This window comes from Acinetobacter sp. FDAARGOS_494, from assembly GCF_003812225.1.
In the GTDB taxonomy this organism is placed as follows: Bacteria; Pseudomonadota; Gammaproteobacteria; order Pseudomonadales; family Moraxellaceae; genus Acinetobacter; species Acinetobacter baumannii.
This window is the reverse complement of record NZ_CP033866.1, coordinates 346029-403699: the sequence shown is the minus strand read 5'-3', so window position 1 is coordinate 403699 and position 57671 is coordinate 346029. Positions and strand designations below refer to the sequence as shown.

Sequence of the window (57671 nt, the reverse complement as noted above, 5' to 3'; positions counted from 1 at the left end):
TTTATATCAGTGCAACAATTTTGCACTAAATTAGGGCAATAATGAGCTATTTAAATATGCCATAATTTGAAAATGTGTGAATATGGTGCATTTACACAAGCAAACAGTATAATGGGTTCAAGACAAGGGGCCTAAAGCATGAATACTTATAAGCAATTCAATGTTTTAGGTAAGTCTTATAAAGTTGGTATGAGAATTGCTTAATAAATACCAGCAACTAACACGCACTCAACAAGTGCAACAAAATTTCATTGGAGCAAAATGAGCATGGCGAACAAGGTCCTTCAACTCATACAAGAAAGTGGCGCAAAATGGGTCGATTTTCGCTTTACTGATACTAAGGGTAAAGAACAGCACGTAACTTACCCAGCTGATTCTATTGATGAAGATACTTTTGAAGACGGTAAAATGTTCGATGGTTCTTCAATCGCTGGTTGGAAAGGTATTGAAGCATCTGACATGATTTTACGTCCGGATGCAGAAACTGGTTTCATCGACCCGTTCTTTGCTGAGCCAACAGTAGTTGTGACTTGTGACGTTATTGAACCTTCAACTGGTCAAGGTTATGAACGTGACCCACGTTCGATTGCTCGCCGTGCAGAAGAATACTTAAAATCTACAGGTATCGGTGATACTGCATTCTTTGGTCCAGAGCCAGAATTCTTTGTATTTGACGAAGTGAAATGGGACATCGATATGTCTGGCGCTCGTCATACATTAATCGCTGAAGAAGCTGCTTGGTCTACTGGTAAAGATTACGAGTCTGGTAACTCAGGTCACCGTCCACGTGTTAAAGGTGGTTACTTCCCAGTTCCTCCAGTTGACTCTGCACAAGACATGCGTGCAGAAATGTGTGCAAAAATTGAAGACATCATGGGCCCAGGTCGTGTAGAAGTACACCACCACGAAGTTGCTTCTTGCCAATTAGAAATTGGTGTGAGCTTCAATACCCTTGTTCGTAAAGCTGACGAAGTTCAACAGTTCAAATATGCTGTTTGGAACGTTGCACATCAATATGCAAAAACAGCTACGTTTATGCCTAAACCAATGGTAGGTGATAACGGTTCTGGTATGCACGTTCACATGTCTATCTCTAAAGATGGTAAGAACTTGTTTGCTGGTGATGAATATGCAGGCCTTTCAGAAATGGCGTTGTACTTCATCGGTGGTATCATCAAGCACGCTCGTGCATTGAATGCAATCACAAACCCATCTACAAACTCATACAAGCGTTTGGTTCCTCACTTCGAAGCACCAATTATGCTTGCTTACTCAGCGCGTAACCGTTCTGCATCTATCCGTATTCCTTACGTTTCTAACCCTAAAGGTAAACGTATCGAAGCTCGTTTCCCAGACCCAATGATGAACCCGTACTTAGGTTTCGCTGCGTTGTTAATGGCTGGTATCGACGGTATCCAAAACAAGATCCATCCGGGCGAAGCTGCTGATAAGAACTTGTATGATCTTCCTCCAGAAGAAGAAGCAAAAATCCCAACAGTTGCTCATAGCCTAGATATGGCTCTTGAAGCACTTCAAGCAGATCACGAATTCTTGTTAAAAGGCGGCGTGTTCACTAAAGAAATGCTTGATGCATACATCGAACTTAAAACTGAAGATGTACGTCGTCTTAACACGACTACTCACCCAGTTGAATTCGATATGTACTACAGCCTGTAATACATACTTCATAAAAAAGCCTGCTTATGCAGGCTTTTTTATTGCTTGGAATGTTGATTGAATTCTCTACGTTTTTTATCAAAAAATTGGGGTAAACTAGGTGCGAGTTTTCATGTGAGCAGATTATGCGTAAACGACAACCAGTACTTAAGCAGGAAAAGACTTTAAATCCTGAATTGAAAACATGGTTGTATGCGTCTGGTTCTCTGACACAACAACTCACTGAGCTGGGTGGTGGGAAGTTCAGCGTAAAGCCTTTCAAAGAACATTTCCAGCGTTTAACTTTTGCCGACAGTCAATGGATGAACATGCCCCATACTCACACTTCTTGGGTAAGGGAAACCTATTTATATGGCAGTGATGTAGAGCCTTGGGTGAAAGCAAAAAGTATTTTTCCAATTCAAAGTTTACAAAAAAAAGCCCGTATATTTCAGCATATTGGTTCTAAGCCGATAGGTCTTTTTTTATTTCAAAGAACAACACCACTTTGTGATCGCCGGGTTATTCGTTTACCTGAAGGCTGGACGCGACAAAGTTGCTATACTTGGCATGGATGTAAATTTATTGTTCAAGAAACATTCTTACCGGCTTTTGAAGCTTTTTTATATCAGCAGCACGACAAGGAATTACTATGACGACTGCAACAGGTACAACATGGCGTCAGCGTTTAGAAGCTTATTATTATCTATGCCGATTTGATAAGCCAATTGGTACTGAACTGGTGTTTTGGCCAACCATGTGGGCACTTTGGGTTGCATCAAAAGGAATACCGAATTTAGGTATTTTATTCGTCATGATTTTAGGCGTCATTTTTATGCGCGCTGCTGGATGTGCCATTAATGACTTTGCTGATCGTAAAGTAGATGGTCATGTAGAGCGTACAAAAACACGTCCGTTAGCAACAGGGGTTATTCGAGCCAGAGAAGCAGTATATGTATTCTTGGGTCTTGTTTTAGCAAGTGCATGTTTGTTGTTCTTTTTACCCATAGAAACTTTCTACTGGTCATTTGGAGCATTATTTTTAGCTTTCATTTATCCATTTATGAAACGCTATACCAACTTACCGCAAGTTTTTTTAGGAGCAGCATTTTCATGGTCAATTCCAATGGCCTTTACTGCGGTAGGTAAAACTCCGGATCTGACTTGCTGGTTGCTCTATTTTGGTAATTTGGCTTGGACAGTGGCTTATGACACTCAATATGCAATTACAGACCGTGAATATGATTTAAAGATTGGTGTGAAATCTACAGCTATTCTTTTTGGTCGATATGACATCCAGATTATTGCGCTTTTACAAGCAATAAGTCTTGTTTTGATTGGTACAGCGCTATATTTAGAAAATATCTTATTTCCTTGGGCCATTATTGCTTTAGTTGTAGTGGCATTTGATTTTATATATCAAACAATTAAAACCAAAGACCGCAACCCTCAGGTATGTTTTTGGGCATTCCGTCACAATCGTTGGGTTGGATTAATCATTTTTCTAGGAATATTTTTAAATTTCATATAGTAAAAATGACCGTGAGGTTGAAAAGTGTTCTATGCAGAGCACTTTTTTTATGTCTTAATATTTGTGCATGAAAAATATGCGGAATAAATAACACATAAAAAGGATATTCTATGAAACGGTCAAAAATTGCTTTAGCTATAACATTATCAATTTCAGCATTATTTCTTACAGCATGTAATGACGATGATGATGACTACACAGGGATAGACACAAATAAAGCTTATGTCTCAGAAAGTAATTACGCAATTGATAAAGTTGATAATGCTTCATCAATTAAAGTAATGACTTATAACATGGCAAATGTTCAAGGAAAAACAGCAACTGCTACAGCAATGGTATTGTTTCCAAAAGCAACACAACCGAAAGATGGTTATCGTGTAGTAGTATGGGAACACGGAACTGTTGGGGTGGGTGATGGTTGTGCTCCAAGCAAAAATGCTATTAATCCGCGGTTTAAAATCCTTGCTGAGTCTTTATTAGCAGCAGGTTATGTGATTGTGGCACCAGATTATGAGGGTTTAGGCACCCCAGGGGTACATCCGTACTTAAACTTATCTAGCGAAGCAAAATCAGCATTAGCTGCAGTTAAAGCAGTAAAAGAGCATTATGGTGCTCAGTTAAAAGGTGATTGGATGTCGATTGGTCAGTCTCAAGGTGGCCATGCATCATTGGGGACTGCTGAATTTGCCAATACGGATGCGAGTTATAAAGGTGCGGTAGCCGGAGCACCTGCTTCAAGTTTGGGAACAATCATTCAAATTTATATTGATCCGCAATTTAATCTTGATTCAAACGGAAAACCTAAAGAAGTAAATAAATTGGATGAAAACTTGCTGCAAGTTCGTTATGCAGTGGCTAATAAATTGATTACAGAAGCTGAAGGTCAGGCGATGATTGACCAAATTGCTGATGGTTATGCTGAATTATTAGCATATGCAGCCTTGGCAAGTGCGGGTATTAAAGCACAGCAACCAGACTATGATTTGAAGGCAATTTTTACGTCAGGAGCGGGTGATATTGCAGAATTGGCTTATGGTCGTACAGGGGATGATGATGCTTGTTTAAGTTACCCTACACCTGATAATGCAAATGGTTTACAAGCGAAGTTTAAGGCGGGTATTTTAGCTTACTTGGCAGATCCTACCCACCAAATTGCACAGTATGGTATTGATCTAAGTAAATTTAAAGCGGATCAAGTCGTTCAAAACTTTTTGACAGCAACTCAACCTGCAACAAATGCTACAGCCGAGAAAGTTATTAAAACACCAGTATTTATTATTCAGGGCGAAAAAGATCAAGCAGTATTACCAGTAGTAACACAAGGCTTATTTGCCAATATGAAAGCGAATGCTTTGAAGTTTTTCCCTCAAGCAGGCTACGATAAAGGCTATCAATTAACAATTGTACCAAATGCAACTCATACTCAAGCAATCGTATGTCAAAATGCCAATGCTGTAGATTTTATTCAAGCTAAAATGTCAGCGGGTACAGGTATTGTGTTAACTGATGCGCAGAAAGATGCCAGCCAAAGCCCTCACTGTACAGGTAAATTTTAAGACCTATTTACTTGATTAAAATTAGTTTTAAAAAAGAGTCTCTTTATAGAGGCTCTTTTTGTTATATTGTTACGCATTCTGAAATCGATATTATTTGAGTTTGAAGGACTTATGAGCCAGCAATCTGTTGAAAAAAAATCTGTTCCTTGGTTATTAATGGGATTAGGTTTACTTATTCCTTTTCTGATTATTGGAATACTTTTTTTGGCTGCAAAAAGTGATGCTCAGAATAAGAAACAATATGAACAGCAGCGTTTAGAAATGGAAAAAAGAATAGCTGAGAAAGAAACTGCCAATTCTGACAAGAAATAACAGTAGTTTTTAATAAATATCTTTTTGTAGCTGGCGTACACTCGGGATGTTTGTATAGCGTCTTACGATATAACCTGCCTCTATGAGCATTTGATCACGAAGACGATCTTCTTCGACTTTCTCAAGGTGAGTAGGGTCATCTAGCTCAATAATGGCTATTACTTCCATGTTTTCATCAAGCAAAACAAAATCAGTGACTTTACGGTTGAACTGACTACGGACCTTATAATCATTACTGGTTATTAATGCGCTAAAAGCCACTTGTGCTAAAACATGATAACTTGGGAAACTTTGTTTTAAGCGTATAAACATTTGAGTTTCAAAATTAGTAATAACAGGACGGGCAAAAAATTTTTGTTTTGGAAATAAATAAGGACGTAAACAAACAAGAAGAAAAATACAGGTGCTTAAGCAACCTAAAATAATAAAAAATAAGTGACTCGATTCGAACATGTGAAGACATCATACAAATAAAAACCCACTCATAAGGAGTGGGTTTTTAAGAATCTTGGCTCTCCCACCTGGGCTCGAACCAGGGACCTGCGGATTAACAGTCCGTCGCTCTACCGACTGAGCTATGGGAGAATCTGGAAAGGGATTTTAGGCAGGAAAGGGGGCGAGGTCAAGGGTTAATAATGGAATTAGTGAGAATATCTAACTGATTGGTTTAAAAATATTCGAAACATTGATTTTATTCAAAATAATAGAAAAATATTAAATGATTAGAAAAGAAAAAGCCCACAATGAATGTGGGCTTTTAGAATCTTGGCTCTCCCACCTGGGCTCGAACCAGGGACCTGCGGATTAACAGTCCGTCGCTCTACCGACTGAGCTATGGGAGATTAGTAGATGGCTCTCCAACCTGGGCTCGAACCAGGGACCTGCGGATTAACAGTCCGTCGCTCTACCGACTGAGCTATTGGAGAATCTGATGCGCATTTTATGGATGAAATCTAAAAGCGTCAATAAGAATATTAAAGAAAATGAATCGTTTGCTTGATTAATATGCTTTTGTTGTACTAAAAATAAAAAAACCACCCAAAACAGGGTGGTTTTTTATAAAGAAATAAAATTATTTCTCTACACCAGCTGGTTGGCCTGCAAGTTTTGCATTTGCATAGTCCCAGTTCACAAGGTTTTCTAAGAAAGTTGCGATGTATTTAGGACGTAAGTTACGGAAATCGATGTAGTAAGCGTGTTCCCATACGTCAATTGTTAATACAGCAATTTGACCATGTGCAAGTGGAGTGTCTGCATTAGAAGTTTTAGTAATAGAAAGTTTACCGTTTACTTCATCAGCAACTAACCAAGCCCAACCTGAACCGAATTGAGTTGTTGCAGCAGCAGTAAATTCTTCTGCAAATTTTTCGTAGCTACCAAAAGCTTCGTCAATTTTAGCAGCGATTGCGCCAGTAGGCTTACCACCACCGTTTGGCTTCATGCTGTTCCAGTAGAAAGTGTGGTTCCAAACTTGAGCAGCATTGTTGAAAATACCAGCTTTAGATGCATCACCAGCAGTTGCCTTAATGATTTCTTCTAAAGTTTTACCTTCAAGGTCAGTACCTTTGATTAAGTTGTTTAAGTTAACAACATAGGTATTGTGGTGTTTGTCGTGATGGTATTCTAAAGTTTCTTTACTGATATGTGGCGCTAAATCATCATAGCCATATGGAAGTGCAGGTAAAGTAATGGTTGTCATGTTCCTATTCCTTGCATTTGCTGGGTTATACAATTAAGTGGCTCTATTGTAAATGATTCTGGATGCAATAGGGCAGCCTTTTAAAGAACTATACACAATAAAGATCTAATTAATACGCATAACACAGATTGAAAAAAAGACTTAATTAAATCGGATTATTCAATTCAAAATATTCACTTTCAATAGCAAACTGTTTTGAAATTGCTTGTGCTAAACGTTGAACCCCATAACGTTCGGTTGCATGGTGACCACAGGCAAAATAATGAACGCCTAATTCTTTTGCTTCATAAAAAGTTCGTTCACTGACTTCGCCTGAAATATAAGCATCGCAATTTTGTAAAGCAGCTTTAGCAATAAAATCTTGAGCACCGCCTGTACAGAAGCCCACTTTTTGAATACTTTGTTTTTCAGCCGGTAAATGGATCACTTTAAAATCAAAACTGTTTTGTAGTTTTGCTTTAAATTCCTCTACAGGAAGCGCTTGCTCTAAATAACCAATATTACCAATTGGATGTTTCTCGGTTAGATCAAGTGGTTCTAAATTTTGTAAGTTTAGTTTTTCTGCAATAGCGATATTATTGCCTAAACTTGGATGTGCATCTAAAGGCAGATGGTAAGCGACTAATGAGATATTATTTTGAATAAGTTTTTTTATACGGTTACCTCGCATACCAGTAATTGGATATGGTTCGCCTTTCCAAAAATAACCGTGGTGTACGAGTAAGAGATCGGCATTCTGAGCAATGGCTGCATCAATTGCATCTTCAGAAGCAGTTACTGCACAAAGAATACGTTTTACTTCAGTTGAACCTTCAATTTGCAGGCCATTTGGTGCGTAATCTTTAAATTCTGCTGCTTTTAAGGTTTGGTCGCACCACTGAATAATTTCATGCAAATTTGCCATGATATTTCCTGAATTGAGTAGTAAAAGTTGCTAAAGCTATAGAAACATATTTTGTTGTGTAACTAAAGCTAGACAAATCTTTTTTGACTTTTTTATGTATATCGACATATTTAATTTAAAATGCTTAACTGAAAACTCTTTTTGTTCAATATATTAATTTAATTAAAAACTTCTTTGCGTAGAGGATATGAACGTGCGCCGCACCTTTACATGGTTACCTTGGGTGTTACTTATTATTGTAATTGCCAGTTTTATTGCATGGCAAAAATACCATCAGCCGAAACCAACTGTTGCAGTTGATGGGGTGCAAATGCCAGCTGAGAAAGTTGAGCCACTGGTTGATACTTCTCGAACGGGCGGGGTGGTGTCTTATAGTGCTGCGGTAAAAGTTGCAGCACCAGCAGTAGTTAATATTTTTACGACCCAGAAAGTTAAACAAAATCATCCTTTATTAAGTGATCCGGTATTCCGTGAATTTTTTGGAAATCAGGTTCCTGAGCAACAACAGCAAAATGAAAATAGTTTAGGTTCAGGGGTTATTGTTCGCGCCGATGGTTACATTCTCACCAATAATCATGTGATTGCTCAAGCTGACCAGATTGTGGTGGCATTACATGATGGACGCCGAGCAGAAGCTACAATTGTTGGCACCGACCCTGATACAGATTTGGCGGTTATTAAAATCGATTTAGATAAATTGCCAGTATTGCCTTTTAAGCTCAGTGGTAATGAAGTTGGTGATGTTGTTTTAGCAATTGGTAACCCATTTGGCGTAGGGCAAACTGTAACTCAAGGGATTATTTCAGCAACCGGTCGTTCTGATTTAGGTATTAATACCTATGAAGACTTTATCCAAACTGATGCTGCAATTAACCCAGGTAACTCAGGTGGCGCATTAATCGATGTGGCTGGTAACTTGATTGGTGTAAATACGGCGATTTTCTCACAATCGGGTGGCTCTTTAGGTATTGGCTTCGCGATTCCGGCAAAGGTTTGTCAGCAAGTATTAAACTCGATTTTAAAAGATGGTCGTGTTGTTCGTGGTTGGTTGGGTATTAGTTTACTTCCACCTACACAAGACGATGTATTGGCACCTAAGCAGCAAGTAGGTGTAGTGGTTGCTGATGTCTTAAAAAATGGTCCAGCAGATGCTGCAGGAATTAAAGTTGGCGATAAAATTGTTCAGGTGAATAATGAGCCGATCACTTCAGCTTCTCATTTAATTAATTATGTCGCTTTGCAAGCACCAAATAGCGAAATTAATGTTCTGGTTGAAAGAGAAGGTAAACAACAAAACTATGTTGTAACGGTAGGTGAGCGAAAAGCACAGAATACACAATCTCAGTATATTCCGCTTCCAAGACGTTAAAACCTAAATAAAAAAAGCCTCATTTTGAGGCTTTTTTTATTGTTGTTCATTAGGAGTGACTAAGACTTTGATGCTGATTTTTAAATTCAGCTAAAGCTTCAATTCGATATTGAATAAGCATTTCACCAATTTCAGCACCCTTAATGTTCTCTGGTAAATCTTGAACTTTAATGGAGCGAACAATTTGCATTGCTTCACGCATGTATTGAGCTTGAGGATATGGACGATCTTCTAGTCCTAATCTGCCTTTTGCATCACACTCGCAGGCTTGTACAAAAGCTTCCACTCTTTCTGGGCGACGTAAAACATCTAAGCGTTGCAATAGACGCCATAAAGTACCAGGTTTCAAGGACATAATCTGATGACATTTTAAATGTTCTTTACAAACAGATAATGCCAATTGTTTGGTCTGTGTCGGAACTCTTAAACGTTCACATAATTGGGTAACTGGCTTAATTCCACGTTCTTCATGCATGATATGACGAGGAAGTTCTTCAGCTGGAGTGAGGGCCTTACCAAGATCATGCACTAAAACAGCGAAACGTACATCAAGCGAGTAGTTCGACTTACAAGCTTGCTGTAATGACATTAAGGTATGAATGCCACAATCCACTTCAGGATGATATTCGGGGCGTTGAGGCACACCGAATAAAGCATCAATCTCAGGGAAAAGATGTTTTAAAGCCCCACAATCACGCAAAGTTTGGAAATAAATATCGGCATGATTTTCCATTAAAGCGCGTGAAGTTTCTTTCCAGACGCGCTCTGGTGTTAGTGCATCAAGTTCACCTGAATCTGCCATGGTTTGCATAAGTTGCAATGTCTCTGGCGCAATTTGAAAACCATATGGGAAATATCGGGCGGCAAAACGCGCGACTCGCAATACCCGTAAAGGGTCTTCAGCAAAAGCTTCTGAAACGTGGCGCAGAATTTTATTTTCTAAGTCGTTTTGACCACCATATGGATCATATATTTTACCATCTTGATCCATTGCAATCGCATTAATGGTTAAGTCTCGACGAATTAAGTCATCTTCTAAACTAACGGTTGTATCAGTAAAGAATTGAAACCCGTGATATCCCTGTCCAGACTTTCGTTCGGTTCGTGCAAGTGCGTATTCTTCTTTGGTTTCGGGATGAAGAAACACAGGGAAATCTTTGCCTACAGGTTGAAAACCTTGGGCGAGCATGTGTTCCGGTGTTGCACCGACCACAACATAGTCTTTTTCTTGATAGGGATGCCCAAGTAAATAATCTCGAACAGCACCGCCTACTAAATACACTTGCATGAAAAAACCTCTATTCTTCAAGCAATCATGCTACAGAATAGAGGTTTTCTCAAGTCATTAGAAAGGCTTTTCGTAAAAAGCGGTTTCTAAATTACTTTTCTTGCTGTTGAATTTCAGCAACTGTTAAAGCAGTCATATTGATAAGACGGCGAGTCGTCGCTGTCGGAGTCAAAATATGAACTGGTTTAGCAGCACCTAGCAAAATTGGACCAATTGTTACGTTGTTACCAGAAGTTGCTTTTAACAAGTTGAACGAAATATTTGCTGCATCTAGGTTCGGCATAATCAACAAGTTCGCTGAACCTTTGAAACGAGAACCAGGGAATGCAAAATGACGAATATTTTCGTCTAATGCTGCATCACCATGCATTTCACCTTCAACTTCAAGCTCTGGAGCTTGCTCAGATAAAATACGATAAACTTCACGCATTTTTTGAGCGCTTGAATCTGTCTGGTCACTACCAAAGCTTGAATGAGAAAGTAGCGCTACACGTGGTGTAATACCAAAGCGACGTACTTCTTCAGCCGCTAAAATAGTCATTTCAGCAAGTTGTTCAGCAGTAGGATTAGTGTTTACATAAGTATCAGCAATAAACAAGTTGCGATCTTCAAGCATTAATGCATTAAGCGTGAAGAAGTTGTTCATGCCTTCTTTAAGACCAATTACATTGCGTACGAAGTCAAGGTGAATGTTATAGCTACTGTAAGTACCACATAACATACCATCTGCTTTGCCAAACTTAACTAGAAGTGCAGCAATGAGTGTTGAACGACGGCGAGCTTCACGTTGAGCATATTCAACAGTGATGCCTTTGCGTTGCATGGTTTGATAGTAGTCTTTCCAGAACTCTTCGTATAACGGATTTTGTTCTTGATCTACAATCTCGATATTTACGCCGTGTTGTAAACGTAAGCCTAATTTTTTGATGTTTGCTTCAATGACTGCTGTACGACCAACTAAGATTGGTTTAGCTAAATCTTCATCAACTGCAATTTGAACAGCACGTAATACGCGCTCATCTTCACCTTCAGCGTATGCAATACGTTTAGGATCTGTTTTTGCTTGAGCAAAGATTGGTTTCATCAAGAATGCTGAGTTATAAACAAACTCAGAAAGTTTTTGACGATATGCAGAGAAATCTTCGATAGGACGAGTTGCAACACCTGAGTCCATTGCAGCTTTAGCAACAGCAGGCGCGATTTCTAAAATCAAACGTTGATCAAGTGGGCGTGGAATTAAGTAGTCACGACCAAATGAAGCAGATTTTTCACCATAAGTCGCTGCGTCAGCTTCTACGTGAGCCATACGTGCAATTGCATGTACACATGCAATTTTCATATCTTCGTTAATTGTTGTAGCACCTACGTCAAGTGCACCACGGAAGATATAAGGGAAACATAAAGCATTGTTTACTTGGTTCGGGTAGTCCGAACGACCAGTTGCCATGATTACATCTGGACGTACTTCATGTGCATGTTCAGGCAGAATTTCTGGATCCGGGTTTGCTAATGCAAAGATAATCGGATTTTCAGCCATTTGTTTCACCATATCTTTGGTGAGAATACCAGCAGCTGAAAGACCTAAGAACATATCCGCGCCAGCCATTACTTCATGTAATTGAGTCGCTTTAATGTCTTGTACATAACGTTTTTTCGATTCATCCAAGCCTTCACGTGAAGTTGTAAGAAGACCACGAGAATCGGCAACAATGATATTTTCTTTATTTACGCCTAAAGCACAAAGTAAATCTAAACAAGAAAGGGCAGCAGCACCTGCACCTGAAGCAACGATTTTGATTTCTTCAATTTTCTTATTAACGATTTGTAGAGCATTTAATAATGCTGAACCTACAATAATACTTGTTCCGTGTTGGTCATCATGGAACACAGGAATTTTCATGCGTTCACGAAGTTTCTTCTCGATATAGAAACATTCAGGTGCTTTGATATCTTCAAGGTTAATACCGCCGAAAGTTGGTTCTAATGAAGCAACAATATCAACGATTTTATCTGGATCGTTTTCAGCAATTTCAATATCAAATACATCGACACCAGCGAACTTTTTGAACAGAACGCCTTTACCTTCCATTACCGGTTTAGAAGCTAATGGACCAATATTACCTAAACCAAGAACCGCAGTACCGTTACTGACAACAGCAACCAAGTTACCACGCGCTGTATATTTTGCAGCAGCTGAAGGATCACGTTCAATCTCTAAACATGGAGCAGCAACCCCTGGTGAATAAGCTAGAGCCAAATCTCGTTGGTTGACAAGTTGCTTACTTGGCGTGACGCTGATTTTCCCTGGATTTGGATATTCGTGGTAATTTAAAGCGGCCTGTTTTAAAGATTGATCGTCCATCTGAGTCTCTATTGATACAAAAAAGCAAACTAGTCAAGTTGCTCACAAAGGTTGGTTATTTATCTGCTTACTATGTACAAAATTATATCAAGTAACATAATAGGTAGACGAATGGCCAATAGCCTCATGGTGAGCTAAATGCTAAAGAATATAACACTACTTCTCTATTTCTCACAGTCAAAAACGCTCATTTTTGGAAAAACCAGCGCATGTAAAATAGACTGTTAAAACAATTATCAAATATGCGTATTTGTTTGTAGATATTGAAGAATCTGATTTGGATGAAGTGGACGGCTAAAGAAAAAGCCTTGTAAAAAATCACATTGCTGCTTTTGTAGATAAATAACTTGTTCTTCGGTTTCCACACCTTCAGCAACTAGTTTTAATCCCATGCTTTTACCCATCGCAATCATCGCATTCACAATTGCTTCTTGTTTTTGATCACCGATTTTCGAAACAAAGGCCCGGTCAATTTTTAAAACATCGATTGGGTATTCTGTTAAATAAGCTAGCGATGAATATCCAGTGCCAAAATCATCTAGTGCAATTGAAATATTACGTTCTTTAATGGAGTGCAATAATTTTTTTACATTGTCAGTATTATCTAATAAAGCAGATTCCGTGATTTCTAGTTCTAAATTTGAACCATCAAGATGATATGTGTCTAAAACTTCGTCTAAATCACTGAGTAAAAGACCTCGATGAATTTGTTGAGCAACAATATTTACAGAAACTCGGACATCGGCGTAGCCTGCTTTTTTCCATTCTTGTAGCTGTTTGCCAACTTTATCTAAAACGACTTTACCAATATCGGAAATAAGGCTACTACGTTCAGCAAAAGGAATGAACATATTCGGCATAACTAACCCTTTTTCAGGATGCTGCCAGCGAATGAGTGCTTCAAAACCTTTAATCGATTTGTCATTTAAATTAATTTTTGGTTGGTAATACACCACAAATTCATCATTTTGAATGGCTTTACGCAACTCTTGTTCTAAGTCTGCTGTTTTATATGGGTTTGTAGTTTTATTACAGTAATAGCTGATAGTATTGCCACCTAAACGTTTTGCTTCCGACAACGCTTGTTCGGCATGATTGTTGAGGTGATCAATTTGCCGGCCATGCTCAGGGAAACAAGCAACCCCAATAGAAGCTGTAATGAAATATTCTTGTTCATCAATATAAAAAGGCGCATTTAAAGCTTGTAATATATTTTGGCAATATTGCTCAATGTTGGGATGAATAGGTGATATTTCATAAATAATTGCAAAATCATCGCCGTTTAAGTAAGCCACTAAAATTGCATTGATATTGGTCAGTCGTAGTCGCTGTGCAAATTGTTTAAGTAACTCATCCCCACTATCATTATTTAGAAACTCATTAAATGCTCTAAATCTATCGATATTAATACGTATTAAAGCCAGATTTTTAAAACTATAAGATGGATTAACAAGATATTGATGTAATTGATTATAATAGTAAAAGCGGTTAGGGAGGTGAGTCAAACTATCATAGTTTTTTAAATAAGATAAATGCTGCTCTTGTCGCTTTTGGTCGGTTAAATCACGTGCAAAACCAATATAATTAATAATCTGGTTGTACTCATCTTTAACTGCATTAATATGAAGCCATAAATAGACACTTTTACCCGATGTAAACTTTTCATCAAATTGGCCCATATATTCGCCAGTTTTTAGAAGTTGTTGAGTAATGGAGTCGTGAAATTGTTGTTGCTGTAGCTTCTGATTTATTGTGATATTAAATAGCTGCTGACTTAATAATTCAGATTTTGAAAAGCCAGTTAATTTCTCATAATAGGGGTTAACTTCAATATAGTTGAGTTTTTCATCTAGAATAAAAATTCCTTCAGCTGCCTGCTCAAGCACAATCGCAGAAAGTCTCAAATGTTCTTGATCTTTTTTTTCCTGATGAATATCTCTGGTCATTCCGACCATACGTAAAGCTTTATTGGTTTTAGGATCACGGCTAATGACACGTCCTACGTCATGAATCCAACGCCAAGAACCATTACGACGTAAAATGCGGAAGGTAATATTGAAGTGATCAGATTTTCCTTCCAAGTGTTCTTTTAAACGTTCATCAAATAACTTTCGGTCATTGGGATGAATGCGCTCTAAAATTGACTTGAGGTGTAAAGGAGTATTTTGAGTTTGTTTTTGTTGATCAAAAAACGTTATTTCTAATTTTTGTTTCTCAATATCCCAATCCCACGGTCGGATACCTGCTGTTTCATGTGCAAATGCTAAATTATGATGATGGCTTTCAAGCCTCTCATTCATTTTAGTGAGGTCATATGTCCTTTCCCGAACCTTTTGTTCGAGCAAATGATTATTAAATTGAAGCTGTGCTTCAATATCTTTAGATTTATTTACTTCTTGTTGGAGCTGTACACATAACTCTTCAGCCCATTGAGTATGCTGTTCTGCTACTTGAACAAGTTGTTTATTTTTAAATAATAGTTGAGAAATTTTTTGATAGTTACGCTGAGTTGCATAAGCACAAAGCAAAGTTGCGACGAAAGCTAAATTATAAGCAAAGTAAAAGGGGAGTTGGGTGATTTGAGAATGAGTAAACTGTCCAATAATGAGTGGGACTGTACTTGGAATAAAGAGTAAATAAAAATATCGAGGTTGTTGAGTTAAAAATGTAAGACCAATAATGTGGGCTGAGGTAATAAATAATGCTATGAGGATATGAACATCAGAAACAGATATTAAAGTGTCAGGAAGGGAAAAATGCAGAACAATGATATTAATTCCCATTAAAATTCCAGACGTCAAACAAATGCCTTGTAGCATTAAATCGGTTTTCTTAATGAAATGAATATCACGATAATGTGTTAATAGCTTTGGGACAAATAATAGACAGGTAAGCGTTAAAATAGTAAAGCCAATTGACCAAATAAAGTTTGTAATGTAAGAAGTAAAGTAACAAAAGAAAATAATAGCTGAAATTAGGCACAGTAAAATTAGGCTAACAAGATACCAGCGGATATATTGAATTGAGAGGCGAAGCTGCTCAATTTTTGTTTGATGCTGTAAATATTCTTCCTGAAGGCCAGACATAAGATTTTTCTATCCTATTTTTTTACATTTATACAGAAAGAATCTGATTTATCAGTGGAAAAAAATTTAAATTAATATTCATATCGTAAAAGTAAGTTAACTTTAATTGTTGATTTAATCAATGTTCAATAAGTTTATATGGATAAAAACCGATAATTTAAAATAGATAATGCTACAACAGGTGCAGTTTCAGTACGTAATACACGGTCCCCAATACACCAGTTCATAAATCCAGCTTGATTGGCTTGCGTAATTTCATTTTCACTTAAACCACCCTCGGGACCAATTAAGAGGGCTAGTTCAGGTTGTATCCCTGCCAATACATCTTTTTGTTCTTTTTCAGGAGCCAAAACAAATTTAGATGTAGGAAGGTCGGATGAGTTTAACCATTCATGAAGAGAAATAGGTGCTAAAACTTCTGGAACTAAATTGAGTCCACATTGCTCACATGCTGCAATTGCAACAGCTTGCCAATGATCTAACTTTTTTTGATCGCGGTCGTATTTCAAACGCATTTCGCAACGTTCACTGGTCAAGAGCTGAATCTTACTGACACCAAGTTCAGTTGCTTTCTGAATGGCATAATCCATTCGGTCACCTTTACTCATGACCTGACCAAGAATGGCTTTAAATGGAGCATTACGGTTTACAGGATTAAAATTCTCAATAGTGACAAACGCATTTTTTTTATTAATTTCGGTCAATGTCACGAGATACTCACCACCTTGCCCATTAAATAGTGTAGCTTGTTCTTGTAATTGTGCGCGTAAAACACGTACCCAATGATGGAAGACTGATTCAGTTAGTTGAATTGTTGAGCCAACTGTAAGTTCAGTTTCGATAAAAAAACGATTCATTGGGTACGCCTTACAAAATTAATTTAAACCAAGGTCAACAACAAGCTGACGAGTTGGTTCGACTTGGTTCATTGAGTAAAAGTGTAAGCTTGGTGCACCACCTGCAATGAGGCGTTCGCATAGCTTAACAACAACTTCATGACCAAAAGCTTTAATACTTTCACTGTCATCGCCATAGGCTTGTAATTGCTTACGAATCCAGCGAGGAATTTCAGCACCAGTACCATCTGCAAAGCGAATTAAATTACTTGCATTGGTAATAGGCATGATACCAGGAGCGACTGGAATGTTAATTCCAGCTTTTTCCAAACGCTCTATAAAATAAAAGTATGAGTCTGGATTAAAGAAGAATTGAGTAATTCCCGCATTGGCACCAGCTTGTACTTTTTCAATAAAACGTTGGATATCTGAGTCAAGGCTTTCGGCTTGAGGATGCATTTCTGGATAAGCCGCAACTTCAATATGAAAATGATCACCTGAGTGCTCACGAATAAAACGTACTAAATCTTGAGCATAAGGAAGTTCGCCAAGACCAACCTGTCCAGATGGTAAATCACCACGTAAAGCGACAATACGGTCAATGCCTTGAGCTTTGTATAAATCGAGTAGTTCAGCAATACGCGTCTTATCATCACCAATACAAGAAAGGTGAGGGGCAACAGGAGTGCCTTTACCATTGAAATCTTCAATAGCAGCAAGTGTGCGTTCACGAGTAGAACCACCAGCACCATAAGTAATTGAGAAAAACTCTGGATTTAATTGCTGTAATTCTTGGTGAACAATACGAAGTTTTTCAGCACCGGCATCAGTTTTTGGCGGAAAAAACTCAAAAGAAATAGGTGTACGTTTAGTCATGTCAAATCCTTGTAAACAGCGAAACATTTTTAGAAAAAAGGGCAGTCGGTTCACCGTCTGCCCTTAAGTTCTTAGTATTTGTAAGCGTCAGATTTGAATGGCCCCTCAACAGCAACGCCTAAATAATCAGCTTGCTCTTGAGTTAACTGAGTAAGTACACCACCGAAACCTGCAACCATTGCAGCAGCAACCTCTTCGTCAAGTTTCTTAGGAAGAACTTCTACGCGAATTTTTGCAGCTTTTTCACTTGCAGGTAGGTCGGCAAATTTCTCTTGGAATAAGTGAATTTGACCTAAAACTTGGTTAGCAAAAGAACCGTCCATTACACGTGATGGGTGACCAGTTGCATTACCTAAGTTTACAAGGCGGCCTTCAGAAAGAAGGATAAGATAGTTGTTTTCGTCTTCTGAACGATAAACTTGGTGAACTTGTGGCTTAACTTCAACCCACTTGTAACCACGTAAATAAGCCGTGTCGATTTCTGTATCGAAGTGACCGATGTTACATACAACTGCACCAGCTTTTAAGCTGTCTAACATCGCTGCATCACACACATGGTAGTTACCAGTTGTTGTTACAATAAGGTCAGTGTTGCCAAGAAGATCGTGGTTAATATCTTCTTTTTTACCTGTTTGTACGCCGTTTTTGTATGGAGATACAACTTCATAACCATCCATACATGCTTGCATTGCACAAATTGGGTCAACTTCAGTTACACGAACGATCATGCCTTCTTGACGTAAAGATTGAGCAGAACCTTTACCTACATCACCGTAACCGATCACAAGCGCACGACGGCCAGATAAAAGCATATCTGTTGCACGTTTGATTGCGTCATTTAATGAGTGACGGCAACCATATTTGTTGTCGTTTTTAGACTTAGTAACAGAGTCATTTACGTTGATTGCCGGTACTTTTAAAGTGCCGTCTTTCCACATTTCGATAAGACGTTGAACACCTGTTGTGGTTTCTTCGGTAATACCGTGAATGCGCTCTAAAAGTGCAGGATATTTTTCATGAACAAGAGCAGTTAAGTCACCGCCATCATCCAAGATCATGTTGGCATCCCAAGGTTGGCCATTTACATTAATTTGTTGTTCAAGGCACCATACGTATTCTTCTTCAGTTTCACCTTTCCAAGCAAAAACTGGAATACCGCGAGCAGCAATTGCAGCAGCAGCGTGGTCTTGAGTCGAGAAGATATTACAAGATGTCCAGCGAACTTCAGCACCTAATTCAACAAGCGTTTCAATAAGAACCGCTGTTTGAATGGTCATGTGGATACAACCAAGAATTTTTGCACCAGCAAGTGGTTTAGACGCTGCATAACGTTTACGTAAGCCGATCAAAGCTGGCATTTCTGCTTCAGCAAGTTTGATTTCTTTACGACCGTAGTCAGCAAGTGAGATGTCAGCAACTTTGTAATCTGTAAATGAAGCATTAACCGCGTTCATCAGGATCTCCTAGGAAAAAATAGTATTGATCATTCTGTTCGCGGATGCCGTTGTTGGTTAAAACGACTGTTTAACCGATCGTCGAGCCTGGCAAAATGATCTTTAGTGCCGATCATTTGTCGCAGCATCCCTCGACTAGCGAAACATTGTACTTGGAAAAGCTTTTAGTGCCAATCCAGTTTTGTTTATTATCTGCGTAATTACGACTTTAGATTTAAATTATGGCCTTAAATATTCCCGAATCTTTGGCAAACCTCGAAGCGAACTGTGGCCTTTTTGCAGTTTGGATGGTACTTCAACATCATGGAGTACAAATTGATGTTGCTGAGCTGATTAAAGTTTGCCGCTATGACGATGAAGGAACTTATACGATTGCTTTAGCCGTTGCTTTAAAAAAGTTGGGCTTTGAGGTGTCATTTCACTCAGATCATGATCCTAACATTAGCCCAAGCGAACGCATGAGCTATAAAGAAGCAAAGATATTAAAAATACCAACTGGGCCAGCGCTGAGCTATCAAGATATTCAAACAGAGACTCAAAATGGAAAAATGGTGATTGTGTACTACGACACTTTAGAAGGGGTAGGGAATCAGTCGCTCATTTATTCTATAGATCAAAATGAAATCTGCTTTTTTGATAGTTTTGAGCCGATGTCGGCAGCAGTTTTTGAGAATCAACGTAAAGCAGAAGGTATTTGCCGTCAGGCTGTCGTAATTGGTGACCGTAATTTAAATATTCATTCGACTAAATTGAATTAAACTTAAATGAGCCAGTAAAGTGCTGGCTCATACTGAAGTTATTGTTGTTGATATTCTTGAATGACTTCTAACGCAGCCCGGAAAGCTTCCTGAGTAGCAGGGGCACCGCAATATGGCAGGCTATGCAATAAAGTTTCCTGAATTTCTTCAACTGTACAACCATTGTTGAGTGCACCACGAACATGACCCTTGAGTTCTGTTGGTGATTTGAGTGCAGTTAACATTGCCAAAGTGATTAATGAGCGATATTTACGTGGCAGCACACCTTCACGTTGCCAAGTTGATCCCCATGCATGTTCATTAATCCAGTCTTGTAAAGGCTGGGTAAAGGGCACGGTATTTTCTTGGGCACGTTTTACAAAAGCTTCTCCCATCACTTCTGTGCGTACTTTTAATCCATTTTCGTAATCTTGCTTAGACATTAATTTCTCCTAAAAATAAAAGCGTCGAGTGACGCTTTTATGGTTATTTATTAATTAATGCGAATCAAAAATGATTGCAATAGTGAATTGGTGGAGGCACCAGTCACACTATTTGATGAGGGTTTGACAAAGGTAGGTCTTTATTTAACTTTTCATCAAAAACATCGGTAAGCATGCTATCGAATCGAATTGCGTTGTACTGCAATAATTGTTGAGCTTCGCTTTCAGAAATAAAGCCTTCTTTTATCGCTTGCGCAATATTCTCTTCAAAAGTAAGACCCGTAAACTTGCCTTTGGATTCAGCTTTCTTAAACTTATCCCAAAGCGGTTCAATGGTTCTTAACATTTGGAACGTGTGCTCTAGACGGCCAGTGACATCATTAGGTTCAGTTGAATAGTACACATGGCGTTTGAGTTGCACTCTAAACGGATGTTCTTCCATCATGAGTTCAGCAACTTGTTGTTTTAACTCATCGTCAGGTTTTGAAATCACACGACCTAACGGGAAGCATATCCATTTGATAAATGCTGCTGGAAGCTTGGCTGGGAAGTTGTCAAATAGTCCCCAAAATGCTTCCTGAATATTCAAGAATGCTTTTTGCAGTGCTAGTTTGGCATGAAGTTGTTCAGCTTCAGTTTTTTGTCCAGCCTCATAATATTTTAAAATTGCAGTGGCAATAAACAAGTGCGCGTGAATATCTGCTAAGCGGCCTGATAGCATTTCTTTACGCTTTAGATCTCCTGCGAGTAATCCTAGTGCCATATCGGAAACAAGTGAAAAATTGGCGCTAAAACGATTGATGGTTTTATAGTAACTTGCAGTGAATTGATCTGCTGACTGAGGCGCATCACTCGAACCACCTGTCCAACCATAAGCAAATGATCTTGCACCGCGGTTAAAGGTATAGGCTAAATGTTTAAACAACAAATCATCGAATTTTTGTACGGCATTGGCTTTGTCGTCAGACTGAAGTAATTGCAATTCTTCAAAAAGATAAGGGTGACAGCGCATTGAGCCTTGACCAAAAATCATCAATGAGCGGGTTAAAATATTTGCACCTTCTACTGTAATAGCAATTGGAATCGCTTGATAGGTGAGAGCAAGGAAATTGCGTGGCCCAAGTTGAATTGCACGTCCTCCAGCAATATCCATTCCGTGATTAACCACTTTACGCATCGTTTCAGTTGCATAGTATTTTGCCATGGCAGTCATTACAGCAGGGGTTCCACCTTGGTTTAGACCACACGTCACTAAATAACGGAATGCTTCAAGCATATAGGCATCGCTGGCAATTTCACTGCTTGCTTCTTGTACACCTTCAAATTTGCCGACAGAAATATTGAACTGTTGACGAATTCTTGCAAAAGCACCGACAGTGAGATAGCTCATTTCACCTGCGGCCGTGGCTAATGCGGGCAGTGAAATACCTCGGCCAACACCTAAGCATTCCATCAGCATGCGCCAGCCTTTACCAGCATTTTCTTGTCCGCCAATAATCCAGTCAATTGGAATGAAGACATCTTCACCCTCTACTGTCCCATTCATGAATGGAGAGCCCGGATAGTGTCGTGCACCTATTTTTACGCCTGCATGATTGGCTGGAATTAAAGCACAGGTAATCCCGTACTCAGTTTTAGTCTTATCTCCAAGTAAACCTTCGGGGTCATAAAGTTTAAATGCTAGACCGACCACTGTGGCAATTGGAGCGAGCGTAATCCAACGTTTAGAGAAATTCATGCGCAGCCCAAGAACTTGAGCACCTTCATATTCGCCATAGCAGACTACACCCGAATCTGGAATTGCACCTGCATCTGAACCTGCTTCCGGACTGGTTAAACCAAAGCATGGAATTTCTTCACCTTTAGCAAGTCCCGGTAGATATTGCTGCTTTTGCGCATCTGTACCGTAATGCATGAGTAATTCACCGGGTCCTAATGAGTTAGGAACCATACAACTCACCGCAGCAGTTAATGAACGCGAGGCAATTTTGCTCATAATGCGACTTTGAGCAAATGAGCTGAACTCTTTACCACCAAAGGATTTTGGAATAATAAGACCCAAGAAGCCTTTATCTTTAATGAACTGCCAAACTTCAGGAGGAAGGTCTTTTAATTGATGGTGAATTTCCCATTCATCCAGCATGCTACATAGCACTTCAACTTCATTATCGATAAAACTTTGTTCTTCTGGTGAAAGTGTAGGATAGGGATATTTTTCAAATTGCGACCAATCTGGAGCCCCCATAAATAACTCTTTTTCCCACCAGCTTGTTCCTGCTTCTAAGGCTTCTTGTTCAGTGGTACTGATGCTCGGCATTGAGTTGGCCAGAGTTTTATATGCAGGTTGGGTAATTAAGTTAAACCGTAAAGGTTTAAACAAAATAATAATGCTAAGTGCAATAAGGGGAATCCCTAAAAGTAATGCCCACGGCGTTAAAATGAAAGCAGTAAGTATGGCTACAGCAATCGTAATAACACTACCAGTGACTCTATTTAGGTTAAAAAAGAAAATTGCCCATATTGCAACAAGCTGAATGACAATACTTAAAACAAAGAGTAGGAAAATCATACTTGCTCCTTGCTAAATAAGCCCTCAAGTTAGAAATAATAAAAAAGCGAGGAGAGATTTAAGGCTTAACTAGCGAATTTTTTAATGCTGTTTAAATTTGATTTTTTATGTCGCAATTGATGTATATGCTAGAGCAGGGATATATCGTGCTTTTAAGTATAAAATATTTTTGAATGAAAGTGTAATGGCTTGTTTTATCGATTTGTCAAGAAATGTTATTGATTTTCTTGTATAAATAAAAAAGCCCTCATAATCTGAAGGCCTTTTTAATACTTATGAAGTGTTAAGCTTCGATTGCTTGTACCGCAATTTTTTTCGCAGGATCTACCTTGCGACGAACTTCAGGAACAGGTTCACCATAGTATTGGCGATCAGCAAAATAGCTTGAACGAACCATTGGTGCAGACCAAATATTTCTAAAGCCAAGTTTACGGCCATGCTCTGCATAACGTTCAAATTCTTCTGGTGTTACAAAACGGTCAATTGGTGCATGCTGTTTAGAAGGCTGCAAGTATTGACCAATAGTGACATAGTCGACATCGTGAGCACGTAAGTCATCAAGCAATGCAATGACTTCTTCTTCAGTTTCACCAATACCCACCATCAAACCACATTTTGTTGGGATGTCTGGGCAGTATTCTTTAAACATTTTTAATAGGTTTAAAGAGTGCTGATAATCTGAACCTGGACGCATCGCTTTATATAGACGAGGTACAGTCTCAATGTTGTGGTTAAATACGTCTGGTGGACATTCGGTCATAATGCGTAAAGCAATATCCATACGTCCACGGAAGTCTGGTACTAAAATTTCAAGTAATGTATTTGGGCTAAGTGCGCGAGCTTCTTTAATACAGTCCACAAAATGTTGTGCACCGCCGTCAAGCAAGTCATCACGGTCAACTGAAGTGATTACTGCATATTTGAGCTTAAGATTGGCAATTGTCTCTGCCATGTGGCGTGGTTCATCAGGGTCCAATGCATTTGGACGACCATGCGCTACGTCACAGAAAGGGCAACGACGTGTACAAATATCACCCATGATCATGAATGTTGCTGTACCACCGCCAAAGCATTCTGGAAGGTTAGGACAAGCTGCTTCTTCACAAACGGTATGGAGTTTTTGAGCACGTAAAGTTGTTTTAATACGCTGAACTTCTTCTGGTGCCGTCATCTTGACACGAATCCAGTCAGGTTTACGCGGCACTTCAACCGTAGGTACAACTTTTACAGGAATTCTTGCGACTTTTTCTGCGCCACGAAGTTTTACACCCTGTTCAGGTTTACGGTGTTCTGACATATTTAACTTTTCCACTCGTTTATAGAGACATTGACATTGTATTATAGCGGACTTCTACAAGTAATAGCGGAAAATAACTATTCATATAATAAATGTGGCTATTCAGAAATATAGGGTTGAGAAATACATAAATTCACCGCATATTAGCCATAATTTATTATAAAATATGGTCATTCAACAGAGGAAGGAGCTTTCAATGCCACGTAAAAAAGAGGTCGTTAGTGGGAATTTCGTTAAGTACGATGCGGTAGTTCTCGGTTCTGGACCTGCAGGTGAAGGCGCGGCAATGAAGCTTGCAAAAGCTGGTAAGCGTGTTGCAATTGTAGATGTACGTGATCAACTCGGTGGTAACTGTGCACACGTAGGAACCATTCCAAGTAAAGCATTACGTCAAACAGTTTCTAGCATTATTCGCTATCAGCGTGATCCAATGTTTCAAAAAGTAGGTGAATGGAAACAGTTCACTATGAAGCAGGTCTTGCGTAATGCACACAAAGTGATTCAACAACAGGTTGATACTCATACGCGCTTTTATGACCGTAACAAAATTGGTGTCTTCCACGGTCGTGCATATATTCAAGACAAAAATACAGTTTTAGTTTTTAGCCACGAAGGCATTAAAGAAACAATTATCTGTAAGCAAATCGTGATCGCGACAGGTAGTCGTCCTTATCATCCGCAAGGTCTTGATTTTGACCACCCACGCGTATTTGATTCGGACAAAATTCTTGATCTTGATTACTCAATTCAAAAAATCATTATTTACGGCGCAGGTGTTATTGGCTGTGAATATGCCTCAATCTTTATTGGTTTAGACCATAAAGTTGACTTGATCAATACTCAACAAAAACTCTTAAGTTATCTAGATGATGAAATCGCCGATGCTTTGTCTTATCACTTACGTGAACAGGGCGTGTTGATTCGTCACAATGAACAAATGGATCATCTTGAAACATTTGATGACCACGTTGTTCTACATTTACAAAGTGGTAAAAAGATTAAAGCTGATGCGATTCTTTGGTGTAATGGTCGTTCAGGTAACACAGAAGGTTTAGGTCTTGAAAATGTTGGTTTAGTACCAAATAGTCGTGGTCAACTTTCTGTAAATGATCAATATCAAACTGAAGTTGAAAACATCTATGCTGCTGGTGACGTGATTGGTTGGCCTTCACTTGCTTCGGCTGCCTATGACCAAGGGCGCTGTGCTGGTGCAAACATGAGTGGTGAAGATGCTAAGCCAGTACGTGATATCCCTACAGGTATTTATACCATTCCGGAAATCTCATCTATTGGTAAGAATGAACAGGAATTAACGGAAGAGAAAATTCCGTATGAAGTCGGTCAGGCTTCTTTCCGTCATTTAGCTCGTGCACAAATTACCGGTGATACAGTAGGTGAGTTGAAGATTCTTTTCCATCGTGACACTTTGGAAATTTTAGGTATTCACTGTTTTGGTAATAATGCTGCTGAAATTATCCACATTGGACAAGCAGTTATGCACAGCCCAAACAATACTTTGAAATATTTTGTTGAAACGACATTTAACTATCCAACAATGGCTGAAGCATACCGTGTAGCTGCACTTAATGGTATGAATCGTTTATTTTGATTTTAAATAAGTTTTTCATGAAAAAGCCCACAAACTTGCGGGCTTTTTTATTTTTATTAGACCATATGTTTTTTATATTTTTATGACAATGTACAGAGTGATTTCAGCGTCTCATCTCTTTAGTGTGCACAAAATGCTTGATTAAAATATTCAAACAAATCAGGCGTCTGTTTCCATAAAACAATAGAAAAAACCAGAAGAGCTAAGATGAGGAAAGTCATAATTGTTTTCAAAAGTACGGCATTATGCGTCATGAATAACAGCCTCCTCATTTACAAAGAAATGTACGATTACCCCTAATATGCTCAATGCGATAGAACAGAGCCAAATCACATTGTAATTACCTGTTAAATCATGGTTAACACCACCAAGCCAACCACCAAAGAAAGACCCGACTTGATGGGTGAAAAATACAATACCACTTAACATTGAAAGGTATTTAACACCAAACATATTTGCCACGATACCATTGGTGAGAGGAACCGTAGAAAGCCATAGAAGCCCCATGATAATACCGAAAGCATATACTGTATAAGTGCTTAGAGGTAACAATAAGAAAGCAATGATTGCGATGCCGCGGCTACCATAAAGTGCCATTAATAACTTAGGTTTCGAGAAACGATCTCCTAACCAGCCTGCGCCATAAGTCCCTACGATATTAAATAATCCGACTAAAGCAAGAAACACCGTACCTGTAGCGGCATCAAAGCCGTGGTCGATTAAATAACCTGGTAGGTGAACACCCAAAAAGACAACTTGGAAGCCACATACTAAAAAGCCTAAAGCTAACCACCAAAAAGGTTTATGTTTTCTAGCAATATTCAGTACTTGTTTAAAGGTGAGCTGAGGTTGGGCAATTGCTTTTGGGGTTTGGTTGCTTGGCCCTTTTAACATCCATGCTAGAGGAATAATAAGAGCGATTAATAGCGCACTTACCATTAAAGCTGACGACCACCCCACTGTTTTAAGTAAAAGAAGGGTGGAAGGCAGCATAATAAATTGGCCAAAAGAACCGGCTGCACTGGCAATACCCATTGCCATACTTCTTTTTTCTGGTGGAGCAGCTCGGCCTACTGCGCTAAGCAAAACTGTAAATGAGGTTGCTGATAAAGCTAAACCAATAATAAGACCTAAGCTTAAATTCAAAATGAGTACACTTGAGCTAAAAGCCATTAAGAGTAAGCCAAGGGTATAAAGTAATCCGCCGACTGTTACCACAACTTTACTGCCATATTTATCTGCAATTGCCCCAGTAAAAGGCTGAACTGCACCCCAGATTAGATTTTGCATGGCAATTGCGAGACTAAAGACATGCTGTCCCCAACCGAACTCATGACTCATCGGGACTAAATAAAGCCCAAAACCATGTCGTACACCTAGTGACAAAGCCAAAATAATGGCACTTCCAATGAGCATATAAATGAGTGATTGAGAAAACTGATGGCTTGTTTTAGTCATTGTGAGTAGAAAATTATAAGAATGTGATAAATCATTGTAGAAGATATATCGAATAATATCGATATATCTATAAAATTATTTTAAGAAAAGTTAAAAAGTATCTTAGAGATTGTGGACTATTATGAGAGAGGGGAAGAAGCAAAAATCATTTTTGATTTCTGCTTCTTATCAGAATTAGGCTGCGGAATTGCGTTCAAGTAGAGCCTGTTCAAAAAGTACTTTTTCTTTTTCTTTGTGCTCGGTTGTGAAGCGAATCAAAATTACACTACAGCCTGCAACCATAACCAGTCCACCTAAAATAAATAGACAAGTTTGAATATCAAGTACGCCTTTTAGTAAGAAACCAGCTGCTACTGCGCCCACATTTCCACCTGCGCCAATAATACCTGCGACGCCGCCTAATGCATTTCGGTCAATAAAAGGGACTAGTGCATATGTTGCTCCGCAAGCCATATGGGTAAACAATGCAAAAACTGTCATGGAAATAATTGCAAGAGCTACGACGTTCATTTGAGAGAAGAGTATTAAGAATAAACCTTCGCCTAAAATCATCAGTACAAGCACTTTAGTACGTCCGTCTAAACCTTTTTTAAGTGCGACTTTATCGGAAATAATACCACCTAATGCACGTGCAAATAAGGCAAGAAGACCAAATATACCTGCGGTTAACCCTGCTGTTTTTAAATCCATTTTGAATTGGTCAACATAGTACATTGCCGCAACATTATGGATGAAAATTTCAATACCAAAGCAAGCACCATAAGCGAGGAATAAAATCCAGACACGGTAGTTACGAGCCGCTTGCATTAAGATTGCCATGCCACCCTTTTTACCGCTACCCACCTCAATACCTTGTGCACGAACTTCTTTAAAGTTTCCTTGAGGACAATCTTGGGTAAGTTTCCAGTAAAGAACCCCAACAATTACCATCATTACGCCTGGTACGATTAATGCAACGCGCCAACCCATAGTTTGCTCGACACCGAACATTACAATTGCACCGAGTAATAAAGGCATTAGAGCTTGTGTTGCACCACCGCCAGCATTACCCCAACCCGCAGCAGCTGCATTTGCTGTGCCTACGACATTTGGTGCAAACATGATACTGGTATGATATTGCGTAATGACAAAGCTTGCGCCAATTGCACCGATGAGTAAACGGAAGAAAAGAAAAGATTCATAGCTGTTGGCAGCGGCAACACCAAATACAGGAATACTGCCAAGTAAGAGAAGGGTGGTGTAAGTAATACGCGGACCATATTTATCACAAAGTGGTCCGACAGCAAGCCGCACTAAAATTGTAATTGCAACGGCGGCAATATTAATATTGGCAATTTGATCTTTGGTTAAGCCGAACTCACCTTTAATAACGGGCATTAATGGAGCGCAAGCAAACCATGCGAAGAAGCAGACAAAGAACGCGAGCCAAGTCATGTGGAAAGCACGCATAGCTGGGGTTGAAAAACTGAATAATTTAATTTCAGTCGCTTTTTTTGCATCTAAATTAATATTTGAAGACATACGCCGTCCCCCTGAACTGAACGAAATTTTAATTTGCACGACAAAATGAATTGTCTATTTGCATACCGATCAGAGCGGACATCTTTGGCCGTCTTGGTTTATCCATTGAATCGCCATTGATTCATCATGTCATAAATAAAGCAAAGGGCGTGCCAAAAGATAATTTTTACTAAAAGGAAAATCTTAGTTTTTAATTTTATTAGGTTAGTTGTCTAACATAAAAATCATTAGAGAAAAGGAATTAAAAGAAGAGGTGTTAATAAAAAATAAAGAAGGTTGAACTTAGTAAACATGATCCTAAAAAATGCTCATTTTTTTGGCATTTTGGTTTAAAAAGAAGCAATTTTGGCAGGATAAATAAAAAGCTATAAAAGCTTAAGTAAAGCTTTTATAGCTTGTGTGCTTTTGAGATTTAGAATCGGTAACCAATACCGGCATAACCTAATATTGGATTAATTTCGATATCTGCTTTTGCATTAATTAACTCACCGTACTTGGCATCATTGACTGTAATAGTTGTATCCGTTTTTAAGTGAGCATAAGACACAGAGCCAACAGCATACCATTTGTCATTAAAGTCATAGGTGAAACCTAAAGTTGCTACGGGTGCAATTGCGTCGGATGCCTCAAGATCTACTTTAGGATCACCAGAGCTAGTTTTTCTTTCTAAAGCAGCACCCGATTTACCATCTTTAATATTGACAATCATATGCCCAGCATTTACTAAGTCATTTTCAATTTCAGGATTTATTTCTAATTCATTGAAATATGCATACATCACACCTAGTCCAACATAAGGTCTGAATTTATTTACGCCAGTTTTGCCAAAGTGATATTGTAATTCAAATGCTGGTGTCCAAGCTCGAGCTGATGCCGCACTCCCATGTGCTTCAAGATCGGTAATAAAAATATTATTTTCAAGTTCCATAGAACCAAGAATTCCACCAGCAGGTTTTGCAGTAGCGGAAAAAGGTGCATAAATCTTACCTTTACCTTGTAGATCGACTTTAGGCGGAATCCCTGCTTTTACTTCTAATGAAATATTATCTGTAAAAAAGTAATTTGTCATAAGACCGAGAGTAGTTACATCATCTGCTTCTAAGCCCGTATTCTCAGCCTCCCATTGACTCAAACCGCGAATTTCAGCTGTTCCACTTAACCATGCGGGAATAGTATCAGTACCTAAACCAATAACATCAATAAGTTCTTCAAGAACGACATTACTATTACTATCGGAAATATTGTCTTGAATAGTTTTTACTTTAATATCTCCGACCTTAGATTGCTCATTTTCCTTAACAGAAGTGTTAATCCTAAAAGGCTGGGCTTTTCCTGTTGGTTTGACATATAAAGGACCAGCTGAGACTGAAAAACGTTTGAAACCATCACCATCTTTTAAACTAAAATATGGGGAAGCGGCGGAAGTGACTGTTGGCAGAGCAAATAAGGCAGCTGTCATACAAAATAATGACTTTTTCATCATAAAAGGACTCCATGTCCGAGCATTTGTTTACTGATTTTTATTGAGCCCACCATAACGCGTTTTATTGAAATAATTGTGTATTAAAAATTAATAATTGTAATTTTTTTGAAATATTTGTTTATATTTGGAAATATTTATTAATAAAAAGTACAAAATAAAAAAGAAAAGGCTACATAAAGTAGCCTTTTATTAATTTTGATTAAATTATTGATTGAAGCGTGAAAGATCTTCTTCTGGGCGAGCTGTTAATACTTCAATCCCTGTTTTAGTGACTAAAATAGTATGTTCATATTGAGCTGAAAGTTTATGGTCTTTGGTTACAACTGTCCATTTGTCACCAAGCAATTTGGTTTGCCAAACACCGGCATTTACCATAGGTTCAATAGTGAAAGTCATACCAGCTTCTAAACGCATACCCGTACCAGCTTGGCCATAGTGCAACACTTGAGGTTCATCATGGAAAACGGTACCAATGCCATGACCACAATATTCACGTACTACGCTAAAACGTTCTGATTCGACATATTTTTGGATGGCATGTCCAATATCGCCTAAATACGAACCATCTCTAACTGTTGCCATTCCACGATACATCGCTTCTTGAGCTACTTTACATAAACGATTTGCCAGAATAGAAGTTTCACCACCCACGATATACATCATGTTGGTATCGCCATGATAACCATCTTTAATGACGGTCACGTCGATGTTAAGGATATCGCCGTTTTTTAAGATTTTATTTTCAGAAGGAATACCATGACATACAACATGGTTAACCGAAGTACAGATAGAGTGTTGAAAAGCAGGGCGTCCTGGCGCACCACCGTAACCTACACAGGCCGGAATAGCGTGCTGTACATTTTCAATATGATTACGACAAATCGTATCAAGCTCGAGTGTGCTTACACCAGCTTTAATATGCGGCTTGATCATATCTAGAACTTCAGCCGCCAGTCGTCCTGCAATGCGCATTTTTTCAATTTCATCTGGAGTTTTGATTAATCGACGTGGAGCTGTATAAGTACTGTTCATGATCTCTAAAAACTTTTGGTAATTTACAAGCGTCTATGGTATAAATAGCCGCCCATTTTATCAAATGCTTTTCGTGAATATCTTTTACGAAGAATTTTGATAGGTGGAGTAAAAATCCGCACATATATCGTCACATTACTCTGGGTGCCCGTAAAAAGGTGGAGAATGCGGATATATGGAGGCCTAACCCAACTTTTAAGGTAAAGAAAATGGCAGATTACAACGTAAGCATGCGCGACCTTCTTCAAGCAGGTGCGCACTTTGGTCACCAAACTCGTTTCTGGAACCCAAAAATGCGTCAATACATTTTTGGCGCGCGTAACAAAATTCACATCATCAACCTTGAGCACACTGTTCCTGCGTTAAATGATGCTTTGAACTTCGCTAACCAATTAGCAAGCAAAAAGAACAAAGTTTTGTTCGTTGGTACAAAACGTGCTGCTTCTAACATCATCCGTGAACAAGCTCAACGCGCTGGTCAACCATACGTAGATCACCGTTGGTTAGGTGGTATGTTGACGAACTGGAAAACACTTCGCCAATCTATCAACCGTTTAAAAGATCTTCAAACTCAATCTCAAGACGGTACTTTTGCTAAGCTTACTAAACGTGAAGCTTTAGAACGTACTCGTGAGATGGAAAAACTTGAGCGCTCTTTAGGCGGCGTTAAAAACATGGGTGGTTTACCTGACGCATTATTTGTAATCGACGTTGATCACGAAGCGATTGCAATCAAAGAAGCGAAAAACTTAGGTATTCCTGTTATCGGTATCGTTGATACAAACTCTAACCCAGACAACGTAGATTACGTTATTCCTGGTAACGACGATGCGATCCGTGCAGTAACTTTATATGCTTCAGCTATGGCTGATGCAATTCTTGCTGGTAAAGAATACGCTCAATCTCAAGCGAACGCTCAAGCAAAAGGCGATGACGCTGCGAAAGACGCTTCTGAGGCTTAATGCGTTTTGACGCAGGCTTGTCATTTTTGCGACATGTAATGGTGGCAAATTAAGCGTCGAGAGTGCAAACGGCCCAGAGTTTCTTTGGGCCGTTTTTGTTGAACAGATTTATTTTCTACCGATTTTAGGAGATCAACATGACTGCAATTACTGCAAGCATGGTAAAAGAATTACGTGACCGTACTGGTCTTGCAATGATGGAATGCAAAAAAGCATTAACAGAAGCGAACGGTGACATCGAACTTGCTATTGATAACCTTCGTAAATCTGGTCAAGCTAAAGCTGCTAAAAAAGCTGGCAACATTGCTGCTGACGGTGCAATCACTATCGTTCAAGACGGTAATAAAGCGATCTTAGTTGAAGTAAACTGTCAAACTGACTTCGTTGCTAAAGACGAAAACTTCTCTAACTTTGCACACACAGTTGCTGCTGCTGCATTAGCTGCTGGCGAAACTGATGCTGCTAAAATTGCTGAATTAAAATTAGCTGATGGCCAATCAGTTGAAGAAGCTCGTATCGCGCTTGTTCAAAAAATCGGTGAAAACATCCAAGTTCGTCGTGCGAAAATCGTTGAAGGCGAACAATTGGCTATCTATAAACACGGTTTAAAAATCGGTGTTGTAGTTTCTTATACTGGTGATGCTGACACTGGTAAAGGTATTGCAATGCACGTTGCTGCATTCAACCCAGTAGCAGTAAATGCTGAAGCTGTTCCAGCTGACCTTATCGCTAAAGAGAAAGAAATTGCTGAAGCGAAAGCGTTAGAATCTGGTAAACCAGCGAACATCGTTGAGAAAATGGTAACTGGTTCTGTTGAGAAATACTTAAACGAAGTTGCTCTTGACCGTCAAATGTACGTTATCGACAACGAGAAAAAAGTTGCTGACGTATTAAAAGCGACTGGTACAAATGTTGCTAACTTCGTACGTTTCGAAGTTGGTGAAGGTATCGAGAAAAAAGCTGAACTTAGCTTTGCTGAAGAAGTTGCTGCTGCTCAAGCTGCTGCGAAGTAATTCGTATCTTCAAAAAAAGCCCCCTATGGGGCTTTTTTTATCTCTGTTGAAAACGGAATATAAAGATGACAAATAAAAAGAATCTAGGTATTGGCGGCATAATTGTTTTATTGATTGCTGCATATTTGGGTCTGGACTTATCTGGGCATAAAAACAATTCGACACCATCATCAAGCATACCTGCGAATCAGCGTACTGAAACGACGTTTTCAAATGATGGAGTAGATACCATAAAGGCTGCTTATGAACGTAGAGAAAGTAACGTTCAAGTGCAGGGTAGTGGTCGAGTAAAAGCAATCTTAAAAGAAGATAATGATGGGTCGAGACACCAGAAATTTATTCTGATATTAAAAAATGGACTTTCAATTTTAGTAGCACATAATATTGGTTTAGCACCAAAAATTGAAGATTTAAGAAAGGGTGATATTGTCGAATTTAACGGGGAATATGAATATAACGAAAAAGGTGGAGTATTACATTGGACGCATCATGATCCACAGAACCGCCATGAAAATGGTTGGTTGAAACATAATGGTCGTATTTACCAATAGAAAATAGGATATCCATTTCCGCATAACAGCAATTTTGTTCTATGCATCTTTTTAAAACATGCTATGTTTTTTTGTAGATAAATAGATGAGATGTATATATGCACCGGGAACAGGCTGACTACTTGCATTTGCGAGAGTTGGGCGGTTTAGAATTATTAAAAGCTCATTATCACCAAACACAATTTTCAAAGCATACTCATGAAGGATATTGTATTGGTGTCATTGAAGAGGGTGCTCAGTCTTTTTTTAGGACGGGTCAACTACATGTTGCTCCTAAAGGTGACATTATTTTGGTTAATGCAGATGAAATTCACACAGGCTCATCTGCTGTTGAATCGGGCTGGCGTTACCGTGCAATCTATCCTACACCCGAAATGCTTGCTGAAGTAAGCCAAGATTTTTTTGAGCAAGGCCATGGGGCACCTTGGTTTCCGCAAGCTGTAATTCAGGACTTGGGATTATCTCAACAACTCTGTTTATTATTTGATTTATTAGAACAAAAAGACAATTTTTTGCTTAAAGAAACCATGTATTTATCAACATTAGCCTGCTTAATGGTACGTCATGGTAAGTCAAGACACACCTTTTGCGAGTTGCCAGAAGCTTATTCAAAAGTATTAAAAGTTAAAGATTTGTTAGCTGATATGCCTGAAAAGAATTTTTCTTTGCAGGAATTGGCTGATATGGTCGGGTTAAGTGCATGGCATTTTTTAAGACAATTTAAAAAACATGTGGGTTTACCGCCTCATGCATGGTTAGTACAGGCGCGTTTGCAAAAAGCGAGACAATTATTAAAACAAGGCGTTCAAATTGTAATGGTTGCACAGCAATGTGGTTTTTCTGATCAAAGCCATTTTAATCGTCATTTTAAAAAGGCGATGGGTGTTACACCAACCCAATATGTGGCGAGTCTTAATCTTTAAATTTATTTGCAGTGCTAACCGCAATTTTGTTCAAGCGAAGCTGAGCTAAATACCAGAAAATCTATAAATAATAACTGTTATAGATGTCTAGGGATGAATACTCATTTAAATCAATCTATTAGATTTTCTAAAAGCCGACCACCGCATCTTTTTTTACGAGGAGCGATAGATATATTGCCACTATCTATTTCGGTTATACCATGGGCTATTTTAGCTGGATCAATGGCAATTCATGCGGGTTTATCATTTTATAAAGCACTAGCGATGTCAGGAATTGTGTTTGCTGGCGCTGCGCAATTAGTAAGTTTAAGCATGGTGATGGAAGGTGCATCGTTATTAACCATCTATGTCACTATTTTCTTTCTTACTGCTCAACATTTTATTTATGCTTTAACTTTAAGGAATGACGTTTCTATTTTACCTCTCTCAAAAAGACTAACTTTAGGGTTTCTGCTTACCGACGAATTATTTGCAGTAAGTGTTCCTAATGAGAAAAAACATCCTCAATACTTATTCGGAGCAGGTCTTTGCTTTTATTTATTTTGGGTGGTTTTTAGTTTAGTTGGTATTTTATTAGCAACGGCGCTACCTAACTTATTAAATTATCATTTGGATTTTTCCATTATTGCTATTTTTGTTGCCATGATTGTTCCTATGTGTAAGGGGAAGCCTGTAATGGCAGGCATTTTAATGACTTGTGTCAGTGGTTTTGTACTTAAGTATTTTCATATAGAAGGAGCCATTCTAATTTCTGGTTTATTGGGGATGTTTATTGCGGTAATAGTCGAAAATAAAATAGGAGAAAAATAAAATGTCATGGCTCATGATTTTAGGACTGGCAGCTATCGTATTTTTTAATCGTTATTATTTTTTAGAACCAAATGTAAAAGTTAAATTACCAGTACTTATGAATAAAATGTTGAATTATTCAGCTCCTTGTTTATTAAGTGCTATTTGTATTCCAGTAATTTTTTTTGAAAATAATGAATTAAGAGGATTTTTAGATAATCCTTACTTATACGCAACGATATTTTGTACTGTCGTGGCTTTCTATTTTAAAAAAGTGTTACCGAGCGTTCTGCTGAGCCTAGCATTTTTTTATTTTATAAATTTTCTAATAAATCATTAAGTTAAAGCTGAATCTTTTTAGGATTCAGCTTCTTCAAAATTTATTGAGCAATCAGTTTCTTTTGACGGCTTTTCCAATGAGGTAATATCTTTGCAAGATAAGCATCCATACACCAGACCGGACCAATCAAGAGAAATTGCAAATCTTTAAAGAAAGAAGGTTTTTTTCCTTCAACTTTATGTCCATAAAATTGTCCAATCCAGGCAAACACAAAAAGAGCAATATAAAATCCTACACCTACTGGCAGAACATAAATAAGCCATGCCATCACAACAAGTAGAGCAGCCATTGCTACTGCAAGTACAAGATCAAGCCGAGCATAAAAAATGAGGGTCAGTACTACGAGTAAAGCGGTGAGTAAGGCACTAAAGTGAGCAATAATTCCAATAATCGAAAATAAAATAGCTGGAACACATACCCAGTGAATTTTCTTATTTATCGGGTTTTGATGACTTTCACTATATTCATCAAACCATTCACCGATAGATTTCATAGACCTTGTTCTCCTTGTCTAATTTTGAGTCATTCTTTTTCTGTTTATATTTTATCCTCTCGTTATCGGGAGAGACAAGACAAGTTGTATATCGACATGTTTGTTAAATCAAGTAAGCCTAAAATTTAAAGTTTATTCATTTCGGCACAAAAATGAAAAACAGCACTGAAGAAAGGGGAGGATGAGCTCAAAAATTTCAGGTTATTTATTTGTGATTTTGAGAGAGTCGAATCCTCAAAAAAACCTCATTTTCATGAAGAATGGGAAAATAATAGAAAAATACTCAACTCATCTTGTCTTAAAACGCGTTAAACAACTCTTTTTAGACTAAAGTGGTACTAGGGTAGCGGAATTATTTTAAAATGGCTGTAATCGAAAAATATGCGCAAAAATCGATAAAGAATAAATGAGTGTGTTTTTGGGTTAAAAAATAATCATTTTTGTAATGAAAAAACGAATCTAGACACAAAATTTTTATAGGTTTTTTTTGCTCTTTTTATATTAAAAAAGCCACAACTTAACTGGTGGCTTTTTCATGAACTCGAGGAGTAATCGCTTATGAAGTAGGACCGTCTACACGCTCAATACTTACTTTAGCAGTACCAGCATTGGTAATACCAAGGCGTTTAGCTGCACCGTATGATAAATCAAGCACACGATTACCATGGAAAGGACCACGATCGTTTACTTTTACCACTACGCTTTTGCCATTGTCTTTGTTGGTGACACGGATATAACAGTTAAGCGGTAAGCTACGGTGAGCAGCAGTAAGTGCATTCATATCGAATGTTTCACCACTTGCAGTTTTACGGCCATGAAATTGACGACCATACCACGATGCCATGCCAGTTTGGCTAAACTTACGAACAGTATTTGAAGCTACTGTGTTAAGTTTTTCAATCACTGAAGGCTCATCTTCAGGGATTTCAATTTTAGCTGCGATAGCTTGACGACGGATTTGATCGCCAGAACGTTCAGTGATTGAAAGACTGTTAATGTTAGAGAAACGAGAATTAAAGTTTTGAGTATCTTTACTCAACACACGAGCAGCTAAATTTGCATTTGGACCATCTACATCGCTATTTAATGATGATGATTGCATCATTTCAGCGTGCAGTGGGGCCATGCTTAAACTAGCCGTCAGTGCAAGAATGTATTTCAGCGATAACTGCATTTATATAAACTCCTGAGAACATGCACTTTTTCATTTAGCCAAAGAGCTAAAAATTGAAGTGAACATGCCTAATTATTCACTTTTGCAATTGCTTGATTGGGGTGGATAATATTCATCGCTTACGGAGAGTGTCTAGTCTTTAACGAGAAATAGTTACAAAAAGGGCAAAAACTTACAGTTTTAGGTTAAAAAATAACCAAATATGTAACAAGGTATTTAAAATGTTTGTATTGTGATCGATTTAACAAAAATATTTATTGACTTTTACATAAACTCATCAAAAAGCTAGCCTATCGGCTAGCTACTTCTGTACCTAACAACCATACGGCAGTCGCATACATTCGGCTTTTGTTATAAGTCGTAATTACTTGAAAGTTCGGATAGGTTAAATAGTAAATTGGACCGTTATAGTCTTGTAATTGAATAACATTTACCATATCTAAGTCATCAATTTTGACTAACGGATTTAAAGGGGAAATCCCTTGATTTTTTAGTGCACCATACGGAGTGGGCTGGGTCAAATCTTTAGCAATGATACTTTCCGGATTTGAACCTGTGTAACGAGCCATAAAACCAATAGGTTGATCGCGTTGCCAGCCTTGTTTTGCTAAGTAATTTGCGATTGAACCAATCGCATCTTCTGCAGAGTTTCGTAGGTCGATATGACCATTACCATCAAAGTCGACCCCGTACTTACTAATGTTGCTTGGCATAAACTGCGGGAAGCCAATGGCACCAGCATAAGAACCTACAATACTATTGGTTGGATAACCTTCTTTGTAAGTCCATGCAATGAGAGCAGCTAACTCATCGCCAAAATATTCAGCACGGCGTGGGTAGCCAAAAGCTAACGTTGCAAGTGCATCACGAGTAATAAACGAGCCTTTATTGGCTCCATAACCTGTTTCAACACCTAAAATGCCTAGAATAACCGCTTGAGAGACACCAAATTGTTGTTCAGCACGATTGAGAGCATCGGCATATTGGTTTTTAAAGCGGACACCACGTTGAATAGTACCTTCGACTAAAAACATAGAGCGATAGTCGTACCAAGGCTTACTTTCACCAGGGCGAGTCATAATATTTATAATGTTTGGTAAATTTTTTGCACCATTCATAGCGGCGTCAACCTGTTCACCGCTTAAGCCATAAGTGCTCATGGCTTTTTGTTTAAAATTTAAATAGTTAGGATGAGTTACAAAATCATTGGCCTGAGCAAAATGACTTGTGCTAATAAGGCCAGTACACAAGGCAAGCACTTTTAAAGTTTTATTAACAAATTGAGACAACATATCTTTTTTAAATTCCAGATTATCGATGTGTATGAATAGACATGACTAAACCAAAAGTGGCCATTAAAGTAATAATAGCGGTACCGCCATAACTCATAAAAGGTAAGGGAACACCCACTACAGGTAAAATACCACTGACCATTCCTGCGTTTACAAATACATAAACAAAAAAAGACAAACCAAACGCGCCAGCCACTAATCGGCCATAATTATGAAAGCTTTGTAAACCGATTTGAAATGTTCTAAAAATAATGGCCGAATAAAGAATTACTAATATAAGTACACCAATTAAACCGAATTCTTCTGAGTAAGCAGCAATAATAAAGTCAGTATGGCCTTCTGGTAAGAAGTGTAAATGTGATTGAGTACCTTCGAGGAAACCTTTACCTGAGAACCCACCAGAACCGATTGCTGTTTTGGACTGAATAATGTTCCAGCCTGTTCCTAAAGCATCCGCTTCTGGGTCAAGCAACGTTAATACTCGTTGACGTTGATAGTCGTGTAAAAGGAATTCCCATGCAATTGGAATCACAATAGCTGCACAAGCTGCTGCTGCACCGATCATGCGCCAAGATAGCCCACTTAAGAACAGTACAAAAATCCCACTTGCTAATACTAATAGTGATGTTCCTAGGTCAGGCTGTTCTGCAATAAGTAAAAATGGAACACCAATTAACATTAAAGACAAAATAACCTGCGAGAAGCTAGGAGGAAGAGGTTTACGAGCTAAAAACCATGCAACCATCATTGGCATGCCAATTTTCATAAATTCGCTGGGTTGAACACTCCCGAACCCTGGAATATCGATCCAGCGTTGAGCACCCATGCGAACTTCACCAAAAACCATAACGCCAATTAAGGAAAACAGGCCAAATAAATAAAAATAAGGTGAAAAAGCTTGATAAACCTTGGGTGGAATTTGCGCTAGGCTAATCATGACCAGAAAGCCGATACCAAAGCTCATGGCCTGTTTACTGACGAGTCCCACATCTTGTGCAGATGCACTATAAAGTACCGTTAAACCTAACAATGCATTTAGGAATAAAAATAGGCATAACCAAGGGTCAATATGAAGCTGCTGCCAGCGTGAAGGTTGCATGGCAGTACTAAGGCCATCTCGAGGAGCTTGGCGTAAAAATTTATATTGTGGACTAGGAGACATGCGGCTTTAACTAAAGGTCAATCAGTGCTTGGCGCATGCTAACATAAACCTGATTTATGACAATGTATATCAATATTTTGCAATAAAAAAACCTGGCTCTCACCAGGTTTCCGATAGACTATTTTTTATTAGTTAAAGAATAGTCCATCATGATATTCAGCCATCGCTTTTAGTTCAGTGCGATTTAAACTTGGAATGAGTTTGTCGATCGCAATATGAACTGCTTTAGTTACAGCAGCAGCGCCAATATCGGCTGCTTTACGCTTAATCATGCCTAAATCTAATGTTTTATTAAAGTCAGACATAAAATGTCTCACCATAGCATCACCGAACTGTTTATATAGTTCTGCTAAGGCTGCTTTATTAATGTCATTACCCGCTTGAAGCTCGGCAAAATTATGCTTCAAGTTGGTAACTAGGCCAGCATCTAAAGCTACGCCAACTTTATATTGGCCTTGCGGATCTTTAAATAAGCTTTTCTCTGAAAACTCAACTGACTGTTTAACCACATCGTTTGGCGCTTTGCTGAGTAATTGCTTTAAAAGCACGGCAACTGTTGATTTGACATAACCAGCTAGTTTTTCGGCAGTATCTCTTTTTTCACTCGCTGGGAAATGTTGTACTAACTGAGTAAGTACATTTTCAATAATTTCTTCATTGAGTTGTAAAGCGATTTTGTCTCGAAGTGGATATAACGGTTCACTAGAATTTTTATTCGCAATTCCAGTCTGTATATCGTTCAATAAGCCTTCAGAAGGGGTAAAACCAAAAAACGGCATGGTGTATCCTCAAATTATTCGTTTTATTGTCGTGCCAATCGAATCGGTTTTGGCATCCATGTAAGATCCGATACTCGGCAAGGATTGATATCAAGTCCACCGCGGCGAGTATAAGTTGCATAAACCATCAGCTTTTCAGGTTGCAAATTTTGCCAAATATCGGCAAAGATTTGTTCGACACATTGTTCGTGGAAACCGTTATGCTGACGGTACGAAATAATATAGGCTAAAAGACTACGATAACAAGGTTTTTTGCCCTTAAAACGAATAAAAACTGTCCCCCAATCCGGCTGACCCGTGACTGGGCAGTTACTTCTCAAAAGATGAGAATACAGTTCAACTTCGATTTCTTCACCTGACTCATCAAGTTTTAAGAGAGTAGCATCAGGATGTTGTTCTAAACGCTCTGGCATAAGATCATCAATACAGATCCCTTGAGGTTTAGAAATCTCTAAATCATCTACTTGAAATAGGGTTAATTCAACTTTTGCACCTGCCGCAGCAGATAGATCTTTTTCAACTGTTTCAATGAATGACTGTGTAGAGTCAAACTGAGTGAAGTTAAGACTATTGAAATAAAGTTTTAATGACTTTGATTCAATTAAATTCGGTGAAGAAGCTGGCAGTGTAATTCTGCCAATAGCAACCTGTGGAATACCGTGAGCATTCAACCAAGAAATTTCGAAAACGTGCCACCAATCTTTACCTTGGGTTATACCTTCGATATGAGCATATTTTTCACGAGATTGAGCACGTGCAATTGGAAATAACACATCGGGTTGATAGCTAGTTGGATATTGGGTTTCTTTACCCAATAAAGACTGTTCGACACTCATTCACGCATTCCTGAACCACGAGCAAGTAAATAATAAGCAATTCCGTAAAGTACAGCACAGCATAATGTCACGATGATTAAAGAGAACGAAACGTTCACGTCACTATGACCTAAAATGCCGAAACGGAAAGCATTTACCATATAAACAATAGGATTAATTAAAGAAAGTTTTTGCCAAAAAGGACCAAGTGCACTAATGGCATAAAACACACCACCTAAATAGGTAAGTGGAGTAAGTACAAATGTTGGAATAATAGAAATATCATCAAATGATTTTGCGTAGACTGCATTAATAAAACCGCCTAAAGAAAATAAAACGGATGTAATTAATACTGTATATATAGTTACGAACCAGTTATGGATAAAAAGATCAGTAAAAAACATACTCATCGCGGTAACGATTGCACCAACCAAGACACCTCGACAAATACCACCAATAACATAGCCCCACAAAATAATATGCAGAGGCACAGGGCTCATAATCAGCTCTTCAATGCTTTTTTGAAATTTCACACTAAAGAAACTCGATGATACATTGGCATAACTGTTGGTAATGACAGCCATCATGATGAGGCCAGGTACAATAAATTGCATGTAACTTACGCCACCCATTTCACCAATACGTGAGCCAACCAAATTACCGAAAATGACAAAGTATAAACTCATGGTAATTGCAGGTGGTAATAAGGTTTGTGGCCAAATGCGTAGAAATCGGCGTACTTCTTTACGAACTAGAGTCCAGAGGGCAATTTGCAGTTGGTTGAAGTTCATTTTGCCGCTCCTTCAAGATTTTTCTCGACCATTTTGACAAATAGCTCTTCAAGACGATTCGATTTATTTCGCATGCTGCGAACACGAATACCTTGTGACTCTAAAAGTTGGAATAAATCATTTAATGTATGTGCTTTATCCATTGTTACTTCTAAAGTACTACTATCAATTAAATTGAACTTCACACCAATAATATTGAGCTGGAGTGGGGCAATAGGTTCAGCCAAATCAAAAATAAAAGACTCTTCACTCAGCTGGTTTAAGAAACTTTTCATGCTGGTATCTTCTTTAATGACACCACGGTCAATGATGGCAATTTGACGACACAACATTTCTGCTTCTTCGAGATAATGTGTCGTTAAAATAATAGAAGTACCGTTTTCGTTCATTTCAGTCAGAAAATCCCACATAGAACGGCGTAACTCAATATCTACACCTGCAGTAGGCTCATCTAAAATAAGAAGTTTAGGCTCATGCATCATGGCACGGGCAATCATAAGACGGCGTTTCATACCACCCGACAGCATGCGTGCTTGTATATTACGTTTTTCCCATAGGCCCAGTTTTTCTAAATAATGTTCTGCGCGCTTTTCTGCAATCTTTCTATGGATACCGTAATAACCAGCTTGCGTTACTAAAATATCAAATGCTTTTTCAAACTGCCCAAAGTTAAATTCCTGAGGGACAACGCCAAGCTGCTGTTTTGCCAAGGATGGATGAGTGTCGAGATTATGTCCAAAAATCTCAACTGTTCCTGAGGTCTTTTTCGTGAGGGAGCTGATAATACCAATGGTTGTTGATTTGCCGGCGCCATTTGGACCTAACAACGCATAAAATTCACCTTCAGGCACAGTGAGGTTAATACCTTTTAACGCCTGAAAACCATTACGATATGTTTTGGACAAATCTCTTAAAACCAAAGCATCAGTCATGAAATTCTCACATTATGAAAGAGGGGTATATTTTGAGCGATAATGATTAATAAACCAAGTAAAATAGTCGGAATTTTATAAAATTGAGATAAATTTATGAAGTTATTATATATAAAATGGTGCGCTCGGCGGGGATCGAACCCACGACCCCAGGCTTCGGAAACCTGTACTCTATCCAACTGAGCTACGAGCGCATGTGTGGGGCACATCATAGGAAAAAAACACTTGCAGGTAAAGCACGAAATACGTACCAAGTGAATTTAATGCTTAATTAAACAGCAGCTTGTTATGTTTTAGTTCTTTTGCTGAATGAGCTGAATTGAATAATTAATAGAGTGAAGCGTATGCGCCAGCTCATGAGGGGGAATCCTTGACTCTTGCAAACTGGTAATCCATTGCATTTGGCACATTTTTAGTTCTTGAAGATTTTTAATTTGTTCTATTTTTTGAATAAGTGGTTTGGCCATAAGCCCACAGTATTGGCTTAAGCTTTGTTTCATTAATAGTTGTATTTCTTCAAAAGTAAGTTGTTGAACAGGAATTGGTGGCTGAGTATTTTCAATATTTGAAGAATGGCATGATGGTTCTAGAGAAACTTTAATTTCTCCAGTCAAATCGGCACTTTCATTTTCATCTATGGTGCTTTTTTGTTGCGCTTTTACTTCTAAACTCGTGGTAGGTGGTACTGAGAGAGCTATCTGTTCAGTAAATTCTGAATCGTTTTCACTAATAGGGGCAATAAGCTTTAAGTCAATAAGTTGTTGAATGAGTTCTGGTGGAGCAATGCGTTTTTTAAACTCGGTATTGAGACTTTGAAAATCTTCATGATCAATTAATAGAAGTAAACGTCTTTGTTTGGCATTTAAAGCAATATTACGTTGTTGAAGCGCGACTCTTCCCAAATTGGTTCGATAAAAACCAGCCATCATTTTTCCCCAATATAAAAATGAAGCAGCCTGTTTGATTTTTTCTATCAAACAGTACTGTTCTTAATAAAATATAAATGGGGCTAACGATAAAACTCAAAAATGACAATATGATGAAGAATTTATGAATATCATCTATTTAGGCCGTTAAAATGCACTTTCTAATGCTTTACGTAGGTAAACGTCCAGCTCGTCTTGGCGCAATAGCCATTGAATATAGTCTTTAGGGAGTTCAGCAATAGCTGTACCTTTATGCTTGCCAAAGTTAATTGTTGTGGGAATACGTGCTTCTTCAGAAACACGGTACAACTCTTCAATGTCATGAATATTTAAATGATAGACAATATGCATCAAGATATTGGCAGTTAAAATAATATCCGCATCGGCACGGTGCGCGCCTTTGAGTAATTCACGAGCTTTACTGCTGCCTTGAGAAATCATATAGATCAGTGCTGAGATATTATGCGCTTCTGCATCAGGCCAGGTTTTACGTGCTAAAGCTAGCGTACAAATTGGTTTGATATGAGAAACATCTACACCGCAACGCGCAATCGCGGCAATATCATAATCAATATTGTGGCCAATAATATAAGTTGTAGTATCTGGCAATTTAAAAGTTTTATAGTGGGGCTGATTTTCTAAATCTGATTCTAATATATGGTGTACTGCCATAGCTGCGTAAGAGATGGGGGTCCCAACTTGATAAAGTTGATCAAACAATTTGCTTTTATCTAAGGTGAGCTTGCCTGCATTAATTTCAATTGGGGCATATGCAATTTCAATAGGCAAACCATTTAGTGTATGTGTTTCTGTATCTAAAATAATGGCTTGCATATCCGGCCCTTTAAACAATTACGAGTAACCAAGAATGTTAACAGTTGGCCTCGCACTTTAAAACCTGAAGTGAGGCGGAAAGTGGTGAGAACGACAATTTATATTAAAAATAGAATTTTTCAGGGATTGATTTTGTCGAATAGAACTTGCGGAAAATTAAGATTAGGCGTAATTGTTTTTAAGACATTAGCGAATGTTGATTAAAAAACTAAAGCACAACAAAAATGGAATTTAAGGGAAGATATACCAATGAAAATGAAACTATTAATGACGAGCGTTCTTAGTACGAGTTTATTTTTAGTCGCTTGTGGAGGTGGAAGTAGTGATGATGGCCCAGCTACTACTAATCCATCCGGAACTCCAACCAATAATATTCAAAATCCAGTTGTTAAAGTTGAAGCCTATACAAGTACTAACTTAGGATCAGTTGCCGCAGAAAGTAGTATTTTAACTTATAAAATGTTAGGTCAAAGTGGACAAGAAGTGCAGGCAACAAGTCTAGTGTTTACACCAAACACTCAACCACCAGTCGGCGGTTGGCCCATTGTAGTCTGGGCGCATGGCACTACGGGTGTGGCAGATGTATGTGCACCAAGTAAAGCAGCTTTAGCAGACAGTACAAAAGATTTAATTAGTAAATTATTAGCAGCAGGTTATGTTGTTGTGGCACCTGATTATGAAGGTTTGGGTACCCCAGGTATACATCCTTTCTTAAATGTTAAAAGTGAGGCTTTTTCAATTACCGATGCAGTGGTTGCAACACGCAATTATTTATCGCAACGTAATTTATTAACTTCGAAAAAATGGGTCACTGTGGGTCATTCTCAAGGTGGGCATGCTGCATTAGGTGCTGCACAATATGCGAGCCGTGCACAACTAGACTATAAAGGTACAGTAGCGGTAGCACCTGCTTCTAATTTAGGAAGTATTCTTTTAAATGGAGAATTAAAAGCTGCAAGTGCATCAGTATATGAAAAAAAGGCAATCTATGCGCAGCTTGATGCATTTACAGCGCTTGTTGTAGCAGGAATTCGTAATACCCATCCAGACTTTAATTATCTTCAAGTATTTACTGAATCTACTGCAAGGATTGCACAAGGCGCTGAAGGTTTTTGTTATGAACCTTTACTCGGGGATTTTAGCGCTACTATGCAAGTTTATATTGCAACTCATGGGGAAACATTAGATGGTTATACGCGTACACAACCTAATTTTATGGCTGTGCCACTAGTTAAAACATTTTTAGATAAAGATTCGCAGCCGTTACAAGTAAAAGTTACGACACCAATCATTATCTATCAGGGTTTAGCAGATTCGACAGTACCTAAATTGGCAACTGATCTATTGATATCTAATGCCACTACTGTAGGCACTAAAATTAATAGTTATGTGACGGGTAACTGGGATCATGGTACGGCGATGAGTAGTAATGTAGATAATATCGTTGCCGATGTGAAAACTTTAATGCCTCCGCAATAATGAATAAATATAGCGAAGCCCAAGTTTGGCTCCTAAATGAGTAAACTTGGGTTTCTTTGCTAATTTCTAATAACTTGAGTTTCCCAACCATCATATTCTGCATTAACTTGTTGAGCGAATTTCCAAAGTTGTAGCGTGCAAGTATCTATTGCATGGTGGTTTACATGATCAATTCTAGAAATTTGCAATTGATAAGGCGAATCCGTTCTGTCTTTTATTTCATTTTGTTGAACAATTTCAAATCCTAAAGGCTTAATCAATTCGAGGAAGATTGCTTGATCAGATTTATTTTTAAAATAAATCCAATGATCTACAGGACGGGCAATTTCAAGAGAATCTCCATGTTTTTCTAAATTTTCGATAACAGCATTATTTGAAATAATCTGCATGATTTCTGGACTTGGATACATATAATCAAAATAAGTTGACCAATTAGGGTCTGATTTTTGACCGAAACGATAATTATAGTTTGGATAAGATTGCATGACTTGGTGAATGATGTGGTTAACATCTAGTCCATCCTCACAATAAAAGTAAAAATCTCTCAAGTGATTATGTGTTAGACGTCCGGCATAAAGGATAGGATGTGTTGCAAGTGATAGAGTGATTTGATCTTCGATTTCGATGAGTTGATCAAATTCTTCATTAGACGATAACCCATCTTCTCTAGAATGATTCATTTGTATTTCAAGCCAAAGCAAAATCGGTTTAGATGTTAGTGGAGCAATTTGGGTTAAAGCTAGATTTAGAAAGTAACTTGCTGGTTGTTCATCTATTTGACAGATGTATATATTCCAATCTTCGGGAATTTCTAAAGCTTGATCAGTTGCTTGCTGGTCTGTTCTAATATGCTTTTTTTTGAACCAAAATTTATCAAGTAATCCCATATAGATATCCTTTTTATTTGTTTTATAGCATAACTAATAAGCTGAAGAAAATTCATAGATAATTAACTAAATATCAATCTGTGCAAGGACAAACTTCGTGTTACAATACGCACCAATCTTAGCACGGCTTAAAAGCCCTAATTTATAGGACCCCCGCTAATGTTTGCCAATATTTCCATTTCTGAATTTGATCCAGAATTAGCTCAAGCAATTGCTTCTGAAGATGAGCGTCAAGAAGCACATATCGAGTTAATTGCATCTGAAAACTATTGCTCTCCTGCGGTAATGGAAGCGCAAGGATCAAAACTTACGAACAAATACGCAGAAGGTTATCCTGGCAAACGCTATTATGGCGGTTGCGAATTTGTAGATGTTATTGAGCAAATGGCGATTGACCGTGCTAAAGAACTTTTTGGTGCAGATTACGCAAACGTTCAACCACACGCTGGCTCACAAGCTAACTCTGCTGTTTATCTAGCGCTTCTTAACCCGGGCGATACAGTTTTAGGTATGAGCTTGGCTCACGGTGGTCACTTGACTCACGGTGCAAAAGTTAGCTTCTCTGGTAAAACGTATAACGCTGTTCAGTATGGTCTAAATGCTGAAACTGGTGAGATTGATTACGAAGAAGTTGAACGTTTAGCATTGGAACACAAGCCACGTATGATCGTTGCTGGTTTCTCTGCTTATAGCCGTGTTGTGGATTGGCAACGTTTCCGTGACATCGCGGACAAAGTTGGTGCTTACCTTTTTGTTGATATGGCTCACGTTGCTGGTCTTGTTGCTGCTGGTGTATATCCAAACCCAGTTCAAATTGCTGACGTAACAACAACGACGACTCACAAAACGCTTCGTGGTCCACGTTCTGGTTTAATCCTTGCGAAAGCGAATGAAGAAATCGAGAAAAAACTTCAATCAGCTGTATTCCCTGGTAACCAAGGCGGTCCATTAATGCATGCGATTGCTGCTAAAGCAATCTGCTTCAAAGAAGCAATGTCTGACGACTTTAAAGCTTACCAACAACAAGTTGTGAAAAATGCTCAAGCGATGGCTGAAGTATTCATCGCTCGTGGTTATGATGTTGTTTCTGGCGGTACAGACAACCACTTATTCTTGTTATCTTTAATCAAACAAGACGTAACTGGTAAAGATGCAGACGCTTGGTTAGGTGCTGCTCACATTACTGTGAACAAAAACTCAGTTCCAAATGATCCACGTTCTCCATTTGTGACTTCTGGTATCCGTATCGGTACTCCAGCAGTAACAACTCGTGGTTTTGGTGAAGCTGAAGTTCGTGAACTTGCTGGTTGGATCGCTGACGTGATTGACAGCAAAGGTGACGAAAAAGTTATTGCTGATGTAAAAGCAAAAGTTGAAGCTGTTTGTGCAAAATTCCCTGTATATGCAAAATAATTTGTGTATATAAAAAAAGCGCCGTAAGGCGCTTTTTTTATTAACTACTCCAACCGCCCCCTAAAGCACGGATTAAATTGATGCTTGCAATGATTTGGCTGCCTTTCAGCTGAGCTGCTAATTGTTCTTGTTGCAAAATAGTGCGGTCAGAATCAATGACATCAAGATAGCTAATAGCACCTTCTCGATAACGTAAATGAGAAAGTTGATTGGCATGACGAGAAGAGGAGAGTGCTTGGTTTTGAGCCTGAATTTGCTGATCGAGAATTCTTTGATCAGATAAACCATTTTCAACTTCGCGAAATGCATTCAGTACAGTTTGTCTATAGTTGGCGACGCTTTCCTCATAAGCCGCTCTTGCTTGAGCAACGCCTGCTTTACGTTGTCCACCATCAAATAAAGGTAACGACAAAATAGTACCAGCGACAGGTCCTAGTAAAAAAGTCCGACTCGACCATTTACCCAACTCGCTTAAACTTGAAGATTCATAACCTAAAGCTCCTGTAAGACTGAGTTTTGGGAAAAATGCTGCACGAGCAATTCCAATACGCGCATTATCTGCTGCCATTGCACGCTCTGCAGCCGCAATATCGGGTCGTCTTTCAAGTAAAGTTGACGGCAAACCGGCAGGGAGACGGATACTATTTGCAGTTAAAGGTTGAACTGCCAAGTTAAAGTCTGCTGGTGGTTTTCCTAATAAGACTGCAAGCGCATGTTCTGCACTGGCTCTGTTACGAGCAATATTTAGGGCAGTGGTTTGTGCGGTAGCAAGTTCGGTTTGTGCGCGAGAAACATCTAATTCACTGCCCAGTCCGTTTTTAAAACGAAGCTGCATTAAATCTCGTGTTTCACCTAGCAATTTGATTGTTCGGTTATAAATTGCTTGTTCGGTATCAAGTTGACGTATCAGAAAATAACCTTGAGCTACATCCGCTTGTAGAGCTAAAAGTGCTGACTGATATAGAGCCTCTTGTTGCTGTAGATCCGCTGTTGCTGCGTTGACACTACTTGCTACACGACCAAATAAATCGAGCTCATATGAAACATTGGCTTGAGCGCGCCATAAGGTTTGAGCCGAAGTATGTGCATTGTCATCTAAACCGAGTGAAGCCGGAGACGGCTTTTGGCGAGTTGGCCCAAATCCGGCATCAATACTTGGTAAGCGTTCAGCTTGAGCTGCCGAACGTAATGCACGTGAAGCCTGAATATTTGCTGCCACCGCTTTTAGGTTCTGATTGCCTGCGATAGCTTGCTGTTCAAGTTCATTCAGTTGAGCATCATTGTAAATGCGCCACCATTCACCACGAGTTTGTTGATCGGCAGGTTGGGCAATCTTCCAGTTATTATCTTCAAGTTTGGGGTCAGATTCTTTGAATTTGACTGGCACTATAACTTTTGCAGGTTGATATTCTGGGGCCAATGAGCAGCCTGCAAGGAGCAGGCTTCCCATGAGTGAGGACAACAACCAATTTTGTTTTGATGTAATCACCAAATGTCCTCCTTAATGATCGTGTGGGCTAGCTAACGGCGCTTCATGAACTGCCGCAGAATGCAGTTTATGTTTGCTGTTGAGGGTACGAATCAGAACGTAAAAGGCCGGGGTGAGGAATAAACCAAAGAATGTTACACCGATCATGCCGAAGAATACGGCAACACCCATCGCATGTCGCATTTCAGAACCTGCGCCAGTTGAAGTAACCAGTGGCACTACACCCATAATAAATGCAATAGAGGTCATTAAAATTGGGCGTAAACGTAGACGACTTGCTTCAACAGCTGCTTTAAAGGCAGTCGCACCTTGCATTTCAAGTTCCCGCGCAAATTCAACAATTAAGATGGCATTTTTACAGGCTAGCCCGACCAGTACCATTAGACCGATTTGAGTAAAGATGTTGTTATCTCCAGCTGTCAACCAGACACCTGTCAGAGCCGCTAAGATTCCCATTGGTACAATTAAGATAACTGCTAATGGTAGGGTTAAGCTTTCATACTGAGCAGCTAATACTAAGAACACGAGTAATACGCTAATAGGGAATACCCAAAGTCCAGCATTACCAGCCAAGATTTTTTGGTAAGTTAAATCTGTCCATTCAAACTTGATACCACGCGGTAGAGTTTGTGCAGCAATACGTTCAACCGCAGCTTCTGCTTGGCTAGATGAATAACCTGGGGCAGGGCCGCCGTTAATATCTGCTGATGTGTAACCGTTATAACGAACGACCATTTCAGGACCATAGGTTTGAGTTACATTCACCAATGAAGATAATGGCACCATTTGTCCGGCACTATTACGGGTTTTAAGCTGCAAAATATCTTCAGGGTTAGCACGGAAAGGCGCATCGGCTTGTGCACGAACCTGATAAACACGTCCAAAGCGGTTAAAGTCGTTAACGTACTGAGAACCTAAATAAATCTGCATAGTGTTGAAAACATCTGTAACAGCAACGCCTTGCTGTTTAGCTTTTACACGGTCCAGATCTACGTTGAGTTGAGGTACGTTAATTTGATAACTTGAGAACATTGGACCCAGTTCAGGGGCTGATTGTGCTGCTTTCATAAAGTTTTGAGCAGCATCGTTCAAGGCTGAATAGCCTAAGGCACCTCGGTCTTCAAGTTGCAGTTTAAAGCCGCCCATCGTGCCTAAGCCCATCACTGGTGGTGGTGGGAAAACAGCGATATAAGCATCTTGAATAGCTGAATATTTCTGGTTGAGTGCACCTGCAATAGCATTTGCAGATAAGTCTTTAGCCTTACGTTCATCGAATGGCTTTAAGGTCACAAAGACAATACCGGCACTCGAGCTATTGGTGAAACCGTTAATTGATAGGCCGGGAAAGGCAACCGCACTTTCTACACCAGGTTGTTTAAGCGCAGTGTCACTCATTTTACGAATGACCGCTTCGGTACGATCTAATGACGCGCCGTTTGGTAGCTGCGCAAAGCTAATTAAATATTGTTTGTCCTGCGCAGGAACGAAACCACCTGGAACAATATAGGAAATACCAACGGTTAAACCTAGAAGTGCTGCATAGACACCCATTGCCGAAGCTTTATGGGAAATGACACGGCTGACACCTTGACTATAACGATCTGAAGCACGTGAAAACACACGGTTAAACAGTGCAAAGAAACGACCGAATAAACGATTCATAATACGTGTTAAGGCATCCGGTTTAGCATCATGTCCTTTCAGTAACAGCGCTGCCAAAGCAGGAGATAGGGTAAGCGAGTTAAATGCCGAAATAACCGTTGAAATGGCAATAGTCATGGCAAATTGTTTATAGAATTGCCCTGTTAAGCCTGTCATAAAGGCAAGAGGTACGAATACTGCAACAAGTGTTAAAGCAATGGCAATAATCGGTCCACTGACTTCTCGCATGGCACGGTAAGTCGCCTCCCTTGGGTTTAAGCCTGCTTCAATATTCCTCTCGACATTTTCGACGACCACAATCGCGTCATCGACGACAATACCGATGGCAAGTACCATCCCGAACAGTGATAGCGCATTGATTGAGTAACCAAAAGCGAGCATGAGTGCGAATGTACCAATAATTGAAACTGGTACGGCAAGCAATGGAATGATTGAGGCACGCCATGTTTGTAAAAATAAAATAACAACCACAACAACCAGTGCAATTGCTTCAAGTAAGGTATGAACGACCGCTTTAATACTGGCCCGTACGAATTGAGTCGGGTCATAAACAATGTCGTATTTAATTGAAGATGGAAAATCTTTTGAAAGCTCCTTCATTGTGCTACGCACTTGATCGGAAACTTGTAAAGCATTCGCACCTGGTGCTTGGAAAATTGGAATCGCGACCGCTTGTTTATTATCAAGTAATGAACGTAAGCCGTATTGAGAGGCTGCGAGTTCAACACGTGCAACATCACCCAATCGGGTAACCGCGCCATCAGGGGCAGTTTTTAAAATGATATCGGCAAATTCTTGCTCAGTGGTTAAACGACCTTGAGCATTCACTGAAAGTTGCAAAGGTGAATTACTTGGTGATGCACCGATTGTACCTGCTGCAACCTGAATGTTTTGTTCACGGATTGCATTCACAATTTCGGTCGCGGTGAGGTTACGCTGCGCTACTTTTTGCGGGTCGAGCCATACGCGCATCGCGTAGTCACCAGATCCAAATAAACCGACTTCACCTACACCTTGTAAACGTGCCAAACGGTCTTTTACGTTGAGCACCGCATAGTTACGTAAGTAGGTCATGTCATAGCGATTATCTGGTGAGGTCAGATGCACTACCATAGTTAAAGTAGGTGAGCTTTTTAGTGTGGTTACACCTAAGCGCTGTACATCTTCAGGTAAACGGGGCATGGCCTGAGACACACGGTTTTGAACCAATTGTTGGGCTTTGTCTGGGTCGATACCGAGTTTAAAGTTCACCGTAATGGTTAAATTACCGTCGCTGTTTGCTTGAGATTGCATATACAGCATGTCTTCGACGCCGTTGATTGACTCTTCGAGCGGAGAAGCAACCGTTTCAGCAATCACTTTTGGGTTTGCACCCGGATATTGGGCACGTACCACCACAGATGGTGGAACAACCTCGGGATATTCAGAAATCGGTAACTGAAATACCGAAAGGAGACCGGCGAGTAAAATCAAGACTGATAGCACACCAGCAAAGATCGGCCGATCAATAAAAAATTTAGAAATATTCATATGTGATTAACCTTTTGCCGGAGTTGATGTTTTATCTGTTGGCTGAGGTTGAGGAGGAGTAGCGCTAGCAGTGATTTGTGAATTTGGCATAGGAACGAGATGCGGTGTAACAGGGTCACCCGGACGAATCCGTTGTAAACCATTCACTACAATACGATCACCCGCTTGTAATCCACTATTTACGATTTGCAAGCCATCTTGTTGGGCACCGAGTTTTACTTCGCGGTAAGCAGTTTGATTTTTCGCATCCACTACTACGACAAAACGTTTATCTTGGTCGACACCAACCGCGGTTGGACTAATCAGAATCGCTGGGCGAGGTTGGCCTCCACCTAAACGAATTCGTGCATATAGGCCTGGTAATAAAACACCGTTTGGATTATCAAAAGTTGCGCGAACACGGATCGTACCTGAGGTTGTATTCAGGTTGTTATCGATTGAGTTGATCGTACCTTCGCGAGTAAAGCCTGTTTCATTGGCAAGTCCCATATAGACAGGTACTTGTGCTGAATTACGCTGATTACTGATATATTTCAGGTAAGTTTGTTCATCAACATCGAAAGATGCGTATAGGCGTGATACAGACACTAAACTTGTTAAAACCTGTGCGCCATTACCTGCAGAGACGACATTACCCACGGTCACTTCAGCTCGTGAAATTCGGCCACTGACTGGTGCAGTAATACGGGTGTATTCCAGATTTAAACGTGCAGATTGGACAGCAGCTCTAGCGGCTTGTAGGTTAGCATTGGCTGAACGTGCATCATTTTCGGCTAAATCCAGTTCTTGGCGAGAAACAGCATTACTCTGAATGAGACGTTGAATACGCGAAAGATTGCTGGCGGTATATGTTACCTGTGCTTCAGCTGAAGCAAGCTGGGCTTTTGCACGGTTCAGTTCTGCTTCAAAAGGACGAGGGTCGATTGTGAAAAGTAAATCACCTTTTTTAACGAGGCTTCCATCTTTGAAATGTACGGCAATGAGTTTTCCTGAAACTTGAGGCCGAATATCAACTTGATCAATTGCTTCTAAACGACCGGAATATTCTTGCCAATCGGTAATGGTTTTGCTTACTACTGGGGCTACATCAACAGTAGCAGCTTGTTGGGCAGCGGTTGGTGCAGCTTTTGCATCGGCATTTTCATGTAACAACATAAAACTGCCACCGGTTGCTAAAATAGCGACAAAGATGGCAGACAGTGCAAACTGTTTGCGGGAAAATGACATGAGGTGCTCCTAGTTATTTGGATACCTGTTTTCAGACTTTTAGTTATGGTCCGTATGGGAGAAACAGGGTTTATGGAATGGACGGAGCATAAAAGTTTGTCAATCACGAATAAATATATTAAATTTGATAACACTATTCGTATTTTTATAACAATTGATGTGTTTGCACTAGAAAATGCATTAATAGGAGTGTGTGTGTGGATCTATTTCATGCCATGAGAGTATTCAACAAAGTTGTTGAAACAAATAGTTTCAGTTTAGCAGCTGATAGTTTGGGTCTACCGCGTGCTTCTGTGACCACAACCATTCAGGCTTTAGAGAAGCATTTGCAAGTTCGATTGCTTAATCGGACAACACGAAAAATTAGTCTCACACCGGATGGCGCCGTATATTATGATCGGACAGCCCGTATTTTAGCGGATGTTGCCGATATTGAATCTTCTTTTCATGATGCAGAGCGGGGGCCAAGAGGTCAGCTTCGTATTGATGTGCCTGTATCGATTGGACGTTTAATTTTAATTCCAAGGCTCCGCGATTTTCATGCACGCTATCCTGATATTGATTTAGTAATTGGTCTGAACGACCGACCTGTAGATTTGGTTGGAGAAGCTGTTGATTGTGCAATTCGGGTGGGTGAATTAAAAGATTCAAGCTTAATTGCGCGTCGTATCGGAACTTTCCAGTGTGCAACCGCTGCTTCACCGATTTATTTAGAAAAATATGGCGAACCTACCTCAATTGAAGATTTGCAAAAAAATCATAAAGCGATTCATTTCTTTTCAAGCCGTACCGGACGCAACTTCGATTGGGACTTTGTGGTTGATGATTTAATTAAAAGTGTGTCAGTACGTGGACGTGTTTCGGTAAATGACGGTGATGCTTATATCGACTTGGCTTTGCAAGGTTTTGGTATAATTCAAGGCCCACGTTATATGCTCACCAACCATTTAGAATCAGGTTTGTTAAAAGAGGTATTGCCTCAGTGGACGCCAGCACCGATGCCGATTTCAGCAGTTTATCTTCAAAATCGTCATTTATCGCTTAAAGTAAAAGTGTTTGTTGATTGGGTCGCTGAACTTTTTGCAGGCTGTCCATTACTTGGCGGTACAGCTTTACCTTTCGACCAGAAATGTGAATTTGCCTGTGATAAAGAAACTGGTCATGAATATACAATTCGTACTTTGGTCGAGCAGCATAATATTGCTGAAGCTTATACGCTCAAAACTTAATCTTAAAATTTGATTGATTTTTCAACATTTAATCCGTCAATACAGATCATTGCTTAGACATCTTCATAAATCCTTAACTTATGGTATAGAAATTGCTGTTATTTCAGCAGATGAGTAAGTTCGAAATACTCAAGTTTTTATCACCTTATTTGTGTTTTAAGGAGAAGCTTCAAGATGGCAAGCTTTATGAAAAAAATATTCGTTTCAACAACCTTAGTTCTGGCTGCTGTTGCGACGAATGTCCAAGCAAAGGATTGGAAGGTGATTCGTTTTGGTACTGAGTCGTCTTATGCGCCGTTTGAATATAAAACACCGGATGGCAAGTTAACTGGTTTTGATGTTGATTTAGGTAATGCTATTTGTGCAAAACTCAAAGCTAAATGTGTTTGGGTTGAAAACTCTTTTGACGGGATGATTCCCGCGCTTAAAGCGAAAAAATTTGATGGCATTCTTTCATCAATGACTGTTACTGATGAACGTGCAAAACAAATTTTATTTAGTAGCAAAATCTACAACACACCAACGCGTATGGTTGCAAAAAAAGGTTCACCGTTATTACCAACACCTACTTCATTAAAAGGTAAGCGTGTCGGTGTACAGCAGGGCACAATTCAAGAAACTTACGCTAAAACCTATTGGGCTCCAAAAGGTGTAAGTGTTGTCCCTTATCCAACTCAAGATTTGATTTACCAAGACATGATGTCTGGTCGTTTGGATGCAACTTTACAAGATGCAATCATGGTTGATGGTGCTTTCTTAAAACAACCGAAAGGCAAAAACTTCTCTTTTGCCGGCGGCAATGTGGTTGATGTCAAAACATTGGGTGTAGGTGCGGCTATAGGTTTGCGTAAAGAAGATGCAGACTTGAAAGCGAATATCGACAAGGCACTCGCTGCAATCATTGCGGATGGCACATACAAGAAACTCGAGAAAAAATACTTCTCTTTTAGCATTTACTAATGATGTGAAAAATGTCGGCTGAGTGCCGACATTTTAAAATCTATTCTCATCTCATCAATATTAGATATTGTTTTTAAGGAGAAGATGAGTCATGTCTTTTTCTGGCTATGGGCCACTCCTTCTCAGCGGAACATGGATGACCATACAGCTTGCGCTGTTATCACTCTTGCTTTCTGTCATTATTGGCTTAATTGGTGCGAGTTCAAAACTCTCTAATATTAAAGCTTTACGTTATATTGCAACCGCCTATACCACGCTTATCCGTAGTGTGCCTGACTTGGTGATTATGCTGTTGTTATTTTATAGCTTGCAGTTGGGTCTAAACCAAATTACTGAAGCACTGCAAATGGATCAAATTGATATCAACCCATTTGTGGCTGGTGTGATTACTTTAGCGTTCATTTATGGTGCATATTTTACCGAGACCTTTCGTGGTGCATTTCAGTCGGTTCCAAGGGGACAAATTGAAGCAGCAATGGCCTATGGGATGACGCCGTGGCAGGTTTTTCACCGTGTATTATTCCCTCAAATGATGCGTTTTGCATTGCCCGGCATTGGTAACAACTGGCAAGTTTTGATTAAGGCGACCGCACTGGTTTCCATTATTGGCCTGACTGATATCGTAAAAATTACGCAAGATGCAGGTAGAAGTACCATGCAACTGTTCTTTTTTAGCATCGTCGCTGCTGCCATTTATTTGGCAATTACCACAGTGTCGAACCTGATCTTAATATGGCTTGAACGTCATTATTCTGCTGGTGTGAGGAAGGGACAATTATGATTGAAATCCTTCGACAATATTGGCAGTCATACCTTTGGACCGATGGCCTACAAATGACCGGTGTGGCGATGACTGCTTGGTTATTGGTGCTTTCTATTGGGATTGGATTTGTGCTTGCTGTGCCTTTGTCACTTGCGCGAGTATCAGAAAATATCTGGTT

At 39.2% G+C, this 57671-nt stretch carries 50 protein-coding genes and 4 tRNA genes (1 of these 54 only partly in view); 20 read left to right on the top strand and 34 right to left on the bottom strand.

All coding sequences use genetic code 11. The features are described 5' to 3' along the window. Positions 1–261: 261 nt before the first annotated feature. From glnA to EG365_RS02005, 5 genes are all read left to right on the top strand, one after another. Entirely contained in the window at positions 262–1677 is a 1416-nt protein-coding gene (gene glnA, locus EG365_RS02025) for a type I glutamate--ammonia ligase (protein WP_000061267.1), read from the top strand. 125 nt (positions 1678–1802) lie between these two features. After that, on the top strand, positions 1803–2312 hold the full coding sequence (locus EG365_RS02020; RefSeq protein WP_001231791.1) for a chorismate--pyruvate lyase family protein: 510 nt from the start codon (positions 1803–1805) through the stop codon (positions 2310–2312). Next, entirely contained in the window at positions 2309–3187 is an 879-nt protein-coding gene (gene ubiA / locus EG365_RS02015) for a 4-hydroxybenzoate octaprenyltransferase (RefSeq protein ID WP_000205472.1), read from the top strand. The genes EG365_RS02020 and ubiA overlap by 4 nt, the downstream gene beginning before the upstream one ends. A gap of 110 nt (positions 3188–3297) precedes the next feature. Then, positions 3298–4743 (top strand): lipase family protein, encoded by a 1446-nt coding sequence (locus EG365_RS02010; RefSeq protein WP_000830591.1) that lies wholly within the window; start codon positions 3298–3300, stop codon positions 4741–4743. Between the two features lie 111 nt (positions 4744–4854). Further along, on the top strand, positions 4855–5055 hold the full coding sequence (locus tag EG365_RS02005; RefSeq protein WP_000082791.1) for a hypothetical protein: 201 nt from the start codon (positions 4855–4857) through the stop codon (positions 5053–5055). A 9-nt stretch (positions 5056–5064) separates the two neighbouring features. Here EG365_RS02005 and EG365_RS02000 read toward each other — a convergent pair whose 3' ends face one another. The 6 genes from EG365_RS02000 to EG365_RS01975 all read right to left on the bottom strand — a co-directional run bounded on the left by EG365_RS02000 (position 5065) and on the right by EG365_RS01975 (position 7658). Beyond that, positions 5065–5508 (bottom strand): DUF2726 domain-containing protein, encoded by a 444-nt coding sequence (locus EG365_RS02000; protein ID WP_000464149.1) that lies wholly within the window; start codon positions 5506–5508, stop codon positions 5065–5067. Positions 5509–5564: 56 nt separating this feature from the next. Beyond that, positions 5565–5640, bottom strand: a tRNA-Asn gene (locus EG365_RS01995). A 181-nt stretch (positions 5641–5821) separates the two neighbouring features. After that, positions 5822–5897: transfer RNA gene (locus EG365_RS01990), tRNA-Asn, on the bottom strand. Positions 5898–5905: 8 nt separating this feature from the next. Then, positions 5906–5981: transfer RNA gene (locus EG365_RS01985), tRNA-Asn, on the bottom strand. A gap of 146 nt (positions 5982–6127) precedes the next feature. Continuing rightward, entirely contained in the window at positions 6128–6754 is a 627-nt protein-coding gene (locus EG365_RS01980; RefSeq protein WP_000208082.1) for a superoxide dismutase, read from the bottom strand. Between the two features lie 145 nt (positions 6755–6899). After that, positions 6900–7658 carry a Nif3-like dinuclear metal center hexameric protein gene (locus EG365_RS01975; RefSeq protein WP_001284925.1) on the bottom strand — a complete coding sequence of 253 codons (759 nt, stop codon included), beginning with the start codon at positions 7656–7658 and terminating at the stop codon, positions 6900–6902. A 193-nt stretch (positions 7659–7851) separates the two neighbouring features. Here EG365_RS01975 and EG365_RS01970 point away from each other — a divergent pair, with 193 nt between their 5' ends. Then, positions 7852–9027, top strand: a complete 1176-nt coding sequence (locus tag EG365_RS01970; RefSeq protein WP_001254962.1) for a S1C family serine protease — start codon at positions 7852–7854, stop codon at positions 9025–9027. A 49-nt stretch (positions 9028–9076) separates the two neighbouring features. Here the strand turns inward: EG365_RS01970 and EG365_RS01965 are convergent, their stop codons facing one another. From EG365_RS01965 to ahcY, 6 genes are all read right to left on the bottom strand, one after another. Beyond that, positions 9077–10315, bottom strand: a complete 1239-nt coding sequence (locus tag EG365_RS01965; RefSeq protein WP_001198539.1) for a multifunctional CCA addition/repair protein — start codon at positions 10313–10315, stop codon at positions 9077–9079. A 91-nt stretch (positions 10316–10406) separates the two neighbouring features. Continuing rightward, positions 10407–12677: an NADP-dependent malic enzyme gene (locus tag EG365_RS01960; RefSeq protein ID WP_000342684.1), complete on the bottom strand. Its 2271-nt coding sequence runs from the start codon at positions 12675–12677 to the stop codon at positions 10407–10409. 236 nt (positions 12678–12913) lie between these two features. Continuing rightward, positions 12914–15763 (bottom strand): putative bifunctional diguanylate cyclase/phosphodiesterase, encoded by a 2850-nt coding sequence (locus EG365_RS01955; protein WP_000016026.1) that lies wholly within the window; start codon positions 15761–15763, stop codon positions 12914–12916. A gap of 134 nt (positions 15764–15897) precedes the next feature. Beyond that, positions 15898–16620, bottom strand: coding sequence for a 16S rRNA (uracil(1498)-N(3))-methyltransferase (locus EG365_RS01950; protein ID WP_001078591.1), 723 nt, complete (start codon positions 16618–16620; stop codon positions 15898–15900). An 18-nt stretch (positions 16621–16638) separates the two neighbouring features. Continuing rightward, the gene (gene metF, locus EG365_RS01945) at positions 16639–17475 is read right to left on the bottom strand and encodes a methylenetetrahydrofolate reductase [NAD(P)H] (protein ID WP_000167014.1); all 837 of its coding nucleotides are present in this window, start codon (positions 17473–17475) and stop codon (positions 16639–16641) included. Between the two features lie 71 nt (positions 17476–17546). Beyond that, positions 17547–18929, bottom strand: a complete 1383-nt coding sequence (gene ahcY / locus EG365_RS01940; RefSeq protein WP_000994841.1) for an adenosylhomocysteinase — start codon at positions 18927–18929, stop codon at positions 17547–17549. 221 nt (positions 18930–19150) lie between these two features. On the opposite strand from ahcY, the gene EG365_RS01935 reads away from it, so the two are divergent. Then, positions 19151–19687 (top strand): cysteine peptidase family C39 domain-containing protein, encoded by a 537-nt coding sequence (locus EG365_RS01935; protein WP_001196986.1) that lies wholly within the window; start codon positions 19151–19153, stop codon positions 19685–19687. Positions 19688–19725: 38 nt separating this feature from the next. Here EG365_RS01935 and EG365_RS01930 read toward each other — a convergent pair whose 3' ends face one another. The 3 genes from EG365_RS01930 to lipA form a co-directional block, all read right to left on the bottom strand. Beyond that, the gene (locus EG365_RS01930) at positions 19726–20109 is read right to left on the bottom strand and encodes a carboxymuconolactone decarboxylase family protein (RefSeq protein ID WP_000043121.1); all 384 of its coding nucleotides are present in this window, start codon (positions 20107–20109) and stop codon (positions 19726–19728) included. 103 nt (positions 20110–20212) lie between these two features. Continuing rightward, a complete protein-coding gene (locus EG365_RS01925; RefSeq protein ID WP_000576654.1) occupies positions 20213–22678 on the bottom strand; it encodes an acyl-CoA dehydrogenase in 2466 nt (821 codons plus the stop codon). A 283-nt stretch (positions 22679–22961) separates the two neighbouring features. Next, on the bottom strand, positions 22962–23975 hold the full coding sequence (gene lipA, locus EG365_RS01920) for a lipoyl synthase (RefSeq protein ID WP_001289259.1): 1014 nt from the start codon (positions 23973–23975) through the stop codon (positions 22962–22964). A gap of 196 nt (positions 23976–24171) precedes the next feature. Here lipA and sthA point away from each other — a divergent pair, with 196 nt between their 5' ends. Beyond that, on the top strand, positions 24172–25584 hold the full coding sequence (gene sthA, locus EG365_RS01915; RefSeq protein ID WP_001137505.1) for a Si-specific NAD(P)(+) transhydrogenase: 1413 nt from the start codon (positions 24172–24174) through the stop codon (positions 25582–25584). Between the two features lie 243 nt (positions 25585–25827). Here the strand turns inward: sthA and EG365_RS01910 are convergent, their stop codons facing one another. The 4 genes from EG365_RS01910 to map form a co-directional block, all read right to left on the bottom strand. Further along, the gene (locus EG365_RS01910; RefSeq protein ID WP_000169417.1) at positions 25828–27042 is read right to left on the bottom strand and encodes an MFS transporter; all 1215 of its coding nucleotides are present in this window, start codon (positions 27040–27042) and stop codon (positions 25828–25830) included. Between the two features lie 174 nt (positions 27043–27216). Beyond that, the gene (locus EG365_RS01905; protein ID WP_000097621.1) at positions 27217–28563 is read right to left on the bottom strand and encodes an MFS transporter; all 1347 of its coding nucleotides are present in this window, start codon (positions 28561–28563) and stop codon (positions 27217–27219) included. A 412-nt stretch (positions 28564–28975) separates the two neighbouring features. Further along, positions 28976–30046, bottom strand: coding sequence for an OmpW/AlkL family protein (locus EG365_RS01900; RefSeq protein WP_000976520.1), 1071 nt, complete (start codon positions 30044–30046; stop codon positions 28976–28978). Positions 30047–30250: 204 nt separating this feature from the next. Continuing rightward, the gene (map, locus tag EG365_RS01895) at positions 30251–31078 is read right to left on the bottom strand and encodes a type I methionyl aminopeptidase (protein WP_001089491.1); all 828 of its coding nucleotides are present in this window, start codon (positions 31076–31078) and stop codon (positions 30251–30253) included. Positions 31079–31287: 209 nt separating this feature from the next. Here map and rpsB point away from each other — a divergent pair, with 209 nt between their 5' ends. The 6 genes from rpsB to EG365_RS01865 all read left to right on the top strand — a co-directional run bounded on the left by rpsB (position 31288) and on the right by EG365_RS01865 (position 35656). Further along, positions 31288–32040 (top strand): 30S ribosomal protein S2, encoded by a 753-nt coding sequence (rpsB, locus tag EG365_RS01890; RefSeq protein ID WP_001982118.1) that lies wholly within the window; start codon positions 31288–31290, stop codon positions 32038–32040. A 137-nt stretch (positions 32041–32177) separates the two neighbouring features. After that, positions 32178–33053, top strand: a complete 876-nt coding sequence (gene tsf / locus EG365_RS01885; protein WP_000125378.1) for a translation elongation factor Ts — start codon at positions 32178–32180, stop codon at positions 33051–33053. Between the two features lie 65 nt (positions 33054–33118). Next, a complete protein-coding gene (locus EG365_RS01880; RefSeq protein WP_000182519.1) occupies positions 33119–33604 on the top strand; it encodes a DUF3465 domain-containing protein in 486 nt (161 codons plus the stop codon). 98 nt (positions 33605–33702) lie between these two features. After that, the gene (locus EG365_RS01875) at positions 33703–34527 is read left to right on the top strand and encodes a helix-turn-helix transcriptional regulator (protein WP_000554500.1); all 825 of its coding nucleotides are present in this window, start codon (positions 33703–33705) and stop codon (positions 34525–34527) included. Between the two features lie 93 nt (positions 34528–34620). After that, complete coding sequence (locus EG365_RS01870) at positions 34621–35337, top strand: AzlC family ABC transporter permease (RefSeq protein ID WP_001989255.1); 717 nt, start codon at positions 34621–34623, stop codon at positions 35335–35337. 1 nt (position 35338) lies between these two features. Continuing rightward, positions 35339–35656 (top strand): AzlD domain-containing protein, encoded by a 318-nt coding sequence (locus EG365_RS01865; protein WP_000118659.1) that lies wholly within the window; start codon positions 35339–35341, stop codon positions 35654–35656. A 40-nt stretch (positions 35657–35696) separates the two neighbouring features. Here EG365_RS01865 and EG365_RS01860 read toward each other — a convergent pair whose 3' ends face one another. From EG365_RS01860 to EG365_RS01810, 11 genes are all read right to left on the bottom strand, one after another. Then, positions 35697–36149: a DUF962 domain-containing protein gene (locus tag EG365_RS01860; RefSeq protein ID WP_000835608.1), complete on the bottom strand. Its 453-nt coding sequence runs from the start codon at positions 36147–36149 to the stop codon at positions 35697–35699. 556 nt (positions 36150–36705) lie between these two features. Further along, positions 36706–37323: a septal ring lytic transglycosylase RlpA family protein gene (locus EG365_RS01855; protein WP_001177236.1), complete on the bottom strand. Its 618-nt coding sequence runs from the start codon at positions 37321–37323 to the stop codon at positions 36706–36708. A 290-nt stretch (positions 37324–37613) separates the two neighbouring features. After that, entirely contained in the window at positions 37614–38615 is a 1002-nt protein-coding gene (gene mltB, locus EG365_RS01850) for a lytic murein transglycosylase B (protein ID WP_000951088.1), read from the bottom strand. A gap of 19 nt (positions 38616–38634) precedes the next feature. After that, a complete protein-coding gene (gene rodA / locus EG365_RS01845) occupies positions 38635–39777 on the bottom strand; it encodes a rod shape-determining protein RodA (RefSeq protein WP_000075224.1) in 1143 nt (380 codons plus the stop codon). 128 nt (positions 39778–39905) lie between these two features. Beyond that, complete coding sequence (locus EG365_RS01840; protein ID WP_001115740.1) at positions 39906–40556, bottom strand: hypothetical protein; 651 nt, start codon at positions 40554–40556, stop codon at positions 39906–39908. Between the two features lie 23 nt (positions 40557–40579). After that, the gene (queF, locus tag EG365_RS01835) at positions 40580–41392 is read right to left on the bottom strand and encodes an NADPH-dependent 7-cyano-7-deazaguanine reductase QueF (RefSeq protein ID WP_000110166.1); all 813 of its coding nucleotides are present in this window, start codon (positions 41390–41392) and stop codon (positions 40580–40582) included. After that, entirely contained in the window at positions 41389–42162 is a 774-nt protein-coding gene (locus EG365_RS01830; RefSeq protein ID WP_001010536.1) for an ABC transporter permease, read from the bottom strand. The genes queF and EG365_RS01830 overlap by 4 nt, the downstream gene beginning before the upstream one ends. Beyond that, on the bottom strand, positions 42159–43094 hold the full coding sequence (locus EG365_RS01825) for an ABC transporter ATP-binding protein (protein WP_000128669.1): 936 nt from the start codon (positions 43092–43094) through the stop codon (positions 42159–42161). Before EG365_RS01825 ends, EG365_RS01830 begins: the two co-directional genes overlap by 4 nt. Before the next feature lie 117 nt (positions 43095–43211). Continuing rightward, positions 43212–43288, bottom strand: a tRNA-Arg gene (locus EG365_RS01820). A gap of 99 nt (positions 43289–43387) precedes the next feature. After that, on the bottom strand, positions 43388–44023 hold the full coding sequence (locus EG365_RS01815) for a hypothetical protein (protein WP_017897439.1): 636 nt from the start codon (positions 44021–44023) through the stop codon (positions 43388–43390). 144 nt (positions 44024–44167) lie between these two features. Continuing rightward, entirely contained in the window at positions 44168–44854 is a 687-nt protein-coding gene (locus tag EG365_RS01810) for a putative quorum-sensing-regulated virulence factor (protein ID WP_001147934.1), read from the bottom strand. A 249-nt stretch (positions 44855–45103) separates the two neighbouring features. Between EG365_RS01810 and EG365_RS01805 the strand changes: the two genes are divergently transcribed. Further along, entirely contained in the window at positions 45104–46333 is a 1230-nt protein-coding gene (locus EG365_RS01805; RefSeq protein WP_000782592.1) for an alpha/beta fold hydrolase, read from the top strand. A 59-nt stretch (positions 46334–46392) separates the two neighbouring features. Here the strand turns inward: EG365_RS01805 and EG365_RS01800 are convergent, their stop codons facing one another. After that, positions 46393–47220, bottom strand: a complete 828-nt coding sequence (locus EG365_RS01800; protein WP_000523677.1) for a DUF695 domain-containing protein — start codon at positions 47218–47220, stop codon at positions 46393–46395. A 159-nt stretch (positions 47221–47379) separates the two neighbouring features. On the opposite strand from EG365_RS01800, the gene glyA reads away from it, so the two are divergent. Further along, positions 47380–48633, top strand: a complete 1254-nt coding sequence (gene glyA / locus EG365_RS01795; RefSeq protein ID WP_000457893.1) for a serine hydroxymethyltransferase — start codon at positions 47380–47382, stop codon at positions 48631–48633. Between the two features lie 40 nt (positions 48634–48673). On the opposite strand, the gene adeH is transcribed toward glyA, so the two are convergent. From adeH to adeF, 3 genes are read right to left on the bottom strand one after another with little or no spacing between them, the layout of a single operon-like run. Then, on the bottom strand, positions 48674–50122 hold the full coding sequence (adeH, locus tag EG365_RS01790) for a multidrug efflux RND transporter outer membrane subunit AdeH (protein ID WP_000633124.1): 1449 nt from the start codon (positions 50120–50122) through the stop codon (positions 48674–48676). Between the two features lie 12 nt (positions 50123–50134). After that, on the bottom strand, positions 50135–53314 hold the full coding sequence (gene adeG / locus EG365_RS01785) for a multidrug efflux RND transporter permease subunit AdeG (protein WP_001027056.1): 3180 nt from the start codon (positions 53312–53314) through the stop codon (positions 50135–50137). A 6-nt stretch (positions 53315–53320) separates the two neighbouring features. Then, positions 53321–54541 carry a multidrug efflux RND transporter periplasmic adaptor subunit AdeF gene (gene adeF / locus EG365_RS01780; RefSeq protein ID WP_000010636.1) on the bottom strand — a complete coding sequence of 407 codons (1221 nt, stop codon included), beginning with the start codon at positions 54539–54541 and terminating at the stop codon, positions 53321–53323. A gap of 197 nt (positions 54542–54738) precedes the next feature. Here adeF and adeL point away from each other — a divergent pair, with 197 nt between their 5' ends. From adeL to EG365_RS01760, 4 genes are all read left to right on the top strand, one after another. Then, complete coding sequence (gene adeL, locus EG365_RS01775; protein WP_002000718.1) at positions 54739–55770, top strand: multidrug efflux transcriptional repressor AdeL; 1032 nt, start codon at positions 54739–54741, stop codon at positions 55768–55770. A gap of 174 nt (positions 55771–55944) precedes the next feature. Further along, positions 55945–56730: an ABC transporter substrate-binding protein gene (locus EG365_RS01770; RefSeq protein WP_000135840.1), complete on the top strand. Its 786-nt coding sequence runs from the start codon at positions 55945–55947 to the stop codon at positions 56728–56730. Between the two features lie 91 nt (positions 56731–56821). Next, positions 56822–57511 (top strand): ABC transporter permease, encoded by a 690-nt coding sequence (locus EG365_RS01765; RefSeq protein ID WP_000010368.1) that lies wholly within the window; start codon positions 56822–56824, stop codon positions 57509–57511. Beyond that, on the top strand, positions 57508–57671 hold the 5' end (the start) of the coding sequence (locus EG365_RS01760; RefSeq protein WP_000569997.1) for an ABC transporter permease. It continues 550 nt past the right edge of the window; 164 of the gene's 714 nt are visible here — the first part of the coding sequence; it begins with the start codon at positions 57508–57510; its stop codon lies beyond the right edge, outside the window. The genes EG365_RS01765 and EG365_RS01760 overlap by 4 nt, the downstream gene beginning before the upstream one ends.

Excerpts from the sequence above, each read along its gene's own strand:
- glnA (WP_000061267.1), top strand. The coding sequence starts at position 262 with ATGAGCATGGCGAACAAGGTCCTTCAACTCATACAAGAAAGTGGCGCA.
- EG365_RS02020 (WP_001231791.1), top strand. The coding sequence starts at position 1,803 with ATGCGTAAACGACAACCAGTACTTAAGCAGGAAAAGACTTTAAATCCT.
- ubiA (WP_000205472.1), top strand. The coding sequence starts at position 2,309 with ATGACGACTGCAACAGGTACAACATGGCGTCAGCGTTTAGAAGCTTAT.
- EG365_RS02010 (WP_000830591.1), top strand. The coding sequence starts at position 3,298 with ATGAAACGGTCAAAAATTGCTTTAGCTATAACATTATCAATTTCAGCA.
- EG365_RS02005 (WP_000082791.1), top strand. The coding sequence starts at position 4,855 with ATGAGCCAGCAATCTGTTGAAAAAAAATCTGTTCCTTGGTTATTAATG.
- EG365_RS02000 (WP_000464149.1), bottom strand. The coding sequence starts at position 5,508 with ATGTTCGAATCGAGTCACTTATTTTTTATTATTTTAGGTTGCTTAAGC.
- EG365_RS01980 (WP_000208082.1), bottom strand. The coding sequence starts at position 6,754 with ATGACAACCATTACTTTACCTGCACTTCCATATGGCTATGATGATTTA.
- EG365_RS01975 (WP_001284925.1), bottom strand. The coding sequence starts at position 7,658 with ATGGCAAATTTGCATGAAATTATTCAGTGGTGCGACCAAACCTTAAAA.
- EG365_RS01965 (WP_001198539.1), bottom strand. The coding sequence starts at position 10,315 with ATGCAAGTGTATTTAGTAGGCGGTGCTGTTCGAGATTATTTACTTGGG.
- EG365_RS01960 (WP_000342684.1), bottom strand. The coding sequence starts at position 12,677 with ATGGACGATCAATCTTTAAAACAGGCCGCTTTAAATTACCACGAATAT.
- EG365_RS01955 (WP_000016026.1), bottom strand. The coding sequence starts at position 15,763 with ATGTCTGGCCTTCAGGAAGAATATTTACAGCATCAAACAAAAATTGAG.
- EG365_RS01950 (WP_001078591.1), bottom strand. The coding sequence starts at position 16,620 with ATGAATCGTTTTTTTATCGAAACTGAACTTACAGTTGGCTCAACAATT.
- metF (WP_000167014.1), bottom strand. The coding sequence starts at position 17,475 with ATGACTAAACGTACACCTATTTCTTTTGAGTTTTTTCCGCCAAAAACT.
- ahcY (WP_000994841.1), bottom strand. The coding sequence starts at position 18,929 with ATGAACGCGGTTAATGCTTCATTTACAGATTACAAAGTTGCTGACATC.
- EG365_RS01935 (WP_001196986.1), top strand. The coding sequence starts at position 19,151 with ATGGCCTTAAATATTCCCGAATCTTTGGCAAACCTCGAAGCGAACTGT.
- EG365_RS01930 (WP_000043121.1), bottom strand. The coding sequence starts at position 20,109 with ATGTCTAAGCAAGATTACGAAAATGGATTAAAAGTACGCACAGAAGTG.
- EG365_RS01925 (WP_000576654.1), bottom strand. The coding sequence starts at position 22,678 with ATGATTTTCCTACTCTTTGTTTTAAGTATTGTCATTCAGCTTGTTGCA.
- lipA (WP_001289259.1), bottom strand. The coding sequence starts at position 23,975 with ATGTCAGAACACCGTAAACCTGAACAGGGTGTAAAACTTCGTGGCGCA.
- sthA (WP_001137505.1), top strand. The coding sequence starts at position 24,172 with ATGCCACGTAAAAAAGAGGTCGTTAGTGGGAATTTCGTTAAGTACGAT.
- EG365_RS01910 (WP_000169417.1), bottom strand. The coding sequence starts at position 27,042 with ATGACTAAAACAAGCCATCAGTTTTCTCAATCACTCATTTATATGCTC.
- EG365_RS01905 (WP_000097621.1), bottom strand. The coding sequence starts at position 28,563 with ATGTCTTCAAATATTAATTTAGATGCAAAAAAAGCGACTGAAATTAAA.
- EG365_RS01900 (WP_000976520.1), bottom strand. The coding sequence starts at position 30,046 with ATGATGAAAAAGTCATTATTTTGTATGACAGCTGCCTTATTTGCTCTG.
- map (WP_001089491.1), bottom strand. The coding sequence starts at position 31,078 with ATGAACAGTACTTATACAGCTCCACGTCGATTAATCAAAACTCCAGAT.
- rpsB (WP_001982118.1), top strand. The coding sequence starts at position 31,288 with ATGGCAGATTACAACGTAAGCATGCGCGACCTTCTTCAAGCAGGTGCG.
- tsf (WP_000125378.1), top strand. The coding sequence starts at position 32,178 with ATGACTGCAATTACTGCAAGCATGGTAAAAGAATTACGTGACCGTACT.
- EG365_RS01880 (WP_000182519.1), top strand. The coding sequence starts at position 33,119 with ATGACAAATAAAAAGAATCTAGGTATTGGCGGCATAATTGTTTTATTG.
- EG365_RS01875 (WP_000554500.1), top strand. The coding sequence starts at position 33,703 with ATGCACCGGGAACAGGCTGACTACTTGCATTTGCGAGAGTTGGGCGGT.
- EG365_RS01870 (WP_001989255.1), top strand. The coding sequence starts at position 34,621 with ATGAATACTCATTTAAATCAATCTATTAGATTTTCTAAAAGCCGACCA.
- EG365_RS01865 (WP_000118659.1), top strand. The coding sequence starts at position 35,339 with ATGTCATGGCTCATGATTTTAGGACTGGCAGCTATCGTATTTTTTAAT.
- EG365_RS01860 (WP_000835608.1), bottom strand. The coding sequence starts at position 36,149 with ATGAAATCTATCGGTGAATGGTTTGATGAATATAGTGAAAGTCATCAA.
- EG365_RS01855 (WP_001177236.1), bottom strand. The coding sequence starts at position 37,323 with ATGCAGTTATCGCTGAAATACATTCTTGCACTGACGGCTAGTTTAAGC.
- mltB (WP_000951088.1), bottom strand. The coding sequence starts at position 38,615 with ATGTTGTCTCAATTTGTTAATAAAACTTTAAAAGTGCTTGCCTTGTGT.
- rodA (WP_000075224.1), bottom strand. The coding sequence starts at position 39,777 with ATGTCTCCTAGTCCACAATATAAATTTTTACGCCAAGCTCCTCGAGAT.
- EG365_RS01840 (WP_001115740.1), bottom strand. The coding sequence starts at position 40,556 with ATGCCGTTTTTTGGTTTTACCCCTTCTGAAGGCTTATTGAACGATATA.
- queF (WP_000110166.1), bottom strand. The coding sequence starts at position 41,392 with ATGAGTGTCGAACAGTCTTTATTGGGTAAAGAAACCCAATATCCAACT.
- EG365_RS01830 (WP_001010536.1), bottom strand. The coding sequence starts at position 42,162 with ATGAACTTCAACCAACTGCAAATTGCCCTCTGGACTCTAGTTCGTAAA.
- EG365_RS01825 (WP_000128669.1), bottom strand. The coding sequence starts at position 43,094 with ATGACTGATGCTTTGGTTTTAAGAGATTTGTCCAAAACATATCGTAAT.
- EG365_RS01815 (WP_017897439.1), bottom strand. The coding sequence starts at position 44,023 with ATGATGGCTGGTTTTTATCGAACCAATTTGGGAAGAGTCGCGCTTCAA.
- EG365_RS01810 (WP_001147934.1), bottom strand. The coding sequence starts at position 44,854 with ATGCAAGCCATTATTTTAGATACAGAAACACATACACTAAATGGTTTG.
- EG365_RS01805 (WP_000782592.1), top strand. The coding sequence starts at position 45,104 with ATGAAAATGAAACTATTAATGACGAGCGTTCTTAGTACGAGTTTATTT.
- EG365_RS01800 (WP_000523677.1), bottom strand. The coding sequence starts at position 47,220 with ATGGGATTACTTGATAAATTTTGGTTCAAAAAAAAGCATATTAGAACA.
- glyA (WP_000457893.1), top strand. The coding sequence starts at position 47,380 with ATGTTTGCCAATATTTCCATTTCTGAATTTGATCCAGAATTAGCTCAA.
- adeG (WP_001027056.1), bottom strand. The coding sequence starts at position 53,314 with ATGAATATTTCTAAATTTTTTATTGATCGGCCGATCTTTGCTGGTGTG.
- adeF (WP_000010636.1), bottom strand. The coding sequence starts at position 54,541 with ATGTCATTTTCCCGCAAACAGTTTGCACTGTCTGCCATCTTTGTCGCT.
- EG365_RS01770 (WP_000135840.1), top strand. The coding sequence starts at position 55,945 with ATGGCAAGCTTTATGAAAAAAATATTCGTTTCAACAACCTTAGTTCTG.
- EG365_RS01765 (WP_000010368.1), top strand. The coding sequence starts at position 56,822 with ATGTCTTTTTCTGGCTATGGGCCACTCCTTCTCAGCGGAACATGGATG.